This is a genomic window from Streptomyces sp. NPDC048106 (genome assembly GCF_040706415.1).
In the GTDB taxonomy this organism is placed as follows: Bacteria; Actinomycetota; Actinomycetes; order Streptomycetales; family Streptomycetaceae; genus Streptomyces.
Window position 1 is genome coordinate 1 of the sequence record NZ_JBEZND010000032.1, and the last position, 57671, is coordinate 57671.

Below are 57671 nucleotides of genomic sequence, written 5' to 3' on the forward strand. Positions count from 1 at the left end.
ATCGGTCCCGAAACGTAGCGAGTTCATCCGCCCTCATACCCGCAGAGAAGCACCAGACTGCCGACCCGACAAGACACCTAACAAAGCACTACTAGTCCGGGACGTGGCCGCCCCGGCCCTCGGCGCGGGCACCGACCCCGCGTCCTTGGAGGCCGCCCGGACCGTCGCCGGCCTCACCGCCCGCTACGCCCGCCTCCTCGGCCGCCCCGACGACGACGCCCTGCGCACCCGCCTCCTCGCCCGTCTCCGCCTCGCGGCCGACCCGCGCCGCGAGCGCTACTTCGCACTCCTCGCCGTGGTCAACGGCCGGCCGCGCCCGGAGAGCCTGGCACCCCTGCTCGACTGGACGATCCGCGCGCTGCGCGCCCGCCGGACCTGACGGCACAGGAACCTGTGCAGGATCCCTTGACGGCTCGCGCTCGCGCCGGTTAACTCACGTCCTAAATTAAGACGTGAGGGGCTTCGGAGGGACGGCCGTCGAGGCTGGTCCCGGGCGCGGTCCCGAAGGTTCTCGACGCCCGGAAAGGGACCCCTGGAGCCATGCGCAGCATCCGAGCCGCGGCCGTCGGCGCCGTCACTCTGTCTCTCGCCCTCGCGGCGACGGCCTGCGGAGGCGGTTCGTCCGCGGACGGCGGGTCCAACGACGCGCCGAAGACGCTGACGTACTGGGCCTCCAACCAGGGCGCCAGTGTCGCCGTCGACAAGCAGGTCCTCCAGCCCGAACTCGACAAGTTCCAGAAGCGGACGGGCATCAAGGTGAAGCTGGAGGTCGTGCCCTGGCCCGACCTGCTCAACCGGATCCTGACCGCGACCACCTCCGGTCAGGGCCCCGACGTGCTGAACATCGGCAACTCCTGGACCGCCTCCCTCCAGGCGAGCGGCGCGCTGCTGCCCTGGGACGCGAAGAACTTCGACAAGATCGGCGGCAAGGGACGCTTCGTGGCGTCCGCCCTCTCCTCGACCGGCGTCCAGGGCAAGGACCCGGCCGCCGTGCCGCTGTACTCGCTGGCGTACGCGCTCTACTACAACAAGAAGATCTTCGCCGACGCCGGGATCTCCCAACCGCCCGCCACCTGGGACGAGTTGATAGCCGACGGCAAGAAGATCAAGGCGAAGGGCATCGCGCCGCTCGGCGCCGAGGGCGCCAACGTCTCGGAGAACATCCACCACGTCTTCGTCTTCGCCAAGCAGCGCGGCGCCGACTTCTTCACCCCCGACGGCAAGCCGGACTTCACCGACCCCAAGGTGGTCGACGCCGTGCAGAGCTACGTCGAACTGATGGCCAAGGACCAGGTCATCCCCGCCGGCGACGCCGAGTACGCGCAGAACCAGTCCGTCAGCGACTTCGCCAAGGGCCACCAGGCCATGCTGCTGTGGCAGTCGGCCTCCGCCAACCTCGCCTCGCAGGGGATGAAGGACAGCGAGTACGGCGTGGCACCCGTGCCGGTGCGCTCCGGCACCCCCGGCCCCGGCACCCAGGTCGACTCGATGGCCGCCGGCATCAACATCGCCGTCTTCCGCAACACCCACAACCTCGACGGAGCCACCCAGTTCGTGAAGTTCATGACCTCCGACGCCGAGCAGAAGATCCTCAACAAGGCCTACAGCTCCATCCCCGCGGTCACCACCGCGCAGAACGACCCCGCGTTCAACACCCCCGCCAACACCGTCCTGAAGAACACCCTCGCCACCAGCGCCGCCGCCCTGCCGCAGGTGCCCGACGAGTCCCAGTTCGAGACGACGGTCGGCACGGCCGTCAAGGACCTGTTCGCCGACGCCGCCGCGGGCCGCGCGGTGACCACCGATTCGGTCAGGGCCAAGCTGCAGAAGGCCCAGCAGCAGATGCCGGCGGCGTAACGGCCATGACCACCAACGCCCTTGAGGAGTCGGTGGCGAAGTCCCCTCCCGGTGCGGCGGCGTTCTCGGCCCGTCGCCGCCCCGGGAGGCTCCGCCGCGCCGGGCTGCCCTACCTGCTGCTCCTGCCCGCCCTCGTCCTCGAACTCCTGGTCCACCTGGTGCCGATGGTCATCGGCATCGTGATGAGCTTCAAGGAACTGACCCAGTTCTACATCCGCGACTGGGGCACCGCCCCCTGGTCCGGCCTCGGCAACTACCGGCTGTCGGTGGACTTCCATGCCCCCGTCGGCGAGGCCCTGCTGCACTCCTTCCTCGTCACCGTCGGCTTCACCCTGCTGTCCGTCGCCCTGTGCTGGCTGATCGGCACCGCCGCCGCGCTCTTCCTCCAGGACGCCTTCCGCGGCCGGGGCCTGCTGCGCGCCCTGTTCCTGGTGCCGTACGCGCTGCCCGTCTACGCGGCCGTCATCACCTGGGTGTTCATGTTCCAGCACGACAACGGCCTGGTGAACCACGTCCTGCACGACCAGTTGCACCTCACCGACAAGCCCTCCTTCTGGCTGATCGGCGACAACAGCTTCTACGCCCTGCTGACCGTGTCGGTGTGGAAGGGCTGGCCCTTCGCCTTCCTCGTCGTGACGGCCGGACTCCAGAACATTCCGGGGGAGTTGTACGAGGCCGCCGCGCTCGACGGCGCCGGGATGTGGCAGCGGATCCGCCGCATCACCCTGCCCTCCCTGCGCCCGGTCAACCAGGTACTGGTCCTCGTGCTCTTCCTCTGGACGTTCAACGACTTCAACACGCCCTACGTGCTGTTCGGCAAGTCCGCCCCCGAGGCCGCCGACCTCATCTCCGTGCACATCTACCAAGCGTCCTTCGTCACCTGGAACTTCGGCACCGGCTCCGCCATGTCCGTCCTGCTGCTGCTGTTCCTGCTCGTGGTGACGGGCGTCTACCTGCTGGCCACCTCGAGGGGACGGAGGACCACGCATGGCTGACTCGCCCCTGGCGCCGCCGCGTTCCTTCCTGTGGGCCCGGCGGGTCTTCCTCACCCTGCTCACCGGCTTCGTGCTGCTCCCGGTGTACGTGATGCTCTCCAGCTCGCTCAAGCCGCTCGCGGACGTCACCGGCAAGTTCCGCTGGCTGCCGAGCGGGCTGACGATCCGCCCGTACATCGACATGTGGTCCACGGTGCCGCTCGCCCGCTACTTCGTGAACTCGCTGGTCGTGGCGGGCTCGGCGACCGTGCTCTCCGTCGTCGTCGCGGTGTTCGCCGCCTACGCGGTGAGCCGCTACGACTTCCGGGGCAAGCGCGTCTTCACCGTCACCGTGCTCTCCACGCAGATGTTCCCCGGCATCCTCTTCCTGCTCCCGCTCTTCCTCCTCTACGTCAACATCGGCAACGCCACCGGCATCGCCCTGTTCGGCTCCCGCGGCGGCCTGATCCTCACCTACCTCACCTTCTCCCTTCCGTTCTCCATCTGGATGCTGACCGGGTACCTCGACTCGGTGCCGCGCGACCTGGACGAGGCGGCGCTGGTGGACGGCTGCGGGCCGCTCGGCGCGCTCTTCAGGATCGTCGTGCCGGCCGCGATCCCCGGCATCGTCGCGGTCGCCGTGTACGCCTTCATGACCGCGTGGGGCGAGGTGCTGTTCGCGTCGGTGATGACCAACGACACCACCCGCACCCTCGCCGTCGGCCTCCAGGGCTACTCCACCCTCAACGACGTCTACTGGAACCAGATCATGGCCGCCTCGCTGGTCGTCAGCGTGCCCGTGGTGGCCGGCTTCCTGCTCCTGCAGCGCTACCTCGTCGCCGGGCTGACGGCGGGGGCCGTCAAGTGACCGGCGACCTCCCGTATTCCGAAGGGACTTCCGTGTCCGAACGCATCGACCTCGCCGCACTCCCGGACGGCTTCCTGTGGGGCACGGCCACCTCGGCCTACCAGATCGAGGGGGCCGTCGCCGAGGACGGCCGGGCGCCCTCCATCTGGGACACCTTCTCCCACACCCCGGGGAAGATCGCGGGCGACGACAACGGCGACGTCGCCTGCGACCACTACCACCGCCGGCACGAGGACATCGCCCTGATGCGCCGCCTCGGCCTCAACGCCTACCGGCTCTCCGTCGCCTGGCCCCGCGTCGTCCCCGGCGGCACCGGTCCCGTGAACCCCATGGGCCTCGCGTTCTACGACCAGTTGGTGGACGACCTGCTCGAAGCGGGCATCACCCCGTCCGTCACCCTCTACCACTGGGACCTGCCGCAGACGCTCCAGGACCGCGGCGGCTGGCCGGAGCGGGACACCGCCCACGCGTTCGCCGAGTACGCCGCCGCCGTCGCCGGGCGGCTCGGCGACCGCGTCACGCTCTGGGCGACGCTCAACGAGCCGTCCTGCTCGGCCTGGATCGGCCACTACGAGGGCACCATGGCCCCCGGCCAGCGGGACCTGACCGCCGCGGTCCGCGCCTCCTGCCATCTGCTCCTCGGCCACGGCCTGGCCACCGAGGCCGTCCGCGCCGCCGTCCCGGACGCCCGGATCGGCATCGTCAACAACCTCTCCACCGTGCACCCCGCCACCGACCGCCCCGAGGACGTCGCCGCCGCCCGCCGGCACGACGGCCACGTCAACCGCTGGTGGCTCGACCCCGTGCACGGCCGCGGCTTCCCGGCCGACATGATCGAGACCTACGGCGTCGAACTCCCCCTGAAGGACGGGGACCTGGAGACCATCGCGGCGCCCCTGGACTGGCTGGGCCTGAACTACTACTTCCCCGCCCACGTCACCGACGACCCCGGAGGCCCCGCGCCCTACGCGCGCGCCGTCCGCCGCGCGGGCGTGCCGCGCACCGGCATGGACTGGGAGATCGACCCCGGCGGCATCGAGACCCTGCTGCTGCGGCTCACCGAGGAGTACGGCGCCCGCACCCTCTACCTCACCGAGAACGGCTCCGCCTTCCCCGACACGGTCCGCCCCGACGGCACCGTCCACGACCCCGAACGCCAGGACTACCTCGAAGCCCACCTCGCCGCCTGCGCCTCCGCGGCCCGCCGGGGCGCCCCGCTGGCCGGCTACTTCGCCTGGTCCCTGCTGGACAACTTCGAGTGGGCGTACGGCTACGACAAGCGCTTCGGCCTGGTCCACGTCGACTACGACACCCAGACCCGCACCGTCAAGGGCAGCGGCCACCGCTACGCGGAGATCGTCCGCGCGCACCGGGAGCTGGTGTCGTAGCCCGCCACACCGTCGTACCTCAGGAGGCGGACCCGGTCAGTGTGTCGGCGAACGCCGTCACCGCGGCGACCGCCGCCTGCTCCACGAGCTTGATTCCGACCTCCTCGGTGCTGCACCCGTTCAGCAGCACCGCCAGCAGGTAGACCCGGCCGTCCCGCTCTATGCGGCCTATGCTGTTGACGTCCCACGCGTGGGTCTGGCTCCGCTGGAGCCAGCCGTTCTTGAGGGCGGTCGGGCTGCCGCCGTCCGCCGCCGCCGAGACACCCCAGTCCTGGTCGGTGGCTATGTGACTCATCAGGTTCCGGATGTAGGCGCGTGAGGCGGAACTGAGGGGCGAGGTGTCGCCGAAGACCTTCTGCAGCAGGCGGACCTGGTCCTGTGCGGTGGTCTGCGTCACGCCCCACACGGTCCCGTCGCCGCCCCGCGTCTGCGTCAGGCCGAGACGCCTGTTGGCCGCGTCGAGTCCCTCCGCGCTCCCGATCTCGGTCCACAGCGCGCTCGTCGAGTCGTTGTCGCTGTTCTCGATCATCTTGGTCGCGTAGACACGCTCCTGCGCCGTCAGCACCCGGCCGGCGTCCTGCGCCTGGAGCAGGAGCGTGGCCAGGATGTCCACCTTGACGATGCTGGCCGTGTCGAAGGCGCCGTCCCCGAACACGGCCCACTTGCCGCTCGCGGTGTCCTGCACCGCCACGGACATCTCGTTGTCGCCGAAGAGGTCCGTCACCGGCGCGAGCGCGGACTCCAGGTCCATCGGCTCCGGAACCGGCGGGACGGAAGCGGAGGTGGCCCGAGGGGCTTTGGGCTCCGCGGCCGCCTGGACACTCGGCTTGCCGGAGTGGGGGCGGCCCACGGCGTAGACGGTGGCGGCGCCGCACAGGACGACCGCCGTGGTCACCGCCCATATCAGGCGGCGCCTCCTGGCCTTCCGGCGCCGCCGCTGCTCCCTGCGGGAGCGGCGGCGATGGCGAGGTGGGTTCTCGGGCACGGGCTCGATAGTAATCGAGTAAGAGTTCGTATCGTTTTTCGTATCGTCCGGGGTGTCTCCGTCGGGCCCGCGGCTCGGTCAGACGCCCTCCAGCCCCTCCTCCCGGCGGATCATCCGCCAGGCCGCGCGGCGGGCGCTGCGGTCGAGGCCGGACTTGAAGTCGCGGTCCGTGCCGAAGTAGCGCTTGCCGAGGGTCTCGATCGTGGAGACATGGTCCATCATGTTCTCCTCGAACCTCTTGTCGAAGACGATGCCGAAGTTCTCCTCGTCGTTGACGAGGGCGGCGGCGCGCACCTTCGGGTCCTCCTTCGTGGCGTTGAAGGCCGGGAGGACGTCCTCCTCGGTGAAGTCCGTGCCGAACCTGGCGTTGAACTTCTCGATCAGCTCGGACAGCAGGGACGTGTCGGCGTCCCTGGCGCCGCCGGCCCCGTCCCCGAACCCCCTGAGTTCGGCGGGTCCCTCGGGGCCGAGGGACACGTCGTGCTCGCCGGTCCTCTCGACGCGCAGGTGACTCAGGTCGATCTCTCCCAGGTCGACTCCGCCGTCGGCGCGGCGCGGGAGCCGGTTGAGGAGGTGGCGCCCGTAGAGGTGGAGCCGCTCCAGCTCGGCGTCGCGGTAGGGGACGATCTGCGCGAGGAAGCCGTACTTGCGGACGTAGTCGTCGAGGTCGGCCCGGAAGTCCTCGGCGGTCTCGACATCGTCCTCCTCCTCGCTCTCCAGCAGGGCGGTGAAGCGGGCGACGGCGGGGGACAGCAGCCGGTACAGCTCGGCATGCAGTCGCTCCCACGCGGACGCGGAGCCGGCCGCCTTCTCCTGCGCCTCGAAGTACGCGGCGACGAACCGGTCCATGTCCCGCTCGGAGACGACCGGGGCGGACATGACGCGGCTCTGGGCGGTGTAGAGGAGGTTCGGGTCGGAGGGCAGGGCCCGCGCCTCCTCGAAGTACGGGCGGAAGGCGTCCTGGACGTCCGCCGCCTCGTTGACGAAGTCCAGGACGGCGAGGTCGGCCTGGGACTTGCGCTCGCAGGTGCGGTTGAGGCGGGAGAGGGTCTGGACGGCCGCGATGCCGGTCAGCGTCTTGTTGACGTACATCGTGGTGAGCAGGGGCTGGTCGAAGCCGGTCTGGTACTTCTCGGCGACGACCAGGATCCGGTACTCCGGCTGTCCCCTGCCGCCCGCCTTGACGGCCTTGTCGTCGGCGCGGGTGTAGGCGAAGGCCTTGGGCAGCGCGCTCTCGGGCAGCCCGCCGTTCTCCCTGGCCTCGGTGGTCTCCTCCCCGTCGACGGTGAGGGAACCGGAGACCGCCACCAGCACGCCGAGGTCCGGATACCTGCTGTCGTAGTCGCGGTCCTTGATGTAGCTGCGCAGGGCACGCGCCATCTGTACGGCGGAGTGGCGGGAGGCCGTCACCACCATGGCCTTCGCCCGCCCGCCGAGCCGGCCGCGGGTGTGCGTGACGAAGTGCTCGACGATCACCTGGGCGTGCTGGGAGACGGTGTGCTCGTGGGTGAGCGCGAAGCGGGCGAGCAGGGAGTTCGCCCTGGCGGGGTCGACCTCCTTCTCGTCCGGGTTCTGGTTCACCAGCTTCCAGTACGTGTTGTACGTGACGTAGTTGCGCAGCGGATCGAGGATGAAGCCCTCCTCGACGGCCTGGCGCATGGAGTAGGTGTGGAAGGGGCGGTAGACGGTCCTGCCGTTCTCGGTCCCCGCCGTGCCGAAGAGTTCGAGGGTCTTCGCCTTGGGCGTGGCGGTGAAGGCGAAGTAGGAGAGGTTCGCGGCGCGCGAGCGCTCGACGGCCTTCGCCGTCAGCCTGTCGTCCACGGTGACGGTGGTCGCGCCCTCGTCGTCCGAGTCGGAGTCCAGGCCGAGGTCGCGCAGGGCGGCCCGCACGGCGGTGGCGGCGTCGCCGGACTGGGAGGAGTGCGCCTCGTCCACGATGATCGCGAAGCGGGTGCCCTTGATCTCGGTGGGGTTGCGCTCGATGTGGTCGAGCAGCGCCGGGAACGAGTGCAGGGTGACGGTGACGATCTTCCCGGTGTCCCGGGAGAGGGCGCGGGCGAGCTGCTCGCTCTTGGCGCCGTGCCTCTCGTCCACCTTGACGACCAGGCCGTCGGTCTGGGAGAAGCCGCCGACGGTTTCCCGGAGCTGGGCGTCCAGGTTGCGGCGGTCGGTGATGACGACGACCTTGTCGAAGACCGGCTCGCCCGGCCTGACGCGGCCGGCGGCGACGGCCTCCGGGTCGAGGGCGGTCGGGTCGGTGTCGGCGTGCAGGTCGCTGAGCCGGTGGCTGAGCCAGCCGATGGTGTTGGACTTGCCGGAACCGGCGGAGGCCATGACCAGGTAGTTCTGCCCGGCGCCGTGCGTCGCGGCGTGCGCGGTCAGCTTCTTGACCACGTCCCACTGGTGGAAGCGGGGGAAGACCGTGGACCTGGTGGTGCCGCCGCCGGGCGTCCGGTGCTTGTGCTGGTGCGCGAAACGCTGGAGCAGGTCCAGCCAGTTGTCCCGCTGCCAGACCTGTTCCCAGAGGTACGAGGTCGCGTACGTGCCGTGGGCGGTGGGCGCGGGGTTGCCCGCCCCGCCCGGCCGCCCGGGGCCGTTCGAGCCGGTGTTGAAGGGCAGGAACCGGGTGTTCCTGCCCTGGAGCCGCGTGGTGACGAAGACGAGGTCCGGGTCGACGGCGAAGTGCGCGAGGGCCCGCCGCGCGAAGACCGGCTCGGTCGGGTCCCGGTCGGTGCGGTACTGCTCCTTGGCCTGCTCGACGCCCTGGCCGGTGAGCGGGTTCTTCAACTCGGCGGTGGCGACCGGGAGTCCGTTGAGGAAGAGGGTGAGGTCGAGCCGGTGGCCCCGGTCGGCCTGCCTGGTGGCGTAGGGGAGTTCCCGGACGACCGTGAGGCGGTTGGCGCGGTAACCGTCGAGGACGGAGTCCGCGGATATCAGGTTGGGCTTGAAGCAGGCGACCCGGATGCGGACACCGCGGTCCTTGACGCCGTGCCGGAGCACGTGGAGGAGTCCGTCCTCGGCGACGGCCCGGTCGAGGCGCTGCGCGAACCCGTGGCGCGCCGCGTCGGGGTCACCGCCGTAGACGGTGCGGAGTTCGCGCCACTCGTCGGCCTGGGTCTCGCGGACGAAGGCGTACAACTCGTCGGTGTCCAGAGCGAGTTCGGGGCGGTAGCCGTCCGGCTTCGCCTCGCGCCAGCCGCGTTCGCACAGGGCCGCCACGATGGCCGACCCGAAGGACGCCTCGTCGTGCACGGGGCTCATCCGGCGACTCCCTCGGTCACGCCACGGCCGTCGGCGGCGGATACGTCGAACCGGCCGGTCACCGCCGCGGTGACGACCGACCGGCGCCGGTCGAGGAGCAGCCGGATCTGGCGCTCGCCCAGCGAACGCTGCTCGGCCGCCCGGCGCTCGATCTCCGCGCATTCCTCGACGATCGCGGCCTGTTCGGCCAGGCTCGGAAGCAGGAGCGGCATGTTCAACAGGATGCCGCTGTTGAGGTTGGGCATGGTGCTGCCGATGGCGTGGAGCTGGAAGTAGTGCCGCACCGCGGGGATCGCGAGGTAGCGCCTGAGGTAACCGGGGTCGAAGGAGCCCTTCGGGAACCGCACGCGCAGGGACCCGGTGCCGCAGACCCAGCCCTCCTGGGCCTGCGCCACGATGCCGGCCCGGCCGAGTTCTCCGCGCCGTCCGAAAACGACGTCACCCGCGCGAAGGACGTGCCGCTCCAGCCGGGCCCGCACCTCGTCGGACACGGTGACCTGGGGGTCCGCGACTAGACCGGCGGGCGTGATGTTCGCCGGGTTCACCACCGGCCAGCCGTCGTCCACGTAGTCCTCGGCGTGCAGCTGGCTGCCGAAGGGGCCGGTCTGCACCTCGCACTCGACGGAACGAAGGCGCCCCCGGCGCCAGCCGGCCGGGACGTCACCGAGCGGCGGGTACTCCGAGGGCCGCTTGGCGCCCGGTGTGCCGGCACCGCGGACGGCCGCGTCCATGCGCGTGGTCATCCGTTCCGCCAGCAGTCCCAGCGTTCTGGTGCGCAGCTCCACGAGGCGGTCGATACGAGCGGTCTCGGCATCGAGGAACCGCGCGACGCGGCGCTGGACCTCCACGGGCGGGACCGGGACGGGCACGTTCCCGAGGTCGTCCTTGGTGACGTGGACCATGCCGATCATGCCGCTGGTCAGTTCGCGCTCGATCCAGTGCGTCGCGGCCTTCAGCGACCAGTACAGCCAGTTCCGGTCGCAGCCCGTGACGGAGACGTTGAAGATGTGCTGGTTCAGATAGTGGACCCCGGGCCGGTGCCACCTGAAGGGCCCGAAGGACGTCCCCGGGTTGCCGGACCAGGAGAACAGCAGGTCCCCCGGCAGGACGCGGAACCTGTCGTCGAGGGCCAGGGCGGAGTGGTTGAAGTTCTCCGAGCCGTTGAGGTTCTCGATCCGGATGATCGGGGTCCCGGAATCCGTGTGCCGGTCGGAGTCGAAGACGTACCCGTTCGTGAGAGAGGCCAGGTACTTGAGCGGCACGACCTTCCAGGACTCGGGCGGGGTGGGGCCGTAGGGCAGGACCTCCGAGGGGCGTGTCATTCCTCGACCTCCGTGAGGAGCTCCTGGAACTCCGCCTCCAGCGCCTTCAGTTCCGCGTCGATCTCCGCCAGCGGCCGCGGCGGCTCGTACACGTAGAAGTGCCGCGTGAACGGGATCTCGTACCCGGTCCTCGTCTTGTCGTGGTCGATCCACGCGTCGGGCGCGTGCGGGTGGACCTCCCGCTTCAGGTACTCCTCGACGTCCTCGCCCAGCGGCACGTTCTCGTAGTCCCGCAGTTCGGCGTCCGCCTCGGGGCCGCCCCTGACGAGCTGCACCTCGCCCCGCGGGTCCCGCACGCCCACGACCTCGCGCAGCGCCTTGTTGAACGGCGCTCCCGTCGGCCACGTACCGCCGGCCCGCACCACCGCGTCCTTCAGCGCCGACCACGCCTCCTGCCTCGTCCCCCAGGCCGTGCCCGTCAGGGACTCGAAGGCGTCCGCCAGGGCGGCGGCCTGCGGCAGCTTCTGGAGCGCCTTGGAGGCCGCCAGCGCCGCCCGCGTCTCCTCCGTCACCTCGAAGCGCAGCTTCAGCGGGCGCTCGACCGTGATCCGCCGGTAGCCGAAGTCCTCGTTGCGGAAGACCTTCACCTTGCCGTGCAGCGGATGCCGCGCGTCCCCGGCGGCGGCCGGCGCCTCGCCGTACAGGCCGACGATCGTGGCGATGTGGTCCTTGCCCAGCGCCTTGCGCTTGTCGCCGAGTGACCTGCGCATCTTGTGCCACTGGTCGCGGGCGTCCAGCAGCACGACCTTGCCCTGGTGGTCCGGGCTCTTGCGGTTCGTGAGGATCCAGAAGTAGGTCGAGATGCCGGTGTTGTAGAAGAGCTGGTCCGGCAGGGCGACGATGCCCTCCAGCCAGTCGTTCTCCAGGATCCAGCGCCGGATCTCCGACTCGCCCGAGCCGGCCGCGCCCGTGAACAGAGGCGAGCCGTTGAAGACGATCGCGATGCGGGAGCCGCCCCCGCCGTGCACGTCGACCGGCTTCATCTTGGAGATCATGTGCTGGAGGAACAGCAGCGAGCCGTCGTTGATGCGCGGCAGGCCCGCGCCGAAGCGGCCCGCCTCGCCCAGCGCCCTGTGCTCGTGCTCGACCTCCTCCTTGACCTTCTTCCACTCCACGCCGAACGGCGGGTTGGCCAGCATGTAGTCGAAGGTCCGGCGGGCGTGGCCGTCGTCGGAGAAGGAGTTGCCGAAGCGGATGTTCTCCGGGTTCTGGCCCTTGATCATGAGGTCGGAGCGGCAGATCGCCCACGACTCGGGGTTCAGCTCCTGGCCGTAGACCTCCACCGTGGCGTCCGGGTTCAGCTCCCTGATGACGTCGTCCATCGCGGAGAGCATGCCGCCCGTGCCGCAGGCCGGGTCGAGGACCGTGCGCACCACCCCCGGCAGGTGCAGCCCGTCGCCGTCCGGGGCGACCAGCAGCCGCACCATGAGCTGGATGACCTCGCGCGGGGTGAAGTGCTCGCCGGCCGTCTCGTTCGACTGCTCGGCGAAGCGGCGGATCAGCTCCTCGAAGATGTAGCCCATGTTGTGGTTGGGCACGGTCTCGGGGCGCAGGTCCAGGTCCGTGAACTTGCCGATCACCTGGTAGAGGAGCCCCGCGCCGTCCAGCCGCCTGATCTGCTGCGCGAACTCGAAGCGGTCCAGGACGCCCCGCGCGTTGTCCGAGAACGCCCCGACGTACACCAGGAGGTTCCGCGCCGCGTTCTGCGGGTCCGCCGCGATCTTCTTCAGGGTGAGGCGGGACCGGTTGTAGAAGGAGTGGCCCGAGGCCCGGCGCAGGAAGCGGTCCGGGTCGATCCCGCTGTCCTTGTGCTGCTCCGCGAGGTCGGCGGTCTTCTCGCGGGTCGGCTCCAGCACGCATTCGAGGCGTCGCAGCACCGTGAACGGCAGGATGACCTTGCCGTAGTCGGACTGCTTGTAGTCCCCCCGCAGGAGGTCGGCGACGGACCAGGCGTGGTTCGCCAACTCCGTGTGCTTGGCGCTGTTCAACTGGATCCCCGGTTTCCTTCCGAAATGTCCCGACCCCACCGTCCGGGCAGGCGTGCTGCCGGGCAGGCCGGCCGGGACGGTCCGACCATTGTGGTCCATGTGCGAAGACGCGCGTGCCTACCGGGGCGGATCGCCGCCCTGGCCGCCGGACGCCGCCTCCCGCGTCCGTGGCGGGAGCAGCTGGCCGCCCGTGAGCCCGCCCGACAGCAGCCGTGCCGCGTCCTCCGCCAGGCGTGCCGCCCGCAGCGCCGCCGCCCGCAGCTCGTGCACCCGGCGGAAGGCCTCCCCGTAGCGCCGCTGCTCCGCCGGCGGCAGCAGCGGCACGCGCAGCCGCCCCGGTGCGACACGGCGGACGGTGCTGCCCGTGGACGCGCCCGCCACGTTCTCCTCGGCCCCCAGGAACCCGGCGAGGAACCACGCGTCCAGTCGGGCCGGGTCCGGCCGGACGAGGTGGACCCGGGGGCCGAGCAGCGCGCCGGCCTCCGCCTCGCCCGCCACCCGGACCATCGGCCCGTCGCCGCTCGCGATGCCCCGGACGAGTACGTCCCCGGCGGCGATCACGGGAGCCGTGCCGGCCCGCAGCCGCGCCGGGTCACCCGTCGGGCCCGTGCCGCCCGCGATGTCCTCGCCGGTGAGGACGGGCCGGCCCCCAGGGCCCTCGGCGCCGGTTTCGGCGGGGCCCCGTGATCCCTCCGGGGCCGTGCGCAGCAACGTCAGCGCCCCGCCGCGCGCGAGGTCCGACACCGTGGCCGTACGCCACCGCGGGGCCGCGGTGCCTGCCGCCCGCCAGTCCTCGTGACCCGCGGCCCGGACAAGGGACTTGGCCGCCTTCACGAGGTCGTGGCGGGTCGCGTCCACGTCGGCCGACAGTCGCGCCGGCTCGATCCCGGCCCGTACGGCGCGCACGAGGCGTGCCGGGGTCAGGTCCACGACGTCGTCCAGGAGGTCCACCACGCCGACCGCCCGGGAGATCCCGGGCTCGCCCGTGAACGCGTCCGGGCCGCTGGTGAACGCCTCCCAGGCCCCCAGGACCCGTGCCGTGATCCGGTCCCAGTCCAGGGCGGCGGCGCGGCTCCCGCTCCGGGTGCGCGCGGCCGCCGCCGTACCGCGCGGGCCTTCCGTCTCCGCCGCGTCGACGAAGAGCACCGGCTCGCGCCCCGCGCCGCCCGGTCCGGGGCGCCGCAGGATCCAGACCTGGAGCCCGATGTGCAGCGGCATCGCCGCGCCGACCGGCAGCGCGACCACCGCGCGCAGCGCGCCGCCGCGTACCAGCTCCGCCCGTACCCGGCGCCCCGAGGCGCGGCCCGCCGTGGCGGGCGGCAGCAGCAGGACGGCGTGTCCGCCGGGCGCGAGGTGGGCGAGCGCGTGCTGCACCCAGGCCAGTTCCGACTCCGCGCGGGCCGGGACGCCGTACGCCCAGCGCGGGTCGTACGCCAGCTCGTCGTGGCCCCAGTCCCGGGCGCCGTAGGGCGGGTTGCTCAGCACCGCGTCGGCGGTGAGGCCGGGGAAGGCGTCGGCCCGGAGACTGTCGCCGGCGCGCACGGCGACCGTGGCGTCCGGCGCCGTCAGCAGCAGGCTCACCGCGCTCCGCCGCGCCTGTACGGGCAGCACGTCCTGCCCGTACAGCTCCCGCGCGCCGCGCCGGGCGGCGGCGGTCAGCAGGGAGCCGCTGCCGCAGGCCGGGTCGAGGACGCGGTCCGGGGCGCCGGGGAGCAGGCGCGCGAGGAGATCGGCGAGTGCCGGCGGCGTCCGGTAGGCGCCGCCGGCCGCGCTGTCCTCCAGTTCGCGTGCCGCGAGCACGCCCAGGGCGGCCTGGCCGCCCTGCTCCCGTACGCACGTGTACAGCGCGCGCAGGACCGCCGCGTCGGCCGCCTCGAATCGGACGGCGTCCACGCCGGGGACGGCGTCGGCGACGGCCGCCGCGTCGCGTTCGGCGCGGTGGGCGAGGTCCGCGTCCGGGAGGAGTGCGGCGGCGGTGAGGTCCTCGGGTGCGCGGTCGGCCGCCGCGAGGACGAGGGGCAGCAGGTCCGCGGTGCCGCCGCGGGCCGACGGGCGCAGCCGCAGGGTCGTGCGCAGCTCCTCCAGCGGGCTCGCCGCCGAGGCGTGCCCGCGTGCGCCGAGCCAGTCGCGCACCGCCCGGAGGTCGTACAGCGGACTGGTGTCCGTGCCGCCCGAGCGCACCGGGAAGTCGTCGTGCCGACGGCGCCAGTTGCTGACGGTGGCGCGCGTGACCCCCGCGATCCGGGAGATCTCGGCGGCGGTCACCTGGGCGGAGGGCTGGGGCATGACGGACGTTGTGGGCCTCTCGGAAGCCGGCAGGGGGACAACTTACCGCACACGTCACATCCGTAAGCGCGTTTGACGGTGCTTTCAGGCTTGCGACGCGTGACCGACGGCGGCCGCCGGGGAGGTCCACCGGATGCCGGACGCCGGGGAATGCGCCCTCGTCCGCGCGTGGTTGACCCCGTCATGACTCAGGACCCCACGCAGGACGCGCTTCTCCCGCTGCTCTCCGAAGGACACGGCGGCGTGCTGGTCACCCTCCGCCGCGACGGCCGCCCCCAGCTGTCCAACGTCAGTCACGCCTACGACCCCGACGAGCGCATCATCCGCGTCTCCGTCACCGACGACCGCGCCAAGACCCGCAATCTGCGCCGCGATCCCCGCGCCTCGTACCACGTCACCAGCGACGACCGCTGGGCGTACGCCGTCGCCGAGGGCATGGCCGAGCTGTCCCCGGTCGCCCAGGATCCGCACGACGAGACCGTGGAGGAGCTGATCAGGCTCTACCGGGCGGTGCTCGGCGAGCACCCGGACTGGGACGACTACCGCGCCGCGATGGTCCGCGACCGCCGCCTCGTGGTCCGGTTGCACGTCGCGCGGGTGTACGGAATCCCCAAGCGCTGACCCGTACCGCGCCGGTACTACGCCGCGCTGTCCGTCCGTGCCTCGATCGCCCGGAGCACGGCGACCATGTCCTCGTCGCCGTGCCCCTGGGCCACCGTCTCCTCGAACAGGGTGTGGCAGGCGTCGAGGAGCGGGGAGGCCAGGCGGGCCCCGCGGGCGGCCTCGGCGACGAGCCGGTTGTTCTTGAGCACGTCGAGGGCGGCCGCCTGCACCGCGAAGTCCCGCTCGCGCAGCTTGGGCGCCTTCATCCGGGAGACCGCGCTGGCCATCGGGCCCGCGTCGAGGACGTCGAGGAACAGGCCCGGGTCCAGACCCTGCCGTTCGGCGAAGTGGAAGGCCTCGGTCAGCCCGGTCACCAGGGTGATCAGGAAGAGGTTGACCGACAGCTTCATCAGCAGCGCGCCGGGCGCCGCGCCGCACCGGAACGTCTCGCGGCACATCGGGGCGAGCAGTGGCCGCACCGCCTCCACGGTGGCGCTTTCGCCCGCGAGCATGGCCACCAACTGCCCCTGTTCCGCGGGCACCCGGGACCCGGAGACCGGCGCCTCGGCGTATCGGCCGCCGGCGGCGCGGACGTCGGCCTCCAGGGCGCGGGAGTACGCGGGCGAGGTCGTGCCCATGTGGACCACGGTCCGCCCCGCGACCCGCGCGGCCAGTTCCGGGGTGCCGCGGCCGAGCACGGCGTCGACGGCCGGCTCGTCGGCGAGCATCAGCAGCACCACCCCGGCCCGCGCGAACACCTCGGCGGCGTCCGCGGCGACCTCGGCGCCGGCCGCGCGCAGCGGCTCGGCGCGGTGCGGGGTGCGGTTCCACACCACCAGCGGCGTGCCGGCGGCCGCCAGCCGCAGGGCCATGGGCCCGCCCATCACTCCGAGACCGATGAAACCGACGCGCACGGGGGCCGCCCTTCGCTCCACGGGCCGACTATGACAACGGTCATAGTAGCGAACGTTATGACGGCGGTCATAGAGTTGCCCCCGGCGGAGTGAGGGACGGAGGCCCGGAATGAGCGAGCGACAGCGCGGCCCGCGCGAGCGGATGGTGTTCAGCGCGGCCCAGCTCATCCGGCGCGACGGCGTGCACGCGACCGGCATGCGCGAGGTCGCCGCGCACGCCGGGGCCCCGCGCGGCTCCCTCCAGCACTACTTCCCGGGCGGCAAGGAAGAGCTGGTCGGCGAGGCCGTCGCCTGGGCCGGACGGTACGCGGGAAGGCGGATCGGGCGCTTCGTCGAGGGCCTGGCCGAGCCGGTGCCGAGCGCCCTGTTCGCGGCGATGGCCGCGCAGTGGACCGACGAGTACGAGCGGGACGGCTTCGGCGCGGGCTGCCCGGTCGCCGCCGCCACCGTCGATCGCGCCGCCACCGACGACTCCACCCGCGCCGCCGCGGCCGCCGCGTTCACCACCTGGCGGACCCCGCTCGCCGAGGCCCTCACCGCCATGGGCGTACCCGCGGACCGGTCCACGGCCCTGGCCACGCTGATGATCAGCACCCTGGAGGGCGCGATCCTGCTGGCGCGGGCCGAACAGGACGTACGGCCCCTGACCACCGTGGTGCGGGAACTGGGCCCGCTGCTCGACGCCGCCGCGGACCGGCCGGCGTAGGTCCGGCCGGGCGTCAGCGGCCCGCCGGGGCCGTCCCGTGCGTCGTGAGGTAGGCGACGACCATGTCCCCGACCATCACCCGGTAGTGCTCCCGCCGCTCCGGGTCCACCAGGTCCCGGCCGAACAGGGCACCGAACGCGGGCCGGTTGACGGCACGGAAGAAGCAGAACGAGCTGATCACCGCGTGCAGGTCGACCGCGTCCACGTCCGCCCGGAACAGCCCCGACTCCCGCCCGGCGGCGAGGATCTCCCGCAGCACGCCGAGCGCCGGGGAACCGACCGTGCCGAGCTCCCGGGAGGCCGCGAGGTGCCGGGCGCCGTGCAGGTTCTCGATGCTCAGCAGGCGGATGTAGTCCGGGTGCCGCTCGTGGTGGTCGAAGGTCAGCTCGGCCAGGCGCCGGATCGCCGCGACCGGGTCCAGGTGGGCGACGTCCAGCCGCTGTTCGGCCTCGCGCAGCGCGCCGTAGGCCCGTTCCAGGACGGCGGTGAACAACTGTTCCTTGCCGCCGAAGTAGTAGTAGATCATCCGCTTGGTGGTGCGGGTGCGGGCGGCGATCTCCTCCACCCGGGCGCCCTCGTAGCCGGCCCGCGCGAACTCCCGGGTGGCCATGTCGAGGATCTCGGCCTTGGTACGGGCCGCGTCGCGTACCCGCCCGCCGGGTCGTACCGGTTCTTCGACGCTGGTCATCGGGTGTTCCTTCGGGCCTCGGTCCGCGGCGGTGGCGTGCTGGGTGCCGCTGATTCTAGGACTCAGACATGACAGTAGAGGTGCCGCGGCCCGGGGCACAGAAGTGCTCCGGGCCGCGTGCACAAGGGAGTTACGGCCGGGCCGGTGCCACGGCTGAGCGGCGCTACGACCGCCGGTTCCACTCGGCGATGACCGGGTGCCCGTGCTCGGTGGACAGCCGGCTGACCGTGCCGGTGGCGAGCTGGAACAGCCGCCCCGCCGCGGGCGGCAGGCCCAGCCGACGGGCCGTCAGGACCCGCAGGAAGTGGCCGTGGGCGACGAGCACCACATCGCCGCCGTCCGCGGCGAGCGCGGACCCGACACGTGCCAGCACCCGGTCGGCGCGGGCGCCGGCCTCGGCCGGTGACTCACCGGGATGCCCCTCGGGCCCCGGCGGCACCCCGTCGGTCCACAGGTCCCAGTCGGGGCGGGTGCGGTGGATCTCGGCGCTGGTGATGCCCTCGTAGCCGCCGTAGTCCCACTCGTGCAGAGCGGGTTCGGGCTCGATGCCGGTCAGGCCCGCCAGCTCGGCGGTGCGCAGCGCGCGGCCGAGCGGGCTGCTCAGCACGAGGGCGTAGGTCCGGCCGGACAGGAGCGGGGCGAGGGACTTGGCCTGTTCCTCGCCGTGGTCCGTCAGGGGCAGGTCGGTGAAGCTGGTGTGCTGTCCCGACCTGCTCCACTCGGTCTCCCCGTGGCGGACCAGAAGGAGGTCCGCCACGGTCAGCCCTTCTTCTCGACCGCGTGGCCGCCGAACTGGTTGCGCAGCGCCGCGATCATCTTCATCTGGGGCGAGTCGTCCTGCCGCGAGGCGAACCGGGCGAACAGCGAGGCGGTGATCGCCGGGAGCGGCACCGCGTTGTCGATGGCCGCCTCGACGGTCCAGCGGCCCTCGCCGGAGTCCTCCGCGTAGCCGCGCAGCTTCTCCAGGTGCTTGTCCTCGTCCAGGGCGTTGACCGCGAGGTCGAGCAGCCAGGAGCGGATGACCGTGCCCTCCTGCCAGGACCGGAACACCTCGCGGACGTTCTCCACCGAGTGCACCTTCTCCAGCAGCTCCCAGCCCTCGGCGTACGCCTGCATCATGGCGTACTCGATGCCGTTGTGGACCATCTTGGAGAAGTGCCCGGCGCCGACCCGGCCCGCGTGCACATAGCCGTAGGGGCCCTCCGGCTTGAGCGCGTCGAAGATCGGCTGGAGCCGGTCCACGTGCTCCTTCTCGCCGCCGACCATGAGCGCGTAGCCGTTCTGCAGGCCCCACACACCGCCGGAGACGCCGGCGTCCACGAAGCCGATGCCCTTGATGCCGAGCGCCGCGGCGTGCTTCTCGTCGTCCGTCCAGCGGGAGTTGCCGCCGTCGATCACCGTGTCGCCGGGCTCCAGCAGGTCGCCCAGCTCGTCCACGACGGTCTGGGTGGCCGTGCCGGCCGGGACCATCACCCACACATGGCGGGGCGCCTCCAGCTTCTCGACCAGTTCGGCGAGGCTCTTGACGTCGGAGACCTCCGGGTTGCGGTCGTAGCCGATGACGGTGTGGCCGGCGCGGCGGATCCGCTCGCGCATGTTGCCGCCCATCTTGCCGAGACCGATGAGACCGAGCTGCATGATCAGTTCTCCGATGCGTTCTTGAGAGTGCGGTAGGCGGCGACGAGGGCCGTGGTGGAGGGGTCGAGACCGGGGACGTGGGCGCCCTCGGTGAGGGCGGGCTCCACGCGCTTGGCGAGGACCTTGCCCAGCTCCACGCCCCACTGGTCGAAGGAGTCGATGTTCCAGACCGCGCCCTGCACGAACACCTTGTGCTCGTAGAGGGCGATGAGCTGGCCCAGCACCGACGGGGTCAGCTCGGCGGCGAGGATCGTCGTGGTCGGGTGGTCGCCGCGGAAGGTGCGGTGCGCCACCTGCTCCTCGGGCACGCCCTCCGCGCGGACCTCCTCGGCCGTCTTGCCGAAGGCGAGGGCCTGGGTCTGGGCGAAGAAGTTGGCCATCAACAGGTCGTGCTGCGCCTTCAGTTCACCGCTGAGCTCGCCGATCGGGCGGGCGAAGCCGATGAAGTCGGCCGGGATCAGCTTGGTGCCCTGGTGGATCAACTGGTAGTACGCGTGCTGCCCGTTGGTGCCGGGCGTGCCCCACACGACGGGACCCGTCTGCCACTCCACCCGGTCTCCGTGCCGGTCCACCGACTTGCCGTTGGACTCCATGTCCAACTGCTGGAGGTAGGCGGTGAACTTGGACAGGTAGTGGCTGTACGGCAGTACGGCGTGCGACTGGGCGTCGTGGAAGTTGCCGTACCAGATGCCCAGCAGGCCGAGCAGCAGCGGGGCGTTGGCCTCGGCGGGCGCGGTGCGGAAGTGCTCGTCGACCAGCCGGAAGCCGTCCAGCATCTCCCGGAACCGGTCCGCCCCGATGGCGATCATCAGGGAGAGGCCGATCGCGGAGTCGTACGAGTACCGGCCGCCGACCCAGTCCCAGAACTCGAACATGTTGTCCGGGTCGATGCCGAACTCGGTCACCTTGCCGGCGTTGGTGGACAGCGCCACGAAGTGCTTCGCGACGGCCTTCTGTCCCCCATTCTCGAATCCGCTCGAACGGGAGGTGCCCCCACCCTCGAACGCTTCGAGCAGCCACGACCGCGCCGAGGTGGCGTTGGTGATCGTCTCGATCGTCGTGAACGTCTTGGACGCGACGATGAAAAGCGTCTCCGCCGGGTCCAGGTCGCGGACCGCCTCGTGCAGGTCGGCGCCGTCCACGTTGGACACGAAGCGGACGGTCAGCTCCCGGTCGGTGTACGGGCGCAGCGCCTCGTACGCCATCGCGGGGCCGAGGTCCGAGCCGCCGATGCCGATGTTGACGACATTGCGGATGCGCTTGCCGGTGTGGCCGGTCCAGGCGCCGGAGCGGACCCGCTCGGCGAAGTCGCTCATCTTGTCGAGGACGGCGTGCACCTTGGGCACCACGTTCTCGCCGTCGACCTCGATCACCGCGTCCCGCGGGGCGCGCAGCGCGGTGTGCAGCACCGCCCGGTCCTCGGTGACGTTGATCCGCTCTCCGCGGAACATGGCGTCCCGCAGCCCGAACACGTCGGTGGCGGCGGCGAGTTCCTGGAGCAGGGCCAGGGTCTCGTCGGTGATCAGGTGCTTGCTGTAGTCGATGTGCAGGTCACCGACCCGGACCACGTACCGCTCGGCGCGGCCGGGGTCCGACGCGAACAGCTCGCGCAGCCGCTGGTGACCCTCGGCGCGGTGGTCGGCCAGCGCCGTCCACTCGGGCCGCTGGGTCGGTCGGGGATATCGGGCGTCGGCCATCTCAGGCGTTCTCCTTGGCGGCCTCGCCGGTCAGGGCGATGGCGTACATCTCGTCGGCGTCGAGGCGGCGCAGCTCCTCGGCGATGAGTTCGGAGGTGGGGCGGACCTTCAGGGCGAGGGTGCGCGGCGGCTGGCCCGGCAGGGTGAGCGTCGCGAGCGGGCCCTCGGGGCGGTCCACGACGATCTCGCCGTCGCGGGTGCCCAGCCGTACGGCCGTGACCACCGGCCCCTCGGTGACCACGCGGTCCACGGGCACCCGCAGCCGCGCCTCCAGCCAGCGGGCCAGCAGCTCGGCGCTGGGGTTGTTCGCCTCGGCCTCCACGGCCGCCGACGTCACCTTCGCCCGCGCCTGGTCGAGCGCGGCGGCCAGCATGGACCGCCACAGCGTCAGCCGGGTCCAGGCGAGGTCGGTGTCGCCGGGCGCGTAGTTGCGGGCGCGGGCCTCCAGGACCTCCATCGGCCGGTCCACCGCGTACAGGTCGGTGATCCGGCGCTGGGCGAGCGCGCCGAGCGGGTCCTTGGACGGCGTGTCGGGCGCGTCCACCGGCCACCACACGACGACCGGGGCGTCCGGCAGCAGCAGCGGCAGCACCACCGAGTCGGCGTGGTCGGACACCTCGCCGTAGGTGCGCAGCACCACGGTCTCGCCGGTGCCCGCCTCGGAGCCGACCCGGACCTCGGCGTCGAGGCGCGAGTGGGTGCGGTCGCGCAGGGTGCGGGCGTGCCGCTTGATGACGACCAGGGTGCGCGAGGGGTGCTCGTGCGAGGCCTCCTCGGCGGCCCGGATCGAGTCGTAGGCGTTCTCCTCGTCCGTGACGATGACCATCGTCAGGACCATGCCCACGGCCGGGGTGCCGATCGCCCGGCGGCCCTGGACCAGCGCCTTGTTGATCTTGCTTGCCGTGGTGTCGGTCAGGTCGATCTTCATGGCCTGCGCCAGCTCCGTCCGTCTCGTGCGAGCATCTCGTCGGCTTCCCGCGGCCCCCAGCTGCCCGACGCGTAGCTCGCCGGCCTGCCGTGCGCCGCCCAGTACTCCTCGATCGGGTCGAGGATCTTCCAGGACTCCTCCACCTCCTGGTGACGGGGGAACAGGTTGGCGTCGCCCAGGAGCACGTCCAGGATGAGCCGCTCGTACGCCTCCGGGCTGGACTCCGTGAACGACTCGCCGTAGGCGAAGTCCATGGACACGTCCCGGATCTCCATCGAGGTGCCGGGCACCTTGGAGCCGAAGCGGACGGTCATGCCCTCGTCCGGCTGGACGCGGATCACGATCGCGTTCTGGCCCAGCTCCTCGGTGGCGGTGGAGTCGAAGGGGGAGTGCGGGGCCCGCTTGAAGACCACCGCGATCTCCGTGACCCGGCGGCCCAGCCGCTTGCCGGTGCGCAGGTAGAAGGGCACGCCCGCCCAGCGCCGGTTGTCGACGCCGATCTTGATCGCGGCGAAGGTGTCGGTCTTCGACTTCGGGTCGATGCCGTCTTCCTCCAGATAGCCGACGACCTTCTCGCCGCCCTGCCAGCCGCTCGCGTACTGCGCCCGCACGGTGTGCCGGCCCAGGTCCTCCGGGAGCCGCACCGACTTGAGCACCTTCAGCTTCTCGGTGAGCAGCGCCTCCGCGTCGAACGCGATGGGCTCCTCCATGGCGGTGAGCGCCATGAGCTGGAGCAGGTGGTTCTGGATGACGTCACGGGCGGCGCCGATGCCGTCGTAGTAGCCGGCCCGGCCGCCGATGCCGATGTCCTCGGCCATGGTGATCTGCACGTGGTCGACGTAGCTGCGGTTCCAGATCGGCTCGTACATCTGGTTGGCGAAGCGCAGCGCCAGGATGTTCTGGACGGTCTCCTTGCCCAGGTAGTGGTCGATCCGGAACACCTGGTCCGGCTCGAACACGTCGTGCACGAGCGCGTTCAGCTCACGGGCGCTGGCCAGGTCGTGCCCGAACGGCTTCTCGATGACCGCGCGCCGCCAGGAACCCTCGGGCGGGCTTGCCAGGCCGTGCTTCTTGAGCTGCTGCACGACCTTCGGGAAGAACTTCGGCGGCACCGAGAGGTAGAAGGCGAAGTTGCCGCCCGTGCCGCGGGAGGCGTCCAGTTCGTCCACGGCGTCCTTGAGCTGCTTGAACGCGGTGTCGTCGTCGAAGTCGCCGGGGATGAAGCGCATGCCCTCGGCGAGCTGCTGCCACACCTCCTCGCGGAACGGGGTGCGGGAGTGCTCGCGCACCGAGTCGTGGACGACCTGCGCGAAGTCCTGGTCCTCCCACTCGCGGCGGGCGAAGCCGACCAGGGAGAAGCCCGGCGGCAGCAGACCGCGGTTGGCCAGGTCGTACACGGCCGGCATCAGCTTCTTGCGGGACAGGTCACCGGTCACACCGAAGATCACCAGGCCCGACGGGCCCGCGATGCGCGGCAGACGCCGGTCCTGGGTGTCCCGCAGCGGGTTCACCCAGTCGGCGGCCGGGGCGATGGGCACTCGCACCTCCTCGGGCGCCGGAGCGGAGGTCGCTTTCTCGGTCATCGCGCGTCAACTCCCTTGTTCTCCAGGGACTTCGCCACCACGGCCAGCAGGTCCTGCCAGGCCACCTCGAACTTGGCGACGCCCTCGTCCTCCAGCTGCTGGACGACCTCGTCGTAGGAGATGCCGAGCCGCTCGATCGCGTCGAGGTCGGCACGGGCCTGCGCGTAGCCGCCGGTCACCGTGTCGCCGGTGATCTCGCCGTGGTCGGCGACGGCGTTCAAGGTGGCCTCCGGCATGGTGTTGACCGTGCCCGGCGCGACGAGGTCGTCCACATACAGGGTGTCCTTGTACGCGGGATCCTTCACACCGGTGGACGCCCACAGCGGACGCTGCTTGTTCGCCTTGTCGCCGGCGAGCGCCAGCCAGCGGTCCCCGGCGAAGACCTCCTCGTACGCCTCGTAGGCCAGGCGCGCGTTGGCCAGGGCCGCGCGGCCCTTGAGCGCGAGGGCCGCGTCGGTGCCCAGCGCGGTCAGCCGCTTGTCGATCTCGGAGTCCACGCGGGAGACGAAGAACGACGCCACCGAGTGGATGGTGGAGAGGTCGATGCCGCGCTCGCGGGCCTTCTCCAGGCCGGCCAGGTAGGCGGCCATGACCTCGCGGTAGCGCTCCAGCGAGAAGATCAGGGTCACGTTGACGCTGATGCCGAGCCCGATGACCTCGGTGATGGCCGGCAGGCCCGCCTTGGTCGCCGGGATCTTGATCATCACGTTCGGGCGGTCGACCAGCCAGAACAGCTGCTTGGCCTCGGCGACGGTGGCGGTGGTGTCGTGCGCGAGGCGGGGGTCCACCTCGATGGAGACGCGGCCGTCACGGCCGTTCGTCGACCGGTACACGCCGGCCAGCACGTCGGCGGCGTCGCGTACGTCGGCGGTGGTCATCATCCGCACGGCCTCGTCGACCGTCACGCCGCGCACGGCCAGGTCGGTGAGCTGCTCCTCGTAGCCCTCGCCGGAGCCTATGGCCGCCTGGAAGATCGACGGGTTGGTGGTGACACCGACGGCGCTGCCGCTCGCCACCAGGGCGGCGAGGCTGCCCGAGGTGATCCGCTTGCGCGACAGGTCGTCCAGCCAGATGGACACGCCCTCGTCGGCCAGACGCTTGAGGGCTCCCGGGGTCGCGATTGCTTCGGTCACAGTGATCATCTTTCTTCGTGTGTCGGTGTCAGGCGCGCGCGGCGGCGAGCGACTCGCGGGCCGTCGCGGCGACGTTCTCAGGGGTGAAGCCGAACTCGGTGAACAGGATCCGGGCGTCGGCGGAGGCGCCGAAGTGCTCCAGGGAGACGATCCGGCCCGCGTCGCCCACATAGCGGTACCAGGTCAGGCCGATGCCCGCCTCCACCGCGACCCGGGCCTTCACGGCCGGCGGCAGCACCTGCTCGCGGTAGGCGGGCGGCTGCTCCTCGAACCACTCCACGGACGGCATCGAGACCACCCGGGTGCCGGTTCCCTCGGCCTCCAGCAGCTCCCGCGCGGCCACGGCGAGCTGCACCTCGGAGCCCGTCGCGATGATGATCACCTCCGGGACCTCCGTCGAGGACTCGCGCAGCACGTAGCCGCCCTTGGCCGCGTCCTCGTTCGGCGCGTACACCGGCACGCCCTGGCGGGTGAGCGCGAGCCCGTGCGGGGCGGGCTTGGTGGCGTGCCTCTTCAGGATCTCGGCCCAGGCGACCGCGGTCTCGTTGGCGTCCGCCGGGCGGACGACGTTCAGGCCGGGGATGGCGCGCAGCGAGGCCAGGTGCTCGACCGGCTGGTGGGTCGGGCCGTCCTCGCCGAGGCCGATGGAGTCGTGCGTCCACACGTACGTCACCGGAAGCTGCATCAGCGCCGACATGCGCACCGCGTTGCGCATGTAGTCGGAGAACACCAGGAAGGTGCCGCCGTAGACGCGGGTGTTGCCGTGCAGGGCGATGCCGTTCATCTCCGCTGCCATGGCGAATTCACGGATGCCGAAGTGCACGGTACGACCATAGGGGTCGGCCGTCGGGAGCGGGTTGCCCTCGGGGAGGAACGAGCTGGACTTGTCGATGTCGGTGTTGTTGGAGCCGGCGAGGTCGGCGGAGCCGCCCCACAGCTCGGGCAGCACCGGGCCGAGCGCCTGCAGCACCTTGCCGGAGGCGGCGCGGGTGGCGACCGACTTGCCCTCCTCGAACACCGGCAGGGTGTCCTCCCAGCCCGCGGGCAGCTCGCCCCGGCTGATCCGGTCGAACAGGGCGGCCCGCTCCGGCTGGGCGGCGCGCCACTCGGCGATCCGCTTGTCCCAGGCCGCGTGCGCCTCGGCGCCCCGGTCCAGGGCCCGCCGGGCGTGCCGGAGGACCTCGTCCTCGACCTGGAAGGACTGCTCGGGGTCGAAGCCGAGGAGGCGCTTGGTGGCCGCGATCTCCTCCGCGCCGAGCGCCGAGCCGTGGGAGGCCTCGGTGTTCCGCGCGTTCGGGGCGGGCCACGCGATGATCGTGCGCATCGCGATGATCGAGGGCCGCCCGGTCTCCTCCCGCGCCGCCTTCAGGGCCGCGTACAGGGCGGGCGCGTCCACGTCGCCGTCGGCGGTGGGCTCGACGCGCTGGGTGTGCCAGCCGTAGGCCTCGTACCGCTTGAGGACGTCCTCGGAGAAGGCGGTCGCGGTGTCGCCCTCGATGGAGATGTGGTTGTCGTCGTAGAGGAAGACCAGGTTGCCGAGCTTCTGGTGGCCGGCGAGCGAGGATGCCTCGGCGGAGACGCCCTCCTCCAGGTCGCCGTCGGAGACGATCGCCCAGACGGTGTGGTCGAAGGGGGAGGTGCCCGCGGGGGCCTCCGGGTCGAACAGGCCGCGCTCGTAGCGGGCGGCCATCGCCATGCCCACCGCGTTGGCGGCGCCCTGGCCGAGCGGTCCGGTGGTGGTCTCCACGCCCGCGGTGTGCCCGTACTCGGGGTGGCCCGGGGTCCGGGAGCCCTGGGTGCGGAACGCCTTCAGGTCGTCCAGCTCCAGCTCGTACCCGGCCAGGAAAAGCTGGGTGTACAGGGTCAGCGAGGTGTGGCCGGGGGAGAGGACGAACCGGTCACGGCCGGTCCACTCCGGGTCCGCCGGATCGTGTCGCATCACCTTCTGAAAGATCGTGTACGCGGCAGGCGCCAGGCTCATCGCGGTGCCCGGGTGGCCGTTGCCCACCTTCTGCACCGCGTCGGCCGCCAGAAGGCGGGCGGTGTCCACGGCACGCCGGTCGAGATCGGTCCACTCGAAGTCACCAGAGGTCTGCGTGCTCATCTTCAAGAAGTCCTCGTTCAGTACGGAAAGGCTGGCCGGATGCGTTCAAACTTAAAAGTCTGACTTTTTCGACGGAAGGGAGGGATGTGTCACCCTGTGGTGAATCTGGGACAGTGATCGTGAAGCAGGGACGGCGCGAAAAGGACATGACCGACACAACGCCCCGAGGTGGTGCCACCGGGACCGGAAGCGGCGCGGAGGGCACGCCCGGCGACGGCATCACCACCCTCCCCTTCCCGACCGAGCTGGCCGTCGGCGGCGTCGGCATGCGGATCGCCCGCATGGGCGTGGACCGCGCCTGGCAGGCCGACATCCCGCTGGACCGCGTCCACCGCATCGACTTCCACGTGGTCCTGCTCTTCACCGAGGGCCCCGTACGCCACATGGTCGACTTCACCGAGTACGAGGCGTCGGCCGGCGACCTGCTGTGGATACGCCCCGGACAGGTCCACCGCTTCTCCCGCGAGTGCGTGTACCGCGGAACGGTGCTGACCATGCAGCCCGGCTTCCTGCCGCGCGCCACCGTGGAGGCCACCGGGCTGTACCGCTACGACCTGCCGCCCCTGCTGCACCCCGACACGGCCCGGCTCGAAGCGCTGCGGGCGGCCCTGGACCAGCTGCGCCGCGAGTACGAGGACACGACGACACTCCCGCCCAGCCTGCACGCGGCCGTCCTGCGGCACGACCTGACCGCGTTCCTGCTGCGCCTGGCCCACCTCGCCGTCAGCTCGGCGCCCGGCGCGCGGCAGCAGCCGGACAACACCTTCACCCTGTTCCGGGACGCGGTCGAGCAGGGCTTCGCCACCAACCACAGCGTCAGCGCCTACGCCGACGCCCTCGGCTACTCCCGCCGCACCCTGGTGCGCGCCGTCCGCGCCGCCACCGGCGAGACACCGAAGGGCTTCATCGACAAACGCGTCGTCCTGGAGGCCAAGCGCCTGCTCGCCCACACCGAACTGCCGATCGGCCGGGTCGGCGTGGCCGTCGGCTTCCCGGACGCGGCGAACTTCTCCAAGTTCTTCCAGCTGCACACCGGGAGAACGCCGGCGGCCTTCCGCGCGGAGCAGCGGTAGGCGTATGCCGGTGCGCATGTCGGCCGCGAGGGTTCCGTCGTCGGCCCCCGCCGGGTCCAGGGATGGTCACCGGCCCGCGGCGGCGGCTCGTGTCCCGCGTTCCAGGGCCTCGCGGGCCGCGAGCCAACCCGCGATCCTGAACGCCAGTTCGTGGGAGCCGAAGCGGTCGGCGCGGGCCTGCCGCAGCACCACCCGCGTGGCGGCCACGACGCCGTGCTCGGGCAGGCTCAACTGCTCCTCGATCCCCGCGGCGACCGCGGCGAAGAAGCGCGGCAGGTCCTCGGCGGGTTCGTAGTCCACCGTCAGCCCCTCGGCCACCTCGAAGGCGACGCCCTCGGCCGCGGGCTCGAAGTCCACCACGATCCCCGCGAAGTGCGGCGCGCAGTTCTGTTTCCGGTGCAGCACGCGTATGCCGAGGATCGGACACGGGGGGAACCGGGGCGGCTCTGGTGTCATACCGGAACGCTACCCCGGTGCCCCGAGGTGGTTCAGTGCCCGAAGTCGAACCAGTTCACGTTCACGAAGTCGGCCGGCTGCCCGCTGGTGAACGTGAGGTACACGTCGTGCGTGCCGGTGACGGCCGCGATGTTGGCCGGCACCGTCCGCCAGGACTGCCAGCCCCCGGTGTCGCCCACCGCGAAACTCCCGATGGGCGCGTTGCCACGGCTGTCCAGCCGCACCTCCACCAGGCCGCTGACTCCCGCGCCCGCGCCGCTCGCCACCCGGCCGTAGAACTGGGTGGCCGCCGTCGAGCCGAAGTTCACGCCCTTGTAGAGCGCCCAGTCGCCGTTGGCCACCTGGCCGATGTCCTGCCCGCCGCCGGTGTCCGTGGTGGTCTCGGCGGTGACGCCGGACTGGCCGTCGTACGACTCCGCCTGGATCTGGCTGTACGCGTCACGGTTGCCGGTCGGCGGCGGGGGAGTGGTGCCGCCCCCGCCGCCCGAGGACTGGAGCACCTGGACGTAGTCGACGACCATGGGGTGGCCGGGCTCGGTGGCGCTGGTCGGGCCGCCGCCGAAGGCGCCCGGGAAGCCGCCGCCCATCGCCACGTTCAGGATGACGAAGAAGCCGTGGTTGGTGGCGTTGGTCCAGGTGGCCGCGTCCATCTGACTCGCCGTGACCGTCTGGTAGTTGACGCCGTCGACGTAGAAACGGATCGCCTCGGGGCTGACCGAGCGGTCCCACTCCAGGGTGTAGGTGTGGAAGCCCGACTGGCACGTGGTGTTCGGGCAGGCGGTCGAGTTGCCGATGCCGCTGGTCTCGTTGCAGGGGCCGCCGGGGCTGGTCCCGCAGTGCATGGTGGCCCAGGTCTTGTTCAGGCCCTGGACGTTCTCCATGACGTCCAGCTCGCCGACGCCGGGCCAGTTCTGGTAGTTGCCGCGGAAGGGCGCGCCCAGCATCCAGAACGCGGGCCAGTACCCGGCGGCCGCGGTGCCGGTCACGTTCGGCATCTGGAGGCGCGCCTCCACGCGCAGTTTGCCGCCGGCCGGGGGCTGGAAGTCGGTGCGGGTGGTCTCGATCCGGCCGGAGGTCCAGTGGCCGGACGCGTCCCGGCGCGGGGTGATGAGCAGGTCGCCGTTGCCGTCGAGGGAGACGTTGTTCGTGCTGGACGTCATCGACTCGACCTCGCCGGTGCCCCAGTTGGCGGCCCCGCCGGGGTAGGAGGTTCCGGTGTCGAACTGCCAGTTCGCCGTGTTGACGCTGCTTCCGGCCGCGCCGTTGAAGTCGTCGAGGAAGACCTGCGCCCAGCCTGCGGGCGGCGCGGGGGCGGAGGCGTCCGCCGGGCCGGTGGCCGCGGTGGCGACGGCCGCGGCCAGGCCGAAGGTGGCGACGGCCGCGAGGAGGGCGCGGCGCAGGGAGCGGGTGCGGGGTCTGGGGGTGCCGGAGGATGCACTCATGGGTGGCCTCTCGGGGAGCGGGGGGTGTGCGGGGACCCGTTGAGAGCGCTCTCAAGGTGCCGTCAATGTGCTCCCCGGCTCACCGGCCGTCAAGGCTTGAAACGGTGAAAGTCCGGTCCCCGCCGGTGAGTTCACCGGATGAAGCCGGATGACACCGGACCCGGGGGGGGCCACGGCCACCGGTCCGGGGCCGGGAAGGGGCAAGTCGGGGCAGGTGGGGCGGGAGCGTGCGCCGGAGGGCGGCGCCCTGGATGATGTGTCCTGGCAGGGTCGCGGGATTCGGGAAAGGTGCGTCAAGACGTGAGGCTGACGATTCTGGGCGGTGGCGGCTTCCGCGTGCCGCTCGTGTACGGCGCGCTGCTGGCCGACCGGGCCGAGGGCCGGGTCACCGAGGTCGTCCTGCACGACCTGGACGCCGGCCGGCTGCACGCGGTTTCCCGCGTCCTGGCCGAGCAGGCCGCCGGTACCGCCGACGCACCCCGGGTGAGCACCACCACGGACCTCGACGAGGCCCTGCGCGGCGCCGACTTCGTCTTCTCCGCGATCCGCGTCGGCGGCCTCGGGGGACGGGCGGACGACGAGCGGATCGCGCTGGCCGAGGGCGTGCTCGGCCAGGAGACGGTCGGCGCGGGCGGCGTCGCCTACGGGCTGCGCACCGTGCCCGTCGCGGCCGGCATCGCCCGCCGCGTGGCCCGCCTCGCCCCCGACGCCTGGGTCATCAACTTCACCAACCCGGCCGGCCTGGTCACCGAGGCGATGTCCCGGCACCTCGGCGACCGCGTCATCGGCATCTGCGACTCCCCGGTCGGCCTCGGGCGGCGCCTCGCCCGTGTCCTCGGCGTCGATCCGAAGGACGCCTTCGTGGACTACGTCGGCCTCAACCACCTCGGCTGGGTCCGCGGCCTGCGCGTGGCCGGACGCGACGAACTCCCGCGCCTGCTCGCCGATCCCGCGCTGCTCGGCTCCTTCGAGGAGGGCCGGCTCTTCGGCCCCGACTGGCTGCGCTCGCTCGGCGCGGTCCCCAACGAGTACCTGCACTACTACTACTTCAACCGCGAGACCGTCCGCGCCTACCAGGAGGCCGAGCGGACCCGCGGTGCCTTCCTGCGTGACCAGCAGGCCCGCTTCTACGAGGAGGCCGGCCGCCCGGACGTCTCCGCGCTCCGGGCCTGGGACCGCACCCGCGCCGAGCGCGAGGCGACGTACATGTCGGAGAACCGCGAGACCGCGGGCGCCGGCGAACGCGAGGAAGAGGACCTCTCCGGCGGCTACGAGAAAGTGGCCCTCGCCCTGATGCGCGCCATCGCCCGCGACGAGAGCGCGACCCTCATCCTCAACGTCCGCAACCAGGGCACCCTCCCCACCCTCGACGCCGACGCCGTCATCGAGGTCCCCTGCCTGGTGGACGCGAACGGCGCGCACCCGCTGGCCACCGCCCCCCTGCCCGCCCACGCCGCCGGCCTGGTCGGCTCGGTCAAGGCGGTGGAACGCGAGGTCCTCGCCGCCGCGGAGACCGCCTCCCGGGCGACGGCCGTCAAGGCCTTCGCCCTGCACCCCCTGGTCGACTCGGTGAACGTGGCGCGCGACCTGACGGACGCTTACATCGCGGCCCATCCGGGCCTGGCCTACCTGAAGTAGGCCGACCCGCAGGTCGACCCGTCGGCCGACCCGGGAGGGCCTTGAACGCCGCTCGCAATTGTGTTCTTGTGGATCCGACGACCCGCTGATCGGAAGGGGGACAGGGTGGAGCCGACGGCCGGTCCAGGCCAGTTGATGGCCATCAGCGATCTGCACATCTCCTACCCGGAGAACCGCACCCTGGTCGAGCGGTTGCACCCGGCGGGCGACGAGGACTGGCTGATCGTCGCGGGCGACATCGCCGAGACCGTCGAGGACATCCGCTGGACCCTCGCCACCCTCGCGGCCCGCTTCCGCAAGGTCCTGTGGGCACCCGGCAACCACGACCTGTGGACCCACCCGAAGGACACCGTCCAACTGCGCGGGGTCGCCCGCTACGAGCACCTGGTCGAGGTCTGCCGCGAGCTGGGCGTCCTCACCCCCGAGGACCCCTACCCGGTGTGGCACGGCCCCGGCGGCCCGGTCGCCGTCGCCCCGCTGTTCCTCGGCTACGACTACACCTTCCTGCCCCCCGGCTGCGCCACCAAGGCCGAGGGCCTCGCCTACGCCGAGGGCACCGGCATCGTCTGCAACGACGAGTACCTGCTGCACCCCGACCCGTACCCGAGCCGCGAGGCCTGGTGCCGCGACCGGGTGGCGTGGACCGAGGAGAGACTCGCCGCGCTGCCCGCCGACCTGCCCACCGTGCTGGCCAACCACTACCCGCTCGACCGGCACCCCACCGAGGTGCTGTGGCACCCCGAGTTCGCCATGTGGTGCGGCACCGAGCTGACCGCCGACTGGCACCGCCGGTTCCGCGTCGCCACCATGGTCTACGGCCATCTGCACATCCCCCGTACCACCTGGCACGACGGAGTCCGCTTCACCGAGGTCTCCGTCGGCTACCCCCGTGAGTGGCGCAAGCGTCCGGGCACCCCCGGAAAGCCGCGCCTCATCCTGCCGATGGAGGTGGAAGCCGGTGATCGAGGAGCTGCTCCCGGAGTCGGTCGTGGCCGTGGAGGCACTCCGTGACGACCCGCTGTGGGACACCCCCCTCCACCCGGAGGAGGAGGTGCTCGTCGCCCGCGCCGTGGCCAAGCGGCGCCGCGAGTTCGCCGCCGTACGCGGCTGTGCCCGGCGCGCCATGGAGAAGCTCGGCGTCCCCGCGCGGCCCGTGGTCAGCGGCGAGCGCGGCGCGCCGCAGTGGCCGGCGGGCATCGTCGGCAGCATGACCCACTGCGACGGCTACTGCGCCGCCGCGCTGGTCCGCGCCACCGACCTGGTCTCCCTCGGCATCGACGCCGAACCGCACGGCCCGCTGCCCGAGGGCGTCGGCGCCTCCGTCTTCCTGCCCGCCGAGACCGCCCGCCTGGAGCGGCTCGCCGAGCAGCGGCCCGCCGTGCACTGGGACCGGATCCTGTTCAGTGCCAAGGAGTCGGTGTACAAGGCCTGGTTCCCGCTCACCCACAAGTGGCTGGACTTCTCCGAGGCCGACATCACCCTGTGCCCGGCCCCCGACGGCGCGCCGCACGGCACCCTGCACGCCGAACTCCTGGTCCCCGGCCCCCTCGTCGGCGACCGCCGCCTCCAGGTCTTCGACGGCCGCTGGGCCGCCCGGAACACTCTGGTGACCACCACGGTCGTCATCCCGCACGCCGTCTGACGAGTCCCGCGCACGCCGCCCGACGCGCGACGGCGCCCGCGAAGACCCCGGCGGCCCCCGCCGCGCCCACGCGTCCCGGCGAGGGCGGCCCCCGCCGCCGTACCCGCGTGCCGGCGCCGGCGGCCCCGTCGGCGTACGCGCGACCCGCGCGCCGGACCGCCGGCCGGGCGGCGCCGTCCGCTCAGGCGGCCGGCGGGCACCACTCGCTCAGCAGCCGGAAGAACTCCTCCTCGTTGCCCGTCAGGCCCGCCCGCGCGAGGGCCGTCTCGGCCTCGGCCAGCACGGAGGGCGGCACCAGGGCGGGCGGCGCGCCCTCCGGTGGTCCGTCGAAGGCGGCGCGCACCGTGTGCAGCAGCCGCAAGTAGGCCTGGACGGCGGTGCGCTCATGGTCGGTCAGTACGGCGGTGGGCATCGATCGGCTCTCCCCGGTTGGACGTCACGGTCACGCGCGCTGCGGCGCAGACCTCCAGCTTGCCGCCCACCACTGACAACGGGCCGGAACCGCACGTCCGCGCCCCGCCCGGGACACCGTCAGGCCTCCGGACGCTTCACGCTCTCCAGGAGCATGTCCAGCCACTCCGCGACCTTGTCCCGGTGCTGGTCGGTCGGCAACTGCGCGGCCCGCCAGGCGATTCCGCGCACCCCGTGGTCCTGGAGCAGCCGCTCCAGCGGATCCGCCACGGGTCCGGCCGCGGCCCGCTCCCGGTCGGCGAGCTTCTGCAGCAGCTCCTGCTCGGTGCGCTGGAGCGCGCCCGCGAGCGCTTCCGGGTCCTCCGCCGTCAGGAACCCGGCGTGCACCCGGAAGAAGCGCTGCAACGCGTCGCAGTGCTCCATGGTGGGGCGCCGGTCCCCGTTGATCAGGGCGCCGGCCTGCTGCCGGGACATGCCCGCGCCGTCGGCGATCTCCTGCTGGGTGTACTTGCGGCCGTTCGGCTTCAGCCGGGTGCGCCGCAGCAGACCGAGGCGCTGCAGGAACCGTGCCTGCACGTCGGGTTCGCCCGCCGGGCAGCCGCTGAGCAGGGCCTTGACCACCGGCTCGGGCACCCCGCAGGCGACCGAGAGCCGGGCGACGTCGAAGACCTCGGCCTGGGGCACCCCGAGCCGTTCGGCGAGCGCGGTGACGCGGGCGACGACGGCCGGCAGCTGGGCGGTCGCCGCGGCGCCCGGATCCTCGTGGCCATCCGTCACCGACAGAACTCCTACGTCTCTCAAGGGCAACAGGTGCGTCCGTGCATCCCGCATGCTCGGTGCCAGGACCGGCGGTCGCCGTGAACTTCCCGGAGATTAGCCGGTGCCTCGAACCCACATCCAGGTGTCGCCACAACTGTGGCGAATTTCAGCCGTCAACCGGCGTGGAATGCCACGATAGTTGACATCACTCCTCGCGGGGAAGCAGGATCGCATCGCCGCGTGAAGGCCGCAGAGGCAAGAGGGGTGACCTCCCGATGGCACATCAGGCAGGAGGGCAGTGGCCGGCGCCGCGGCCCGTCCCCGAGACCTCCGAGACCCAGTCGTACCTACAGGACTACGGCGCGCTGCTGGACGCCGTCCCCTTCCCGTCCCTGGTGGTCGACCACCGCTGGGACGTGGTGCTGGCCAACGACGCCTTCGCCACGCTCTTCGGCGGGGCGCGCCCGCACCCCACGGCCATGCCCGGGGACAACTTCCTGCGCTTCGTGCTGTTCCACCCGGACGCGGGGCTCGTGCTCGGCGACCACGAGGCGGGCTGGTGCCTGCCGATGATGGCCCACCTCAAGGGCGCCATGGACGCGTACGGCCACGATCCCGAACTCCAGGCCATCCGCCGGGACATCGCCCAGGATCCGCTCATGGAGGCCGCCTACCGGCAGGGTCTGCCGCACTGGATCCGGGCCGTCGGCGAGCGCGGGACCCGGCTCGACGGGGCCGTGCGCCAGCTGCTCCACCCCGATCCGCGCCGGGGCCCCACCGAGTGCCGCATCGTGGACGAGACCCCCCAGACCCTGCGCGAACTGGGCCTGCGGCGGCTGACGCTGGTGCTGCGCGACTCCCGCCGGGCCGCCGCGCCGGACCGCCGCCCGCGCGGACAGCGCGCCGTGCCGACACATCTGACGGTCGTCCCGCCACCCGAGGCCTGAACCGGACTCGCCAACCGCCCCGGTCGACCGGTTCCCCTCGCGTACCTCACTTACGCAAGCCGCTTACATAGATTGCGCTACTCTTGCGCTCATGACGCGACGACTTGCGGAAGTGGCGAAGAAGGTCGGGGTCAGCGAGGCCACGGTCAGCCGGGTGCTCAACGGCAAGCCCGGAGTCTCCGACGCCACCCGGCAGGCGGTGCTGACGGCCCTCGACGTCCTCGGCTACGAGCGCCCCACCCAGCTCCGCGGTGAACGCGCCCGCCTCGTCGGCCTGGTCCTGCCGGAGCTGCAGAACCCCATCTTCCCGGCGTTCGCCGAGGTCATCGGCGGAGCACTCGCCCAGCTCGGGCTCACCCCGGTGCTGTGCACCCAGACCAGGGGCGGCGTCTCGGAGGCGGACTACGTCGAACTGCTGCTCCAGCAGCAGGTGTCCGGCGTCGTCTTCGCCGGGGGCCTCTACGCCCAGGCCGACGCCCCGCACGACCACTACCGGCTGCTCGCGCACCGCAACATCCCCGTCGTCCTGGTCAACGCGGCCATCGAACACCTCGGCTTCCCGGGCGTGTCCTGCGACGACGCGGTCGCCGTCGAACAGGCCTGGCGGCACCTGGCCCTGCTCGGCCATGAGCGCATCGGGCTGGTCCTCGGCCCCGACGACCACGTGCCCTCGGCCCGCAAGCTGGCCGCCGCGCACGCCATCACCGGCGGGCTGCCGGCGGAGCGCGTCGCCCGCGCCATCTTCTCCCTGGAGGGCGGGCACGCCGCCGCCTCCCGGCTGATCGACCGGGGCGTCACCGGCATCATCTGCGCCAGCGACCCCCTCGCCCTCGGCGCGATCAGGGCCGCCCGGCGCAAGGGGTACGACGTCCCGGGCCGGATCTCCGTCGTCGGCTACGACGACTCGGCGTTCATGAACTGCACCGAACCCCCGCTCACCACCGTCCGCCAGCCCATCGAGGCCATGGGGCGCGCGGCCGTGGAACTGCTGAACGCGCAGATCGGCGGCACCGCCGTACCCGCCGAGGAGCTGTTGTTCGAACCCGAACTGGTGGTGCGCGGATCGACCGGGCAAGCGCCCCGCGACTGAGGCTCCGTAGATCCGGCCAGCTGTCAAATAATTACAGACTTCACGCGACATCTTGCGGACCCTTGTCGGCGGTGCTTGAGTGTGCGGCGCCACCGCTCCTGCCATGAGTGCCATTGAGGGGTCCACCGATGACAAGCACCGGGTTCCGCCGCACCTTCGTCGCGATCGGCGTCTGTTCCTCCCTCGCCCTCGCCGCCACCGCCTGCGGTTCGGGCGACGACGGCTCGGCGAGCGGTAAGACACGCATCACCGTCAACTGCGAACCACCGAAGAGCGCCAGAACCGACCGGAGGTTCTTCGACGCGGACGTCGCCTCCTTCGAGAAGCAGAACCCCGGCATCGACGTCGTCACCCACGACGCCTTCCCCTGCGAGGACCCCAAGACCTTCGACGCCAAGCTCGCCGGCGGCCAGATGGAGGACGTGTTCTACACGTACTTCACCGACGTCGACCACGTCGTGGACATCAACCAGGCCGCCGACCTCACGCCGTACCTCAAGGAGCTGAAGAGCTACGGCACCATCCAGAAGCAGCTGCGGGACATCTATACCGTCGGCGGGAAGGTCTACGGGATACCGCGTACCGGATACAGCATGGGGCTGATCTACAACCGCACGCTGTTCCAGCGGGCCGGCCTCGACCCCGACCGGCCGCCCACCACCTGGGACGAGGTGCGCGCCGACGCCAAGAAGATCGCCGCCCTCGGCGACGGGACCGTCGGGTACGCCGACTACAGCGCCCAGAACCAGGGCGGCTGGCACTTCACCGCCGAGATGTACTCCCAGGGCGGCGACGTCGTCAGCGCCGACGGCAGGAAGGCGACCGTCGACAGTCCCCAGGGCCGTGCCGTGCTGCGCACCCTGCACGACATGCGGTGGACCGACGACTCCATGGGCAGCAAGCAGCTCCTCGTCATCAACGACGCGCAGCAGCTGATGGGCGCCGGCAAGCTCGGCATGTACCTCGCCGCCCCGGACAACATCCCGATCCTCGTCAAGGAGAAGGGCGCCAAGTACGACGACATCGCCATCGGCCCCATGCCCGGCGGCCAGGGCACCCTGATCGGCGGCGACGGCTACATGTTCGCCAAGCACGACTCGCCCGCCCAGATCCGCGCCGGCCTCAAGTGGCTCGACCACATGTTCCTCACCCCCGGCAAGGGCTTCCTCGGCGACTACGCCCGCGCCAAGAAGAACGACGCCCCCGTCGGCCTGCCCGAACCGCGCCTGTTCACCGGCGCCGCCGACGCCAAGGACCAGCAGGTCAAGAAGGCCAACGCCAACGTCCCGGTGAAGAACTACCAGACCTTCCTCGACGGCAACACCAAGCTCCGGATGAGGATCGAGCCGCGGGACGCGCAGCAGATCTACTCCGTCCTCGACGGCACCGTCTCCGCCGTGCTCACCAAGAAGGACGCCGACATCGACCAGCTCCTGAAGGACGCGTCCGGCAAGATCGACAGCATTCTGGCGCGGAGCTGACCGCCATGACGAAGACGGCCGAGCGGCAGCCCCCGGCGGCGGCCGCCGTCCCCCGGGCCACGGCACCGTCCCCGGCACGGGACCGGGGGCGGCGCCGCCTGGTCGACCAGGCCCGCGCCTACGCCTTCCTCCTCGGCGGACTGCTCTGCTTCGCCCTGTTCTCCTGGTACCCGGCGATCCGCGCCGTCGTGATCGCCTTCCAGAAGTACACCCCCGGCTCCCCGCCCCAGTGGGTCGGCACCGCCAACTTCACCCGGGTCCTGCACGACCCGGAGTTCACCGCCGCCTGGCGCAACACCTTCTACTTCACCCTGATCGCCCTCCTCGTCGGCTTCGCCGCCCCCTTCCTCCTCGCCCTCGTCCTCAACGAACTCCGGCACGCCAAGGCCTTCTTCAGGGTGGTGGTCTACCTGCCGGTGATGATCCCGCCGGTGGTCAGCGCCCTGCTGTGGAAGTGGTTCTACGACCCCGGAGCCGGCCTCGCCAACGAGGCGCTGGGCTTTCTGCACCTGCCCACCTCGAACTGGTCCAACGGCACCGACACCGCGCTCCTCTCCCTGGTGATCGTGGCCACCTGGGCCAACATGGGCGGCACCGTCCTCATCTACCTGGCAGCCCTGCAGTCCATCCCCGGCGAGCTGTACGAGGCCGCCGAACTCGACGGCGCGGGCCTTCTCCAGCGCATCCGGCACATCACCATCCCGCAGACCCGGTTCGTGATCCTCATGCTGATGCTCCTTCAGATCATCGCCACCATGCAGGTGTTCACGGAACCGTTCGTCATCACCGGCGGCGGCCCCGAGAGCGCCACCGTCACCGTCCTCTACCTCATCTACAAATACGCCTTCCTCTACAACGACTTCGGCGGCGCCTGCGCCCTCAGCGTCATGCTCCTGCTGCTGCTCGGCGCCTTCTCCGCCGTCTACCTGCGGCTCACCCGTAGCGAGGGGGACACCGCGTGACCGCCACCCGCACCCTGATCTCCCCGGCCGCCCTCGCCCGCCCGCGCGGCAGGGTGATCTACTGGACGGTGTTCACCGCCGTCGTCGTCCTCTTCACGCTGGCCTTCCTCTTCCCGGTCTACTGGATGGCCACCGGCGCGATGAAGTCCCCCGACGAGGTGGCCCGGACCCCGCCGACGCTCGTGCCCCAGCACTGGCACACCGGCGCCTACACCGACGCCTGGGACCTGATGCAGCTCCCGCGGCACCTGTGGAACACCGTCGTCCAGGCGGCCGGCGCCTGGGCCTTCCAGCTGGTGTTCTGCACGGCCGCCGCCTACGCCCTGTCCAAGCTGCGGCCCGCTTTCGGCAAGGTGATCCTCGGCGGCATCCTCGCCACCCTGATGGTGCCGGCCCAGGCGCTCGTCGTACCCAAGTACCTCACCGCCGCCGACCTGCCGCTGCTGCACACCAGCCTGCTCAACGACCCCCTCGCCATCTGGCTCCCGGCCGTCGCCAACGCCTTCAACCTCTATCTGCTCAAACGGTTCTTCGACCAGTTGCCCCGCGATGTGCTGGAGGCCGCCGAGATCGACGGCGCCGGCAAGCTGCGCATCCTGTGGTCCGTCGTCCTGCCCATGTCCCGGCCGGTCCTCGGCGTCGTGTCGATCTTCGCGCTGGTCGCCGTCTGGCAGGACTTCCTGTGGCCGCTGATGGTCTTCTCCGACACCGACAAGCAGCCGATCAGCGTGGCCCTGGTGCAGCTGTCGCAGAACATCCAGCTCACCGTGCTCGTCGCCGCGATGGTGATCGCCAGCATCCCGATGGTGGCGCTGTTCCTCGTCTTCCAGCGGCACATCATCGCCGGGATCAGCGCGGGCAGCACCAAGGGCTGACGCCGATCGCCCGTCTACAGAAAGGCAAGCTCAGTGGGACAGCCCACCCATGCCCCCGGCAGCCACGACTGGTGGCGCGACGCCGTCATCTACCAGGTCTACGTCCGCAGCTTCGCCGACGGCGACGGGGACGGCACCGGCGACCTCGCGGGCGTCCGCTCCCGGCTGCCCTACCTGGCCGGACTCGGCGTCGACGCCCTGTGGTTCAGCCCCTGGTACCGCTCCCCGATGAAGGACGGTGGCTACGACGTCGCCGACTACCGGGCCATCGACCCGGCGTTCGGCACCCTCGCCGAGGCGGAGAAACTCATCGCCGAGGCCCGCGAACTGGGCATCCGCACCATCGTCGACATCGTCCCCAACCACGTCTCCGACCAGCACCCGTGGTTCCGGGCCGCCCTCGCGGCCGGCCCCGGCAGCCCCGAGCGGGACCTGTTCCACTTCCGGCCCGGCCGCGGCCCGCACGGCGAACTCCCGCCCAACGACTGGCCGTCCCAGTTCGCCGGCTCCGTCGATCCGGTGTGGACCCGGCTGCCCGACGGCGACTGGTACCTGCACCTGTTCACCCCCGAACAGCCCGACCTCAACTGGGCCCATCCGGCGGTCCGCCAGGAACACGAGGACCTCCTGCGCTTCTGGTTCGACCGGGGTGTCGCCGGGGTCCGTATCGACTCCGCCGCCCTGCTGGCCAAGGACCCCGAGCTGCCGGACCTGGCCACGCGTCCCGAGCCGCACCCCTTCGTCGACCGCGACGAGCTCCACGACGTCTACCGCTCCTGGCGCGCCGTCGCCGACGCCTACGGCGGCGTCTTCGTCGGGGAGGTCTGGCTCCCCGACGCCGAGCGCTTCGCCCGTTACCTGCGCCCCGACGAACTCCACACCGCCTTCAACTTCTCCTTCCTGTCCTGCCCGTGGCACCCCGGAAGGCTGCGCGCGTCCATCGACACCACCCTCGCCGAACACGCCCCGGTCGGCGCGCCCGCCACCTGGGTGCTGAGCAACCACGACGTGACCCGCACGGTCACCCGCTACGGCCGCGAGGACACCGCTTTCGACTTCACCACCAAGACCTTCGGCACCCCGGCCGACCCGGCGCTCGGCACCCGCAGGGCGCGGGCGGCCGCCCTGCTGTCCCTCGCGCTGCCCGGATCGGTCTACGTGTACCAGGGTGAGGAACTGGGGCTGCCGGAGGCGGAGATACCGCCCGAGCGCATCCAGGATCCGATGTACCACCGCTCCAACGGCGCGGACCCCGGCCGGGACGGCTGCCGGGTGCCGCTGCCGTGGGTCGCCGGTATGCCGTACGCGGGATTCGGCTCCCAGGCCGAACCGTGGCTGCCGCAACCGGCCGGCTGGGCGTCGTACGCCGTCGACCGGCAGGAGCGCGACCCCGGCTCCATGCTCTCCCTCTACCGCAGGGCCATCGCCCTGCGCCCCCGGTTCGGCGCCGGTCCCCTCACCTGGCTCCCCGCCGCCGACGGCGTCCTCGCCTTCTCCCGCGCGGGCGGCGCGACCTGTGTGGTCAACTTCTCCGCCACCCCCGCCGACCTCCCCGCGCACTCGGAACTCCTGCTCAGCAGCGGCCCCCTGGACGAGGCGGGCCGGCTGCCGCAGGACACGGCGGCCTGGCTGTACGCCTGAGCCGCCGCGCACCGCTGTCCCACGCACCCCCACCACGAAGGGAACAGCACATGCACCGCAGCAACGTCAGTTATGTCAGGGGCATGTCAGCGATAGGGGCGGTCGTCGCCCTCGCCGCCGGCATGCTCGTCACGGTGGCCCCCGCCGCGCACGCGGCCGCGGGCGCCGCTCTGCCCTTCACCTCGGTCGAGGCCGAGTCGGCTGCCACCACCGGCACCAGGATCGGCCCGGACTACACCCAGGGCACGCTCGCCTCGGAGGCGTCCGGCCGGCAGGCCGTCCGGCTGTCCGCGGGGCAGAAGGTGGAGTTCACCGTGCCCCGCGCGGCCGACGCGGTGAACGTCTCCTACAGCGTGCCGGACGGCCAGTCCGGCTCGCTCGACGTGTATGTCAACGGCACCAGGATCTCCAGGACCCTTCCGGTGACGTCCAAGTACTCGTACGTGGACACCGGCTGGATCACCGGCAGCAGGACGCACCACTTCTTCGACAACGCCCGGCTGCTGCTGGGGCAGAACGTCCAGGCCGGTGACAAGGTCGCGTTCGTGGCGACCGGTACCCAAGTGACGGTCGACGTGGCCGACTTCGAGCAGGTCGCCGCGGCCGCCGCCCAGCCGGCCGGTTCGGTGTCCGTCGTCGCGCAGGGCGCCGACCCCAGCGGCGCCGGCGACTCCACCCAGGCCTTCCGGAACGCCATCGCCGCCGCCCAGGGCGGGACGGTGTGGATCCCGCCGGGCGACTACCGGCTCACCTCCTCCCTCGGCGGCGTACAGAACGTGACCCTGCAAGGGGCGGGCAGCTGGTACTCGGTCGTGCACACCTCCCGGTTCGTCGACCAGTCCAGCTCCGCCGGGAACGTCCACATCAAGGACTTCGCGGTGATCGGCGAGGTCACCGAGCGCGTCGACTCCAGCCCGGACAACTTCGTCAACGGCTCCCTCGGAGCGAACTCGACCGTCTCGGGCATGTGGATCCAGCACATGAAGTGCGGCCTGTGGCTGACCGGCACCAACGACAACCTGGTCGTGGAGAACAACCGCATCCTCGACACCACCGCCGACGGCATCAACCTCAACGGCACCGCCAGGGGCGTCCGGGTCAGCAACAACTTCCTGCGCAACCAGGGCGACGACTCCCTCGCCATGTGGTCGCTGTACGCCCCGGACACCGGTTCCAGCTTCGAGAACAACACCGTCTCCCAGCCCAACCTCGCCAACGGCATCGCCATCTACGGCGGCACCGACATCACGGTGCGCGACAACCTGATCTCCGACACCAACGCCCTGGGCAGCGGCATCGCCATCTCCAACCAGAAGTTCATGGACCCGTTCTCACCGCTGTCCGGCACCATCACCGTCGACGGCAACACACTGGTGCGCACCGGCGCGCTGAACCCCAACTGGAACCACCCGATGGGCGCGCTGCGCGTCGACTCGTACGACAGCGCCGTCAACGCCACCGTGAACATCACCAACACCACGATCACCGACAGCCCGTACAGCGCCTTCGAGTTCGTCTCCGGCGGCGGGCAGGGCTACCCGGTGCGGAACGTCAACGTGACCGGGGCGACGGTGCGCGACACCGGCACGGTCGTCGTCCAGGCCGAGGCGCAGGGCGCGGCCGCCTTCAAGAACGTCAGCGCGAGCGGCGTCGGCGCGGCCGGTGTCTACAACTGCCCGTATCCGGCGAACTCCGGCTCCTTCGCCCTCACCGACGGCGGCGGCAACTCCGGCTGGAACAGCACCTGGTCGGACTGCTCCAGCTGGCCGCAGCCCGGGCAGGGCAACCCGGAGCCCGACCCCGACCGCAACCTCGCCAAAGGCCGTCCGGCCACCGCCACCGGCTCCCAGGACGTCTACACGCCGGGCAAGGCGGTCGACGGCGACGCCAACTCGTACTGGGAGTCGGCCAACAACGCCTTCCCGCAGTCCCTGACGGTCGACCTCGGCTCGTCGTACGCGGTGCGCCGGCTGGTGCTGAAGCTGCCGCCGTCCTCGGCGTGGGGCGCCCGGACCCAGACCGTCACCGTGCTCGGCGGCACCGACGGTTCGAACTACTCCACCGTGGTCGGATCCCAGGGCTACCGGTTCGACCCGGCCACCGGCAACACCGCCACGGTGTCCCTGCCGGCCGGCACGAACCTGCGGTACCTGCGGCTGACGGTCAGCGCCAACACCGGTTGGCCGGCCGGGCAGTTCAGCGAGGTGGAGGCCTACCTGACGTCCTGACCTCCTGATCCGGGCTCGCGAGGGGGTGAACGGGCGATGAACACCGCCTGCGGCGGGCTGGTCAGGTACCGGTCAGAGCAGGGTAGTGTGCCCCGGTGACCACGCAATCAAACACTCCTGCAGGCTGGTACCCGGACCCGAACGGGGCGCCTCAGACGCTCCGCTACTGGGACGGAACCCAGTGGACCGAGCACACCAACAACCAGGCCCAGCAGGCCCCGCAGGCCCAGCAGGCCCCGCAGGGCATGCCGCAGCAGCAGGCCCAGCAGGCCGTGCCGCAGCAGCAGTTCCCGCAGCAGCAGGCGCCCGACGCCCGGGTGCAGCGCCAGGTGCAGCAGCAGGCCGGGGTCGTGGCCGGCGGCCCCGGCGGCGGCACCCTGTTCACCGAGCCGGTGCTGGTGGTGAACCAGAAGGCCAAGCTGATCGAGCTGACCAACGAGTACAAGGTCATGGACCAGCACGGCCGCGAGCTCGGCTCGGTGACCGAGGTGGGGCAGGGCGTGCTGCGCAAGATCCTGCGCTTCGTCTCCAGCTGGGACCAGTTCCTGACCCACAAGCTGGAGATCCGCGACGCCTACGGCCAGCCGCAGCTTCTGCTGACCCGGCCCGCGAAGATATTCAAGTCCCGGGTGATCGTGTCCCGCCCGGACGGCTCGCAGGTCGGCGAGATCGTCCAGCAGAACATGATCGGCAAGATCAACTTCGCGATGAACGTGAACGGCCAGCAGGTCGGCGCGATCAAGGCGGAGAACTGGCGGGCCTGGAACTTCGCGATCGTCGACCACACGGACAACGAGGTGGCCCGGATCACCAAGACCTGGGAGGGCCTCGCCAAGACGCTGTTCACCAGCGCGGACAACTACGTCCTCCAGATCCACTACCAGCTGCCCGAGCCGCTGCTGAGCCTGGTGGTCGCGACGGCCCTGACCGTCGACACCGCGCTCAAGCAGGACTCGCGGGGCTGGAACTGATCGGGTCCCGTACGGGGGCACGCACCGCACGGCGGAGAACACCGAGTACGGCCACGGCGGCCGGGGCACGCGAGGAAGCGCGCACCGGCCGCCGACGTCTGCGTCAGCGACGGCACCGAGCAGTGAGGCGTCCGGGCTGTTCCGGCAGCCGGGGCCGCAGGGCGGGCTCGGCCGCCGCCGTGTCCGGCCGCAGGGCGAGCACCGCGGCCACCGGGTGCTCGCCCGGCGGCGCCGCTTCGGCCGCTTCGGCCGTTTCATCTGCTTCGTCCGCTTCGTCTGCCTTGCTTGGTTCCCTGGTGACCCGGGTGAGCAGCAGCACGCCCCGGGCGGCGAGACCCGCCCCGGCGAGCGCCAGCAGCACACCGCCCGCGCCGCCGGTGAGGCCCTGCCCGAGCAGGGTGAGCCCGATCAGTGCGGCGGCCACCGGGTTGGCCAGGGTGACGACCGCCAGCGGGGCGCCCAGGCCGCCGCGGTAGGCGGTCTGCGACAGCAGCAGCCCGCCGGCCGCGAACGCCGCGACGAGCACCGCGACCACGATCACCTCAAGGCTCAGCACCGGACCCGAACGGTCGGTGGCGGCCACGGTCACCGTCTGGGTGAGCGCCGAGGCCACCCCCGAGGCGAACCCCGACGCGGTCGCGTGCCGCAGTCCGGGCCGGGCACCGGGCCGGGCCAGGGCGCCGACGAGGGCGGCGGTCGTACCGGCGACCGCGAGCGCCTCCGGCAGGCTGAGCACGCGGGAGGGCGCGGGGCCGGACGCGGTGACCAGCACCGCGCCGAGCCCGAGCAGCGTGAGCGCCGTACCGCGCCACTCCACCGCGCTGACCCGCCGCCCTGCCGCCCGCGCCCCCAGCGGCACGGCCGCCACCAGGGTGAGGGCGCCGAGCGGCTGTACGACGGTCAGCGGACCGTACTTGAGAGCCACGACGTGCAGCAGTGCGGCGGCCGCGTTCAGGCCGACCGCGGACCACCAGGCGCCCGTGCGGAGCAGCCGCGGCAGCGCGGCACCGGCACCGCGGGCGGCCAGCCGCTCCTGCGCGACGGCCGCGAGCGCGTAGGCCACGGACGAGACCAGGGACAGCACGACGGCGGCCAGGGCGGCGGCGCTCACCGGGACGCTCCCGCCAGGACCCGCTGGCGCGGGACGATCCGGCCGGTGCCGCGGCCCGCCGTGGTGGCGGTCCGGTGCGGCGGATGGATCAGCGCGAGGGCGGCGCCCAGCATGACGGCCGCGGCGAGCGCGTCGAGCCAGTAGTGGTTGGCCGTGCCCACGATCACCAGCAGGGTGAGCAGCGGGTGCAGCAGCCACAGCCACCGCCGGCGGGACCGGGTCGCGGCGATCAGGCCGATCGCCACCATCAGCGCCCAGCCGAAGTGCAGCGAGGGCATGGCGGCGAACTGGTTGGAGAGATGGTCGCGGGCCGGCGGACCGTACACGGAGGGGCCGTAGACGCGGGCGGTGTCCACCAGGCCGGTGCCGGCCAGCATGCGCGGCGGGGCCAGCGGGAACGTGAAGGGCAGCACCAGCGCGGCGGCGGTGACCACGGCGAGGATCCGGCGGGCCCAGACGTAGTGCGCGGGCCGTCGGACGTAGAGCCACACCAGGAAGGCGACGGTGGCCGGGAAGTGGACCGTCGCGTAGTAGGTGTTGGCCGCGCGGACGAGGGCGTCGCCGTGCAGCAGAGTCGACTGGACGGCGGTCTCGTGGGGGAGGCGCAGGGCCCGTTCGAGGTCCCACACGCGGTGGGCGTTGTGGAAGGCGCGCACGGTGTGGCCGGTGGCCAGTTGCCGGCCGAGCTTGTAGACGAGGAAGAGCCCCACGACGAGCAGGAACTCACGTATGAGACCCGGACGCGCGGACGCGTCCGGGTCCGGTTCTGCCTCGGCAGGCTCGGTGAGCGCAGTCATCCCCCGGCCCCCTTTGCTGACGGTCTTGATGTGTGGCGCTGTCGGTCTAGTCGCATGGCGCTGTCGGTCTTGAGGTGCGACAGCGCTTCGGTAACGTGCGGAAACGTTTTGGTGCGTGTCCGTACCGAAACGCCGGTGTACCGATACGCCAGTGTACCGATACGGTGGAGTACCGGTACACTGGCGTATCGATTGAAGTGCGACACACTGGAACCTGGGCACGGCGCCGCGCCCACGAGTGAGGGGAAGCACCACATGACGTCGCAGGCCGCGGAGGGACCGGAGACGGTCGTCGCCTCGCGCCGCTCCAAGATCACGCCGGAGCGTGAGCGGGAGTTCTTCGACGCCGTGCTGGAACAGATCCGCGAGTGCGGCTACGAGTCCGTGACCATGGAGGGCATCGCCTCCAGCACCCGCTGCAGCAAGTCCACCCTTTACCGGCAGTGGAAGAACAAACCCCAGTTCGTGGCCGCCGCGCTGCGCGCCCGGGGCCGGGTGCGCTTCGCCGGCATCGACACCGGGTCGCTCGCCGAGGACCTGCGCCGGGCCGCGCGGGCCGCGGGCGACTGGTCGGGCAAGGACACCAAGCTGCTCCAGGCGCTCGGGTCCGCGGTGACCCAGGACGAGGAGCTGGCCCAGGCGCTGCGCGAGGCGCTGGTGCACCCGGAGATCGCCGCGCTTCAGGAGATGCTCGATCGCGGTGTGGCGCGCGGGGAGATCGGCGCGGCCCATCCCGCGCTGGAGTTCGTCCCCGCCGTGATGTTCGGCGTGCTGCGCGTGCGGCCCGTGCTCAGCGGTCAGTACGCCGACGCCGACTACCTGTTCCGGTTCGTGGAGGCCATCGTGCTGCCCGCGCTCGGACTGGAATGAGACCCAGGCCGCCGTTCACGGGATGACTGAACGGCGGTCTGATCGCGCCGCACCGTGGGGACGGGGGCGGCGCGCACCACCGGCCGGGTGGGGGTTCCCCTTGAGCGGAGGGGAGCCCCCACCCGGCCGAACTCTTCGCTCCGGGCTTCCCGGAGGTCAGACGTTCTGGCCGCTGCCGCCGCCCGAGGAGACCTTGATCCCCTTCAGGATCTCGTCGATGACCGACGTGTCCTTCCCGGCGTCGATGCCGAAGCGCACGACCACCATCTGCCGGGCGTCGTTCGGGGACGGGAAGGCGACCGACTCGACCACGCCGTCGGCGCCCTTGCCGGTGACGGCCTTCCAGCGCACCAGGTAGCCCTTCTGCCCGGCCACGGTCACCGCCTGGGCGGCCAGTTGCTGGTGCGAGGTGATGCTGCCGTACGTGCTGCCGCCGTACGACTCCTTCGCGTTCGCCGCGATGTCCGCCTTCGCGACCTGCTCCGCGGTCTCGCCGTCGGTGCCCAGCGCCACGGCGGGCGCGGTGTAGGCACCGCCCGCGGTGCACGTCTGGGAGGTGTTGCCCGGGCACTTGTAGGTGTCGTCCGAGGTCACCTGCGCGCCGACGCTGATCGCCTGCCCGGTCCAGCCCTTCGGCACCGGCAGGCTGATCCCGTCGATCGCGTCCGGCACGGTCCCGCCGCCCTTGATCTTGGGCGCCGGTGAGCGCTCGGGCGACGGCGACTGCCCGTCGGAGCCGCCCGAACCGCCCGGGCCGCCCGAGCCGCCCGGACCGTCCTGCCCGCCGGAACCGCCGGGGCCTCCCGGGCCGCCGGACCCGCCGCCGTCCTGCCCGCCGCTCGCGCCGTGCTGCGCCCCGGCGCGGTCGCCGTTGTGACCGTCGTTGTTGGTGAGCGCGTACACCCCGATCCCGATGCAGGCCAGCACGGCGACGGCCGCGGTGACGGCGATGCCGGTGCGCAGTCCGCTCCGGGAGGGGGGAGGCGGCGGCGCGGGGTAGGAGGGGTAGCCGCTGTAGGCCGGGTAGCCGTAGCCGGGCTGCTGGGCGGGGGGCTGCTGGCCCGGGTAGGCGCCGTAGGCGGGGGTGGCCGGGGGCAGTTGACCGGCGGCCGGGAAGGGGGCCTGCGGCGCCGGGCCGGGCTGCGGGGCCTGGTCGTGCCGCGGTGCCTGGTCGGCGGGCGGTACGGAATCCGTCTGCGCTGTCTGCGCCGCGGGGTCGGCCTGGGGCGCCGGGTCCGCGGGCGTGGCCGGCTGATCGGCGTCCGCCGCCCGGTCCTCCGGAGGGGCCGGCTGTGCCGGGGGACCCCACGTCGCGGCCGTCCCGGCGGGGCGGACCCGGTCCGTCCAGGCCTTGCCGTCCCACCAGCGCTCGGTGGGCGGGCCGTCATGCGTCTGCCCGGGGTCGGGGTACCACCCGGGAGGAGTCACCTGCGTCATGGCCCCACCGTATGAGGCAACAGTGAAAGTGCGATGAGAGGATCTGCCGTCAATCCCGCCGATCCGGGACATTTGACCCCCGGAATTCTTCGGCTAATTTCCTTCCCCGCCCTTCACCCCCGTCCTTCGCCCCCGCCTTCCACCACCAGCCGCACCGGCGCGTCCGTCGCGGGCGCCGGCAGCCGGAACCCGTCCCGTCCCGGTGTCACCGACCCCAGCACGCTCGGCCTCCGCGCCCCCGTGCTGCGCGGGTCGGTGCCCGCCAGACCGTGCGCCGTGAGGAAGCCGAGGACCGCGAAGGCGTACGCCTCCTTCGCGGCGGCGGGCAGCCCCAGCGTGTCCGAGGAGCGCAGCGGGATCCCGCCGAGCGACTCCCCAAGCAGGCGCACCAGCACCGGGTTGCGCACGCCGCCGCCGGACGCGATCACCTCGGTCCCGCCGACGGACCGCACCGCGTCCGCGACCGTCCGCGCCGTCAGCAGGGTGAGCGTGGCGAGCACGTCCTCCGCGCGGCCTCCGTCGAACGCGCCGGCGGCCCGCAGATACCCGGCGTGGAACAGCTCCTTGCCGGTGGTCCGCGGCGTCGGCAGGGCGTAGTACGGCTCCGCGAGCAGCCGCTCCAGCAGCCGCTGGTCGGGACGGCCGCGCGCGGCGAGGGCGCCGTCCGCGTCGTAGGCCAGCCGCCCGCCGCTGAACTCCCTTGCCGCCGCGTCCAGCAGCGCACAGCCGGGCCCGGTGTCGAAGGCGGTGCCGTCGGGTGCGGTCAGGTTGGCGATGCCCCCGATGTTCAGCGCCACCGGGCGCCCCGGCCGGCCGCGCAGCCACAGCAGGTCGACCAGGCTGACCAGGGGCGCGCCCTGCCCGCCCGCCGCGACGTCCCGGGCCCGGAAGTCGGCGACCACGGGCAGCCCGGTCGCCTCCGCGATCCACGCGGGCTGCCCGAGCTGCAACGTGCCGTGCACCCGCCCGTCCGCCACCCAGTGATAGACCGTCTGCCCGTGCGAGGCCACCAACTCCGCCCGCCCGCCGCATAGTTCCCGGTCCGCCCGGACCGCCGCCGCCGCGAACGCCCGCCCGATCCCGGTGTCCAGCCGGCACACCGCGTCCAGCCCGCTCGCCGCGGGCGGCAGCGCCGCCGCGAGCGCCGCGCGCAGCGGTTCCTCGTACGGCGCGCCGACCATCCCGAGCGGTCGCAGCACCAGCGTCTCGCCGTCCAGCCGCAGGTCCGCCGCCGCCGCGTCGACGGCGTCGTACGACGTGCCGGACATCAGCCCGATCACCCGCACCGTTTCCTCCCGTTCCGCTCGTGCGGCGCCCTCTTCAGCAGCGCCGCCCCGCTCACCGCGCACGCCGCCGCCGCGTAGTACCCGGGGACGTCCGGGTTGCCGGTCCGCCGTACCGCCTCCGTGATGATCAGGCCCGCGCAGCCGGAGAAGACCGCGTTGGACAGGGCGTAGGCGAGGCCGAGGCCGGTCCAGCGGACGCGGGAGGGGAACATCTCGGAGAGGAGGGCGGGGCCGGGGCCCGCCATCAGGCCCACCACCGCTCCGGCGCCCGCCAGGGCGAACGCCTTCGCCGTCGGCGACGTGCCGGGATCCCGCAGCAGGCCGAGCACCGGCAACGCGGTCGCCACCACCAGCGCCGCCCCCGCGAGCAGCACCGGTCGCCGTCCCACCCGGTCGCTGAGCGCGCCCGCCGGCAGGATCGCCGCGGCGAACCCCGCGTTGGCCACCGCCGCCGCCAGCAGCGCCTGGCCGAAGCCCGTGTGCAGCGCCGTCTGGAGGTACGACGGGAGCACCACCAGGAAGGTGTAGCCGGCCGCCGCCCAGCCCGTCACCCGGGCCGCCGCCAGCACGAGCGCGCCCCAACCCAGGCGCACCTCGGCGGACTCGGGCCGTTCGAGGAACTCCGGCGTCTCCGCGAGACCGGTCCGCAGCCACAGCGCCAGCAGGCCCAGCGGCACGGCCAGCAGGAACGGCAGCCGCCACCCCCACGCCGACAGCCGGTCCGTGCCCAGCACCGCCGCCGTCACCGCCGTCACCCCCGCGCCGCCCAGCAGCCCCAGCGCCACCGTGAAGGACTGCCACGCCCCGTACAGCCCGCGCCGCCCCGGCGGTGCGAACTCCGTCAGGACCGCCACCGCGCCGCCGAACTCCCCGCCCGCGGCGAGGCCCTGGACTATCCGCAGCAGCGTGAGCAGCCAGGGCGCGAGGGCGCCCACGGTGCCGTACGTCGGCAGCGCGCCGATCAGCGCCGTCGCGCCCGACATCAGCGCCACCACCCCGATCAGCACCGGCCGCCGCCCGTACCGGTCGCCCAGCCTGCCGAACAGGACCGCGCCGAGCGGCCGGAAGAAGAACGCGAGCGCGAAGGAGGCGTACGTCCGCACCAGCCCCTCCACCGCGCCGCCGCCCGCCGGGGTGAAGAAACGCTCGGCGAGAACGGTCGCCAGAAAGCCGTAGACGGCGAACTCGTACCACTCCACGAAGTTCCCGACCGACCCCGCCGCCACCGCCCGCACCCCGGGGCCCCGCCGCCCCGTACGCCCGTCCGGAACCCGCCTCGTCTCGGTCACCCTGACGCTCCGTCCGCCGACGACCCGCTGACCGGCGCGGCCCGGCGTCGCCCCGCCGCCCGCGCTTTCACCCGGCGGTGCAAGAGCTGCCCCGACCGGCCACCACATATCCCACCGGACGGCTACGCTCGGGGTCTGTACGTCATTCGGGCGACCTGGGGAGGGAACGGGATGACGGAGGGACGGCCACCTGCGGCCGACTCGGCTCCCCTGTGGGAGCGGGACGCGGAACTCGCCACCGTCGCGCGGGCCATCGACGAACTGCGCGCCGACGAGTCCTCCGCGGGCGGTCTGCTGGTCTTCCGCGGCGAAGCCGGCCTCGGCAAGACCGCGCTGCTGGCCGAGACCCGCCGCATGGCCGAGGACCGCGGCTGCACCGTGTGGCACACGCGCGGCGCCGAGACGCTGCGGTCCGTCCCCTTCAACGTCGTCCGGCAGTTGCTCCAGCCCGCGCTGCTGTCGCTGCTGCCCGAGGAGGCCCGCGAGTACCTCGGCGACCGGTACGAGATCGCGGGCCCCGCCCTCGGTATCGCCGCACCGCCGGAGGAGAGCGCCGACCCGCAGTACGTGTGCGACGGCCTCGTCGCCGCCGTGCGCCGGCTCGCCCGCCGCGAATGGCCGCTCGTGCTGCTGATCGACGACGCGCACTGGGCCGACCAGGAGACCCTGCGCTGGCTCGCCGCCTTCGCCGAACGCCTGCACGACCTGTCCGTCCTCGTCGTGGTCGCCCGCCGGCCCGGCGACGTCAGCGGGGAGAGCGCCCGCCACCTCGACGCGGTCGCCGCCGCCGCGGGCCGCCCCGTCAACAACCTGCGCGCCCTCACCCCCGACGCCGCGGCCGGACTCACCCGCGCCACCCTCGGCCGGCACGCCGACGACGCGTTCTGCCGCGAGGTCTGGGCCGTTACCGCGGGCAACCCGTACGACGCCGTCGAACTCCTCGCCAAGGTGCAGGAGAGCGAACTGGCGCCGGTGGAGGCCCGCGCCGGGGAACTCCGCGCCCTGAACCGCGCCGCCCGCGGCGGCGGACTGGTCGACCGGATCAAGGAACTCGGCCTCCAGGCCACCCAGTTCGCCTGGGCCGCCGCCGTCCTCGGCACCGGCATCACCCTGGAGTCGGCCGCCCGCCTCGCCACCATGGACGAGGACACCGCCCGGCACTGCGCCGGCCTGCTGCGCACCGCCCGCATCCTCACCACCCCCGGGCCCTCGGCCGCCGAACCCCTGCACGGCGAGCTGGAGTTCGTGCACCCGCTCATCGCCTCCGCCGTCTACAACTCCATTCCGCCGGGCATGTGCACCGCCATGCACGGCGTCGCCGCCGAGATCCTGACCGAGCTGGGCCGGAGTGCCGCCGAGGCCGCCCGGCACCTGCTCGAAGTCCACCCGGAGGCCGACGAGACACTGGTCGAGCGGCTGCGTGAGGCCGCCCGGGAACACCTCGCCGTCGGCGCGCCCGACGCCGCCCGCGTCTGTCTCGAACGCGCGCTGGAGGAGCCGCCCCGCCCCGACATCCACGCCCACGTCCTGTACGAACTCGGCTGCGCCACCCTGCTGACCGCGCCCGCCGTCACCCTCGGCCATCTGCGCAGCGCCCTCGGCATGCGCGGTCTCGACGGCCGCGACCGCGTCGACGCCGTGGTCCGCCTCTCCCAGGCACTGCTCCACAACAACCAGCCGGAGGAGGCCGCGCGCACCATCGAGGCCGAGGCCGCCCGGCACGAACCGGGGCCCGTGCGGTTGCGCCTGCAGGCCTTCCAGTACATGTGGGAGGGCATCCACGGCGAGACCGCCGCCCCGGCCCGCTCCCGCGGCCTCGCCGAACTCGCCGCCACCTGCACCGGCCGCGACAACACCGAACGCGCGCTGCTGATCCTGCGCGGCTTCGACGCCATGACGCACGGCGAGAGCGCCGCCGAGATCGTCGACCTGTGCGACCGGGCCCTCGTCAACGGCCGGCTCGCGCCCGGACTCGGCTGGACCGACCGGGAATGGGGCGTCGAGCTGCTGCTGATGCTCGGCAGCGCCTACGTCTACACCGACCGGCTCGACCGTGCCGAAAGCCTGTTCTCCGAGGCCCTGCGCGTCTACACCGCCGCCGGCTGGCACGGCGGCCACCTCTCCCTGGCCAACGCCTACCTGGGCCTCGCCTACCGCAGACAGGGCCGCCTCAGGGACGCCGAGACCAGCCTGCGCGACGCCCTCGCCCTCGCCGAACGCGTGGGCCGCCGCCTGCCGTTGCACTGGTCCGCCACCTGCGGCCTGGTCGACACCCTGCTCGCCCGCGGCCGCGTCCAGGAGGCCTGGGCGGTCGCCGAACAGTACGGCTTCGCCCCGCCCTACCCCTCCACCATCGTGCTGCCCGACGTCCGTTCGGTGCGCGGCCGTCTGCTCCTCGCCGTCGGCCGCACCGAGGAGGGCGTCAACGAGCTGGAGGCCGCCGAGAAGACCGCCGTCTCCCGCGGCGGCCACAACCCGGTCCTCGCGTCCTGGTCGGTCGACCTCGCCCGGGCCCTCGCGGACCAGGACCCGGCCCGCAGCAGGCGGCTCGCCGCCGACGCCCGCCGGCAGGCCGAGCGCTTCGGCACCGACACCGCCATCGGCGAGGCCCTGCGCTGCGCCGCCGTCCTGGAAACCGGCAGCCGCGCACTCCAGCTCGCGGGCCGCGCGGTCACCTATCTGGAGGCCTCACCCTCCCAGTACGAACACGCGGCCGCCCGCATCGAGTACGGCATCCTCGCCCGCTCCGCCGCCGACCTGCACCGGGGCCTCGACCTGGCCCGCTCCTGCGGGGCCGACGGCCTGGCGGCACAGGCGAGACGGGCGCTGGAGACCGGCCGGGCCAGCTGACTCCCGGCCGGCGCCGGGACGTTCACCGCGCCCGCGCGAACACCACCCACACCTGCCCGGCGGCGAAGTCCAGCGGTTCGCCGTCCGGTCCGGTGAACGCCGTACCGCCGTCCGCCGCCGGCCGTGACCAGGTGGCGGCGTAGGAGCGCCCGTCGCGCAGCACCTCCGCCCGCCCGGAGCCGACCGTCTCGGTGAAGGGGGTGGGGTTGCCGAGGACGTCGTGGTACGGCGAGTCATGGATGCCGACGTACTGGACGACGACCGTCGGCGGGGCCGGCCGGGGGCCGTCCGTGGTGACCGTGGGGGTGCCGTCCGTCGTGATCAGCCAGCCGTGCCGGGGCGCGGACCAGGTGAAGGTGAAGCGGGCCGCCGGATAGCGCACGGTGCGCGAGGCCACCGGGGTGCCCCCGGAGGGGGCGGGGCCGTAGCGGAAGCCCGTGGTCAGCGCGCCCTGGCCGGGGGCGGAACGCAGCAGGCGCGCGGGGCGCAGACAGAGGTCGTGCGGCGCGGACCGCGCGCTGTCCCGGTAGTAGGCGCCGGACGCCCGGTCGGGTGGCTCCGGGCGCACCGGCGCCCGGTCGATCAGCGGCAGCAGTGCGCGCTGGGCGCCGGAGAAGGCCAGATACGGCCGGTCGAACTGGCGGAGCAGCTCCAGATCGGACTCACGGGCGCTGCGCACCGGCCCGACGACCTCGGGCAGCCTGCTCGCGTACACCGCCATCAGCCGGCTCAGACCGCCCTCGACCTGCTCCACGTACACCACGTCGGCCGCGTCGAGGCCGGTCTGGGGCCGGGCCGCCGGCACGTTGTCGATCTTCACGGCCAGCGGGGAGCCGCCCGCGGGGGTGGCGGCGGGCGACGCCGTCGGGACCGGACCGCCGTCGGGCCGGCCGCCGGGTCCGGCGCAGCCCGCTGCCAGGGCGGCGGCCAGGACGACCGCCGCCACCACACCCCTGCCGGGACCCCGTTTTCCGCCCACCTCGCCACGCCCCGTCCGTCATCCGATCGTGCCGCGCACGCGGGTGATACCCGCTCCGCCCCCGCCCGCACCCGCACCGCGCCCACCAGGAGGTTCGGTGCCCGGACGCCCGGGTACCCGGGGCTCACCGCGAAACGGGCGCATCGGGGCGAACCGGCGCCCGAGCGGCCGGCGTACGCGACCGGCGCGCGCGACGAGTACACGCGACCAGCACATGCGACCAAGGGAGCGCGACCTCATGAAGGCAGTCACCTGGCAGGGCAGGCGGGACGTGCGGGTGGAGGACGTACCCGACCCGAGGATCGAGGAGCCCACCGACGCCGTCATCCGCGTCACCTCCAGCGGGCTGTGCGGCTCGGACCTGCATCTGTACGAAGTGCTCACCCCGTTCATGACCCCGGGCGACATCCTCGGCCACGAGCCCATGGGCATCGTGGAGGAGGTCGGTCCGGAGGTGACGCACCTGCGGCCCGGCGACCGGGTCGTGGTGCCCTTCCAGATCGCCTGCGGGCACTGCTTCATGTGCGGCGCGGGGCTCCCCACCCAGTGCGAGACCACCCAGGTCACCGGCGAGGGAATGGGCGCCGCCCTGTTCGGCTACACCCGGCTGTACGGCGCCGTGCCGGGCGCCCAGGCCGAGTACCTGCGGGTGCCGCAGGCACAGTTCGGCCCGATCAAGGTGCCCGAGGGCCCGCCGGACGACCGCTTCGTCTATCTCTCCGACGTGCTGCCCACCGCCTGGCAGGCGGTCGAGTACGCGGCGGTCCCGCCCGGCGGCAGCGTCGCGGTGCTCGGCCTCGGCCCGATCGGCGACATGAGCTGCCGGATCGCGCTGGCCCGGGGCGCCGAACAGGTCTTCGGTATCGACCTCGTGCCCGAACGGCTCGCGCGGGCGAACCGGCGGGGCGTGAAGACGTACGACCTGCGGGCCTTCGACGACGAGAAGACGCTGGTCCACGCGATCCAGGAGGCGACCGGCGGCCGGGGCCCGGACGCGGTGATCGACGCCGTGGGCACCGAGGCGCACGGCAGCGCGGCCGCGCGGCTGGCCCAGCAGGCCACCGCCCTCATGCCGCGCGCGATCGGCGCGCCCCTCGCGGAGCGCTTCAGCGTCGACCGGCTCGGCGCGCTGTACATGGCGATCGAGCTGGTACGCCGGGGCGGCACCATCTCGCTCAGCGGCGTGTACGGCGGCATGGCCGACCCGATCCCGCTGCTCACCCTGTTCGACAAGCAGATCCAGATGCGCATGGGCCAGGCCAACGTCCGCCGCTGGAGCGACCAGATCATGCCGTACCTCACCGACGAGGACCCGCTCGGCGTCGAGGACTTCGCCACGCACCGGGTGCCGCTGTCCGAGGCGCCGCACGCCTACCAGATGTTCCAGCACAAGGAGGACGGCGCGATCAAGGTCCTGATGAAGCCGTAGCGGGCGGCTCACGAGGCGCGGCTCGGGGGGCCTCGGCTCAGTCCCGGTCCCTCTCCCCGAGGATCTCCGCGAGGTCGTACCGCACCGGCTCCTCAAGCTGGGCGTATGTGCAGCTTTCGGGCGTCCGGTCGGGGCGCCAGCGGCGGAAACGGGCGGTGTGCCGGAAGCGCTGCCCGTTCTCCATGTGGTCGTAGGCCACCTCGGCCACCCGCTCGGGGCGCAGCGGCACCCAGGACAGGTCCTTCTTCCCCGACCAGCGGCTCGGCGCGCCCGGCAGCCGGGCCGTCTCGTGCGCGGCCTCCTCGGACCAGGCCGCCCAGGGGTGCCCGGTGACGTCGTCCATCCGCAGCGGTGCCAGTTCCTCCACCAGTTCGGCGCGCCGCTTCATGGCGAAGGCGGCCGAGACGCCCACGTGCTGGAGCCGGCCCTCCTCGTCGTACAGGCCCAGCAGCAGCGAGCCCACCACCGGGCCGCTCTTGTGCAGGCGGTAGCCGGCCACCACGACATCGGCCGTGCGTTCGTGCTTGATCTTGAACATGGCCCGTTCGTCCTGCCGGTAGCGCAGGTCGAGCGGCTTGGCCACGATCCCGTCGAGCCCGGCGCCCTCGAAGCGCTCGAACCACTGCCCGGCCACCGCGAGGTCCCTCGTCGCGGGCGCCAGGTGAACCGGCGGCGTGGCACCGGCGAGGGCCCGGTCCAGCAGCGCCCGGCGGTCGGTGAGCGGCACGTCCAGCAGGGCGTGGTCGTCCAGCGCCAGCAGGTCGAAGGCGACGAAGGACGCCGGGGTCCGCTCCGCGAGCGTCCGCACCCGGGAGGCGGCCGGGTGGATCCGCTCGGTCAGCGCGTCGAAGTCCAGCCGCCCGCCCCGCGCGATCACGATCTCCCCGTCCAGCACGCAGCGGCTGGGCACCCGCTCCCCGAGTGCCTCGACCAGCTCGGGAAAATACCTGGTCAGCGGCTTGCCGGTGCGGCTGCCCAGCTCGATCTCGGGGCCGTCGCGGAACACGATCGAACGGAACCCGTCCCACTTCGCCTCGTAGTGCATGCCCGGCGGGATGCGCGCCACCGACTTGGCGAGCATCGG

At 72.4% G+C, this 57671-nt stretch carries 47 protein-coding genes (1 of these 47 running past the window's edge); 22 read left to right on the forward strand and 25 right to left on the reverse strand.

The window, feature by feature from the left end; translation table 11 throughout:
• Positions 1 to 103 precede the first annotated feature (103 nt).
• The 5 genes from AB0927_RS27895 to AB0927_RS27915 all read left to right on the forward strand — a co-directional run bounded on the left by AB0927_RS27895 (position 104) and on the right by AB0927_RS27915 (position 5087).
• On the forward strand, positions 104 to 379 hold the full coding sequence (locus AB0927_RS27895) for a hypothetical protein (protein ID WP_366670487.1): 276 nt from the start codon (positions 104 to 106) through the stop codon (positions 377 to 379).
• A gap of 161 nt (positions 380 to 540) precedes the next feature.
• Positions 541 to 1857, forward strand: coding sequence for a sugar ABC transporter substrate-binding protein (locus tag AB0927_RS27900; protein WP_366670488.1), 1317 nt, complete (start codon positions 541 to 543; stop codon positions 1855 to 1857).
• A 5-nt stretch (positions 1858 to 1862) separates the two neighbouring features.
• A complete protein-coding gene (locus AB0927_RS27905; RefSeq protein ID WP_366670489.1) occupies positions 1863 to 2852 on the forward strand; it encodes a sugar ABC transporter permease in 990 nt (329 codons plus the stop codon).
• Between the two features lie 7 nt (positions 2853 to 2859).
• On the forward strand, positions 2860 to 3699 hold the full coding sequence (locus tag AB0927_RS27910; RefSeq protein WP_366670573.1) for a carbohydrate ABC transporter permease: 840 nt from the start codon (positions 2860 to 2862) through the stop codon (positions 3697 to 3699).
• A 32-nt stretch (positions 3700 to 3731) separates the two neighbouring features.
• A complete protein-coding gene (locus AB0927_RS27915; RefSeq protein ID WP_366670490.1) occupies positions 3732 to 5087 on the forward strand; it encodes a GH1 family beta-glucosidase in 1356 nt (451 codons plus the stop codon).
• 19 nt (positions 5088 to 5106) lie between these two features.
• Here AB0927_RS27915 and AB0927_RS27920 read toward each other — a convergent pair whose 3' ends face one another.
• The 5 genes from AB0927_RS27920 to AB0927_RS27940 form a co-directional block, all read right to left on the reverse strand.
• A complete protein-coding gene (locus AB0927_RS27920; protein WP_366670491.1) occupies positions 5107 to 6072 on the reverse strand; it encodes a serine hydrolase in 966 nt (321 codons plus the stop codon).
• Between the two features lie 78 nt (positions 6073 to 6150).
• On the reverse strand, positions 6151 to 9333 hold the full coding sequence (locus AB0927_RS27925) for a type I restriction endonuclease (protein WP_366670492.1): 3183 nt from the start codon (positions 9331 to 9333) through the stop codon (positions 6151 to 6153).
• Positions 9330 to 10655: a restriction endonuclease subunit S gene (locus AB0927_RS27930; RefSeq protein ID WP_366670493.1), complete on the reverse strand. Its 1326-nt coding sequence runs from the start codon at positions 10653 to 10655 to the stop codon at positions 9330 to 9332. Before AB0927_RS27930 ends, AB0927_RS27925 begins: the two co-directional genes overlap by 4 nt.
• The gene (locus AB0927_RS27935) at positions 10652 to 12643 is read right to left on the reverse strand and encodes a class I SAM-dependent DNA methyltransferase (protein WP_366670494.1); all 1992 of its coding nucleotides are present in this window, start codon (positions 12641 to 12643) and stop codon (positions 10652 to 10654) included. The genes AB0927_RS27930 and AB0927_RS27935 overlap by 4 nt, the downstream gene beginning before the upstream one ends.
• Positions 12644 to 12760: 117 nt before the next feature.
• Positions 12761 to 14929 carry an N-6 DNA methylase gene (locus AB0927_RS27940; RefSeq protein ID WP_366670495.1) on the reverse strand — a complete coding sequence of 723 codons (2169 nt, stop codon included), beginning with the start codon at positions 14927 to 14929 and terminating at the stop codon, positions 12761 to 12763.
• Between the two features lie 183 nt (positions 14930 to 15112).
• Here AB0927_RS27940 and AB0927_RS27945 point away from each other — a divergent pair, with 183 nt between their 5' ends.
• Entirely contained in the window at positions 15113 to 15550 is a 438-nt protein-coding gene (locus tag AB0927_RS27945; RefSeq protein WP_366670496.1) for a PPOX class F420-dependent oxidoreductase, read from the forward strand.
• Between the two features lie 17 nt (positions 15551 to 15567).
• On the opposite strand, the gene AB0927_RS27950 is transcribed toward AB0927_RS27945, so the two are convergent.
• Positions 15568 to 16644: an NAD(P)-dependent oxidoreductase gene (locus AB0927_RS27950; protein ID WP_366670497.1), complete on the reverse strand. Its 1077-nt coding sequence runs from the start codon at positions 16642 to 16644 to the stop codon at positions 15568 to 15570.
• Between AB0927_RS27950 and AB0927_RS27955 the strand changes: the two genes are divergently transcribed.
• Positions 16556 to 17152, forward strand: a complete 597-nt coding sequence (locus AB0927_RS27955) for a TetR/AcrR family transcriptional regulator (RefSeq protein WP_366670498.1) — start codon at positions 16556 to 16558, stop codon at positions 17150 to 17152. The genes AB0927_RS27950 and AB0927_RS27955 overlap by 89 nt on opposite strands.
• 13 nt (positions 17153 to 17165) lie before the next feature.
• Here the strand turns inward: AB0927_RS27955 and AB0927_RS27960 are convergent, their stop codons facing one another.
• The 8 genes from AB0927_RS27960 to tkt all read right to left on the reverse strand — a co-directional run bounded on the left by AB0927_RS27960 (position 17166) and on the right by tkt (position 26923).
• Positions 17166 to 17840, reverse strand: a complete 675-nt coding sequence (locus AB0927_RS27960; protein ID WP_366670499.1) for a TetR family transcriptional regulator — start codon at positions 17838 to 17840, stop codon at positions 17166 to 17168.
• 163 nt (positions 17841 to 18003) lie between these two features.
• Complete coding sequence (locus tag AB0927_RS27965; protein WP_366670500.1) at positions 18004 to 18597, reverse strand: histidine phosphatase family protein; 594 nt, start codon at positions 18595 to 18597, stop codon at positions 18004 to 18006.
• A gap of 2 nt (positions 18598 to 18599) precedes the next feature.
• Positions 18600 to 19478 (reverse strand): phosphogluconate dehydrogenase (NAD(+)-dependent, decarboxylating), encoded by an 879-nt coding sequence (gnd, locus tag AB0927_RS27970; RefSeq protein WP_366670501.1) that lies wholly within the window; start codon positions 19476 to 19478, stop codon positions 18600 to 18602.
• A 2-nt stretch (positions 19479 to 19480) separates the two neighbouring features.
• Positions 19481 to 21175, reverse strand: a complete 1695-nt coding sequence (pgi, locus tag AB0927_RS27975) for a glucose-6-phosphate isomerase (RefSeq protein ID WP_366670502.1) — start codon at positions 21173 to 21175, stop codon at positions 19481 to 19483.
• A 1-nt stretch (position 21176) separates the two neighbouring features.
• Complete coding sequence (gene opcA / locus AB0927_RS27980) at positions 21177 to 22103, reverse strand: glucose-6-phosphate dehydrogenase assembly protein OpcA (RefSeq protein WP_366670503.1); 927 nt, start codon at positions 22101 to 22103, stop codon at positions 21177 to 21179.
• Complete coding sequence (gene zwf / locus AB0927_RS27985) at positions 22100 to 23686, reverse strand: glucose-6-phosphate dehydrogenase (RefSeq protein ID WP_366670504.1); 1587 nt, start codon at positions 23684 to 23686, stop codon at positions 22100 to 22102. Before zwf ends, opcA begins: the two co-directional genes overlap by 4 nt.
• On the reverse strand, positions 23683 to 24828 hold the full coding sequence (tal, locus tag AB0927_RS27990) for a transaldolase (RefSeq protein ID WP_366670505.1): 1146 nt from the start codon (positions 24826 to 24828) through the stop codon (positions 23683 to 23685). Before tal ends, zwf begins: the two co-directional genes overlap by 4 nt.
• Positions 24829 to 24847: 19 nt before the next feature.
• A complete protein-coding gene (tkt, locus tag AB0927_RS27995) occupies positions 24848 to 26923 on the reverse strand; it encodes a transketolase (RefSeq protein WP_366670506.1) in 2076 nt (691 codons plus the stop codon).
• A gap of 146 nt (positions 26924 to 27069) precedes the next feature.
• On the opposite strand from tkt, the gene AB0927_RS28000 reads away from it, so the two are divergent.
• Positions 27070 to 27996: an AraC family transcriptional regulator gene (locus AB0927_RS28000; protein ID WP_366670507.1), complete on the forward strand. Its 927-nt coding sequence runs from the start codon at positions 27070 to 27072 to the stop codon at positions 27994 to 27996.
• Between the two features lie 66 nt (positions 27997 to 28062).
• Here AB0927_RS28000 and AB0927_RS28005 read toward each other — a convergent pair whose 3' ends face one another.
• Together AB0927_RS28005 and AB0927_RS28010 are read right to left on the reverse strand one after the other, a co-directional pair.
• On the reverse strand, positions 28063 to 28401 hold the full coding sequence (locus tag AB0927_RS28005) for a hypothetical protein (RefSeq protein WP_366670508.1): 339 nt from the start codon (positions 28399 to 28401) through the stop codon (positions 28063 to 28065).
• Positions 28402 to 28484: 83 nt separating this feature from the next.
• On the reverse strand, positions 28485 to 29894 hold the full coding sequence (locus AB0927_RS28010) for a glycoside hydrolase family 16 protein (protein ID WP_366670509.1): 1410 nt from the start codon (positions 29892 to 29894) through the stop codon (positions 28485 to 28487).
• Positions 29895 to 30194: 300 nt separating this feature from the next.
• Between AB0927_RS28010 and AB0927_RS28015 the strand changes: the two genes are divergently transcribed.
• From AB0927_RS28015 to AB0927_RS28025, 3 genes are all read left to right on the forward strand, one after another.
• Positions 30195 to 31532: a 6-phospho-beta-glucosidase gene (locus AB0927_RS28015; RefSeq protein ID WP_366670510.1), complete on the forward strand. Its 1338-nt coding sequence runs from the start codon at positions 30195 to 30197 to the stop codon at positions 31530 to 31532.
• Positions 31533 to 31637: 105 nt separating this feature from the next.
• Positions 31638 to 32543: a metallophosphoesterase gene (locus AB0927_RS28020; RefSeq protein WP_366670511.1), complete on the forward strand. Its 906-nt coding sequence runs from the start codon at positions 31638 to 31640 to the stop codon at positions 32541 to 32543.
• A complete protein-coding gene (locus tag AB0927_RS28025; protein WP_366670512.1) occupies positions 32491 to 33174 on the forward strand; it encodes a 4'-phosphopantetheinyl transferase superfamily protein in 684 nt (227 codons plus the stop codon). The genes AB0927_RS28020 and AB0927_RS28025 overlap by 53 nt, the downstream gene beginning before the upstream one ends.
• A 181-nt stretch (positions 33175 to 33355) precedes the next feature.
• Here the strand turns inward: AB0927_RS28025 and AB0927_RS28030 are convergent, their stop codons facing one another.
• Both AB0927_RS28030 and AB0927_RS28035 read right to left on the reverse strand, forming a co-directional pair.
• Positions 33356 to 33586 (reverse strand): hypothetical protein, encoded by a 231-nt coding sequence (locus AB0927_RS28030; RefSeq protein ID WP_366670513.1) that lies wholly within the window; start codon positions 33584 to 33586, stop codon positions 33356 to 33358.
• 119 nt (positions 33587 to 33705) lie between these two features.
• Positions 33706 to 34362, reverse strand: coding sequence for a helix-turn-helix transcriptional regulator (locus tag AB0927_RS28035; protein ID WP_366670514.1), 657 nt, complete (start codon positions 34360 to 34362; stop codon positions 33706 to 33708).
• Positions 34363 to 34619: 257 nt separating this feature from the next.
• Between AB0927_RS28035 and AB0927_RS28040 the strand changes: the two genes are divergently transcribed.
• The 8 genes from AB0927_RS28040 (at position 34620) to AB0927_RS28075 (ending at position 44539) form a co-directional block, all read left to right on the forward strand.
• Positions 34620 to 35291 (forward strand): hypothetical protein, encoded by a 672-nt coding sequence (locus tag AB0927_RS28040; protein ID WP_366670515.1) that lies wholly within the window; start codon positions 34620 to 34622, stop codon positions 35289 to 35291.
• 91 nt (positions 35292 to 35382) lie between these two features.
• Positions 35383 to 36381 carry a LacI family DNA-binding transcriptional regulator gene (locus tag AB0927_RS28045; RefSeq protein WP_366670516.1) on the forward strand — a complete coding sequence of 333 codons (999 nt, stop codon included), beginning with the start codon at positions 35383 to 35385 and terminating at the stop codon, positions 36379 to 36381.
• Between the two features lie 128 nt (positions 36382 to 36509).
• Positions 36510 to 37862 (forward strand): extracellular solute-binding protein, encoded by a 1353-nt coding sequence (locus AB0927_RS28050; RefSeq protein ID WP_366670517.1) that lies wholly within the window; start codon positions 36510 to 36512, stop codon positions 37860 to 37862.
• Positions 37863 to 37867: 5 nt separating this feature from the next.
• Complete coding sequence (locus AB0927_RS28055; protein WP_366670519.1) at positions 37868 to 38824, forward strand: sugar ABC transporter permease; 957 nt, start codon at positions 37868 to 37870, stop codon at positions 38822 to 38824.
• Entirely contained in the window at positions 38821 to 39699 is an 879-nt protein-coding gene (locus tag AB0927_RS28060) for a carbohydrate ABC transporter permease (RefSeq protein WP_366670520.1), read from the forward strand. The genes AB0927_RS28055 and AB0927_RS28060 overlap by 4 nt, the downstream gene beginning before the upstream one ends.
• A gap of 33 nt (positions 39700 to 39732) precedes the next feature.
• A complete protein-coding gene (locus AB0927_RS28065; protein ID WP_366670521.1) occupies positions 39733 to 41340 on the forward strand; it encodes a glycoside hydrolase family 13 protein in 1608 nt (535 codons plus the stop codon).
• A gap of 50 nt (positions 41341 to 41390) precedes the next feature.
• Positions 41391 to 43568, forward strand: coding sequence for a discoidin domain-containing protein (locus AB0927_RS28070; protein WP_366670522.1), 2178 nt, complete (start codon positions 41391 to 41393; stop codon positions 43566 to 43568).
• A 95-nt stretch (positions 43569 to 43663) separates the two neighbouring features.
• The gene (locus AB0927_RS28075; RefSeq protein ID WP_366670523.1) at positions 43664 to 44539 is read left to right on the forward strand and encodes a phospholipid scramblase-related protein; all 876 of its coding nucleotides are present in this window, start codon (positions 43664 to 43666) and stop codon (positions 44537 to 44539) included.
• Positions 44540 to 44642: 103 nt separating this feature from the next.
• On the opposite strand, the gene AB0927_RS28080 is transcribed toward AB0927_RS28075, so the two are convergent.
• Together AB0927_RS28080 and AB0927_RS28085 are read right to left on the reverse strand one after the other, a co-directional pair.
• The gene (locus AB0927_RS28080) at positions 44643 to 45650 is read right to left on the reverse strand and encodes a hypothetical protein (protein ID WP_366670524.1); all 1008 of its coding nucleotides are present in this window, start codon (positions 45648 to 45650) and stop codon (positions 44643 to 44645) included.
• Positions 45647 to 46447, reverse strand: coding sequence for a phosphatase PAP2 family protein (locus tag AB0927_RS28085; protein ID WP_366670525.1), 801 nt, complete (start codon positions 46445 to 46447; stop codon positions 45647 to 45649). Before AB0927_RS28085 ends, AB0927_RS28080 begins: the two co-directional genes overlap by 4 nt.
• A 255-nt stretch (positions 46448 to 46702) precedes the next feature.
• On the opposite strand from AB0927_RS28085, the gene AB0927_RS28090 reads away from it, so the two are divergent.
• Positions 46703 to 47317 carry a TetR/AcrR family transcriptional regulator gene (locus tag AB0927_RS28090; RefSeq protein WP_366670526.1) on the forward strand — a complete coding sequence of 205 codons (615 nt, stop codon included), beginning with the start codon at positions 46703 to 46705 and terminating at the stop codon, positions 47315 to 47317.
• Positions 47318 to 47473: 156 nt separating this feature from the next.
• Here AB0927_RS28090 and AB0927_RS28095 read toward each other — a convergent pair whose 3' ends face one another.
• From AB0927_RS28095 to AB0927_RS28105, 3 genes are all read right to left on the reverse strand, one after another.
• The gene (locus AB0927_RS28095) at positions 47474 to 48754 is read right to left on the reverse strand and encodes a DUF2510 domain-containing protein (protein WP_366670527.1); all 1281 of its coding nucleotides are present in this window, start codon (positions 48752 to 48754) and stop codon (positions 47474 to 47476) included.
• A 113-nt stretch (positions 48755 to 48867) separates the two neighbouring features.
• On the reverse strand, positions 48868 to 50040 hold the full coding sequence (locus AB0927_RS28100) for an anhydro-N-acetylmuramic acid kinase (RefSeq protein WP_366670528.1): 1173 nt from the start codon (positions 50038 to 50040) through the stop codon (positions 48868 to 48870).
• Positions 50031 to 51329, reverse strand: coding sequence for an MFS transporter (locus AB0927_RS28105; protein ID WP_366670529.1), 1299 nt, complete (start codon positions 51327 to 51329; stop codon positions 50031 to 50033). The genes AB0927_RS28100 and AB0927_RS28105 overlap by 10 nt, the downstream gene beginning before the upstream one ends.
• 171 nt (positions 51330 to 51500) lie before the next feature.
• On the opposite strand from AB0927_RS28105, the gene AB0927_RS28110 reads away from it, so the two are divergent.
• Positions 51501 to 54179 carry an AAA family ATPase gene (locus AB0927_RS28110; protein ID WP_366670530.1) on the forward strand — a complete coding sequence of 893 codons (2679 nt, stop codon included), beginning with the start codon at positions 51501 to 51503 and terminating at the stop codon, positions 54177 to 54179.
• A gap of 22 nt (positions 54180 to 54201) precedes the next feature.
• On the opposite strand, the gene AB0927_RS28115 is transcribed toward AB0927_RS28110, so the two are convergent.
• Complete coding sequence (locus tag AB0927_RS28115) at positions 54202 to 55125, reverse strand: DUF3048 domain-containing protein (RefSeq protein WP_366670531.1); 924 nt, start codon at positions 55123 to 55125, stop codon at positions 54202 to 54204.
• Between the two features lie 271 nt (positions 55126 to 55396).
• Between AB0927_RS28115 and AB0927_RS28120 the strand changes: the two genes are divergently transcribed.
• Complete coding sequence (locus AB0927_RS28120; RefSeq protein WP_366670532.1) at positions 55397 to 56587, forward strand: zinc-dependent alcohol dehydrogenase; 1191 nt, start codon at positions 55397 to 55399, stop codon at positions 56585 to 56587.
• A 37-nt stretch (positions 56588 to 56624) separates the two neighbouring features.
• On the opposite strand, the gene AB0927_RS28125 is transcribed toward AB0927_RS28120, so the two are convergent.
• On the reverse strand, positions 56625 to 57671 hold the 3' portion of the coding sequence (locus AB0927_RS28125; RefSeq protein WP_366670533.1) for an ATP-dependent DNA ligase. Its footprint extends 30 nt past the window's final position; 1047 of the gene's 1077 nt are visible here — the last part of the coding sequence; its start codon lies beyond the right edge, outside the window — the gene reads right to left on this strand; it ends in the stop codon at positions 56625 to 56627.

Excerpts from the sequence above, each read along its gene's own strand:
- AB0927_RS28040 (WP_366670515.1), top strand. The coding sequence starts at position 34,620 with ATGGCACATCAGGCAGGAGGGCAGTGGCCGGCGCCGCGGCCCGTCCCC.
- AB0927_RS27900 (WP_366670488.1), top strand. The coding sequence starts at position 541 with ATGCGCAGCATCCGAGCCGCGGCCGTCGGCGCCGTCACTCTGTCTCTC.
- AB0927_RS28010 (WP_366670509.1), bottom strand. The coding sequence starts at position 29,894 with ATGAGTGCATCCTCCGGCACCCCCAGACCCCGCACCCGCTCCCTGCGC.
- AB0927_RS28110 (WP_366670530.1), top strand. The coding sequence starts at position 51,501 with ATGACGGAGGGACGGCCACCTGCGGCCGACTCGGCTCCCCTGTGGGAG.
- zwf (WP_366670504.1), bottom strand. The coding sequence starts at position 23,686 with ATGACCGAGAAAGCGACCTCCGCTCCGGCGCCCGAGGAGGTGCGAGTG.
- AB0927_RS27950 (WP_366670497.1), bottom strand. The coding sequence starts at position 16,644 with ATGCCGGTCGCGTGCACGCCGTCGCGCCGGATGAGCTGGGCCGCGCTG.
- AB0927_RS28000 (WP_366670507.1), top strand. The coding sequence starts at position 27,070 with ATGACCGACACAACGCCCCGAGGTGGTGCCACCGGGACCGGAAGCGGC.
- opcA (WP_366670503.1), bottom strand. The coding sequence starts at position 22,103 with ATGAAGATCGACCTGACCGACACCACGGCAAGCAAGATCAACAAGGCG.
- AB0927_RS28055 (WP_366670519.1), top strand. The coding sequence starts at position 37,868 with ATGACGAAGACGGCCGAGCGGCAGCCCCCGGCGGCGGCCGCCGTCCCC.
- AB0927_RS27960 (WP_366670499.1), bottom strand. The coding sequence starts at position 17,840 with ATGACCAGCGTCGAAGAACCGGTACGACCCGGCGGGCGGGTACGCGAC.
- AB0927_RS27945 (WP_366670496.1), top strand. The coding sequence starts at position 15,113 with ATGACTCAGGACCCCACGCAGGACGCGCTTCTCCCGCTGCTCTCCGAA.
- AB0927_RS27930 (WP_366670493.1), bottom strand. The coding sequence starts at position 10,655 with ATGACACGCCCCTCGGAGGTCCTGCCCTACGGCCCCACCCCGCCCGAG.
- AB0927_RS27925 (WP_366670492.1), bottom strand. The coding sequence starts at position 9,333 with ATGAGCCCCGTGCACGACGAGGCGTCCTTCGGGTCGGCCATCGTGGCG.
- AB0927_RS27905 (WP_366670489.1), top strand. The coding sequence starts at position 1,863 with ATGACCACCAACGCCCTTGAGGAGTCGGTGGCGAAGTCCCCTCCCGGT.
- AB0927_RS27955 (WP_366670498.1), top strand. The coding sequence starts at position 16,556 with ATGAGCGAGCGACAGCGCGGCCCGCGCGAGCGGATGGTGTTCAGCGCG.
- tkt (WP_366670506.1), bottom strand. The coding sequence starts at position 26,923 with ATGAGCACGCAGACCTCTGGTGACTTCGAGTGGACCGATCTCGACCGG.
- AB0927_RS27940 (WP_366670495.1), bottom strand. The coding sequence starts at position 14,929 with ATGCCCCAGCCCTCCGCCCAGGTGACCGCCGCCGAGATCTCCCGGATC.
- AB0927_RS28090 (WP_366670526.1), top strand. The coding sequence starts at position 46,703 with ATGACGTCGCAGGCCGCGGAGGGACCGGAGACGGTCGTCGCCTCGCGC.
- AB0927_RS28030 (WP_366670513.1), bottom strand. The coding sequence starts at position 33,586 with ATGCCCACCGCCGTACTGACCGACCATGAGCGCACCGCCGTCCAGGCC.
- AB0927_RS28095 (WP_366670527.1), bottom strand. The coding sequence starts at position 48,754 with ATGACGCAGGTGACTCCTCCCGGGTGGTACCCCGACCCCGGGCAGACG.
- AB0927_RS28045 (WP_366670516.1), top strand. The coding sequence starts at position 35,383 with ATGACGCGACGACTTGCGGAAGTGGCGAAGAAGGTCGGGGTCAGCGAG.
- gnd (WP_366670501.1), bottom strand. The coding sequence starts at position 19,478 with ATGCAGCTCGGTCTCATCGGTCTCGGCAAGATGGGCGGCAACATGCGC.
- AB0927_RS28070 (WP_366670522.1), top strand. The coding sequence starts at position 41,391 with ATGCACCGCAGCAACGTCAGTTATGTCAGGGGCATGTCAGCGATAGGG.
- tal (WP_366670505.1), bottom strand. The coding sequence starts at position 24,828 with ATGATCACTGTGACCGAAGCAATCGCGACCCCGGGAGCCCTCAAGCGT.
- AB0927_RS28120 (WP_366670532.1), top strand. The coding sequence starts at position 55,397 with ATGAAGGCAGTCACCTGGCAGGGCAGGCGGGACGTGCGGGTGGAGGAC.
- pgi (WP_366670502.1), bottom strand. The coding sequence starts at position 21,175 with ATGGCCGACGCCCGATATCCCCGACCGACCCAGCGGCCCGAGTGGACG.
- AB0927_RS28050 (WP_366670517.1), top strand. The coding sequence starts at position 36,510 with ATGACAAGCACCGGGTTCCGCCGCACCTTCGTCGCGATCGGCGTCTGT.
- AB0927_RS28085 (WP_366670525.1), bottom strand. The coding sequence starts at position 46,447 with ATGACTGCGCTCACCGAGCCTGCCGAGGCAGAACCGGACCCGGACGCG.